At 47.2% G+C, this 57,671-nt stretch carries 55 protein-coding genes (2 of these 55 running past the window's edge); 43 read left to right on the top strand and 12 right to left on the bottom strand.

The annotated features are described in order from the left end of the window. From FHS16_RS12055 to FHS16_RS12145, 19 genes are all read left to right on the top strand, one after another. On the top strand, window positions 1-837 hold the 3' portion of the coding sequence (locus FHS16_RS12055) for a class I SAM-dependent methyltransferase (protein ID WP_183562334.1). 351 nt of this gene lie to the left of the window's left edge; 837 of the gene's 1,188 nt are visible here — the last part of the coding sequence; its start codon lies beyond the left edge, outside the window; its stop codon occupies window positions 835-837. A gap of 113 nt (window positions 838-950) precedes the next feature. Further along, on the top strand, window positions 951-2,636 hold the full coding sequence (locus FHS16_RS12060; protein WP_183562336.1) for a histidine kinase N-terminal 7TM domain-containing diguanylate cyclase: 1,686 nt from the start codon (window positions 951-953) through the stop codon (window positions 2,634-2,636). A gap of 124 nt (window positions 2,637-2,760) precedes the next feature. Next, window positions 2,761-3,843 (top strand): HD-GYP domain-containing protein, encoded by a 1,083-nt coding sequence (locus FHS16_RS12065; RefSeq protein WP_183562338.1) that lies wholly within the window; start codon window positions 2,761-2,763, stop codon window positions 3,841-3,843. Between the two features lie 101 nt (window positions 3,844-3,944). After that, complete coding sequence (locus FHS16_RS12070; protein WP_183562340.1) at window positions 3,945-4,298, top strand: hypothetical protein; 354 nt, start codon at window positions 3,945-3,947, stop codon at window positions 4,296-4,298. Between the two features lie 151 nt (window positions 4,299-4,449). Beyond that, on the top strand, window positions 4,450-5,319 hold the full coding sequence (locus FHS16_RS12075) for a YitT family protein (RefSeq protein ID WP_183562342.1): 870 nt from the start codon (window positions 4,450-4,452) through the stop codon (window positions 5,317-5,319). Window positions 5,320-5,399: 80 nt separating this feature from the next. Beyond that, window positions 5,400-6,494, top strand: coding sequence for a thiamine-phosphate kinase (gene thiL, locus FHS16_RS12080; protein ID WP_312890869.1), 1,095 nt, complete (start codon window positions 5,400-5,402; stop codon window positions 6,492-6,494). Between the two features lie 21 nt (window positions 6,495-6,515). Continuing rightward, on the top strand, window positions 6,516-7,004 hold the full coding sequence (gene tsaE, locus FHS16_RS12085) for a tRNA (adenosine(37)-N6)-threonylcarbamoyltransferase complex ATPase subunit type 1 TsaE (RefSeq protein WP_183562346.1): 489 nt from the start codon (window positions 6,516-6,518) through the stop codon (window positions 7,002-7,004). Further along, entirely contained in the window at window positions 7,001-7,816 is an 816-nt protein-coding gene (gene tsaB / locus FHS16_RS12090; RefSeq protein ID WP_183562348.1) for a tRNA (adenosine(37)-N6)-threonylcarbamoyltransferase complex dimerization subunit type 1 TsaB, read from the top strand. The genes tsaE and tsaB overlap by 4 nt, the downstream gene beginning before the upstream one ends. Further along, a complete protein-coding gene (gene rimI, locus FHS16_RS12095; protein ID WP_183562351.1) occupies window positions 7,813-8,301 on the top strand; it encodes a ribosomal protein S18-alanine N-acetyltransferase in 489 nt (162 codons plus the stop codon). The genes tsaB and rimI overlap by 4 nt, the downstream gene beginning before the upstream one ends. Then, the gene (gene tsaD, locus FHS16_RS12100; protein ID WP_183562353.1) at window positions 8,298-9,368 is read left to right on the top strand and encodes a tRNA (adenosine(37)-N6)-threonylcarbamoyltransferase complex transferase subunit TsaD; all 1,071 of its coding nucleotides are present in this window, start codon (window positions 8,298-8,300) and stop codon (window positions 9,366-9,368) included. The genes rimI and tsaD overlap by 4 nt, the downstream gene beginning before the upstream one ends. 1,129 nt (window positions 9,369-10,497) lie before the next feature. Continuing rightward, window positions 10,498-12,063 carry a 2-isopropylmalate synthase gene (locus FHS16_RS12105; protein WP_246431721.1) on the top strand — a complete coding sequence of 522 codons (1,566 nt, stop codon included), beginning with the start codon at window positions 10,498-10,500 and terminating at the stop codon, window positions 12,061-12,063. 48 nt (window positions 12,064-12,111) lie between these two features. Then, complete coding sequence (locus FHS16_RS12110) at window positions 12,112-12,846, top strand: class I SAM-dependent methyltransferase (RefSeq protein WP_183562355.1); 735 nt, start codon at window positions 12,112-12,114, stop codon at window positions 12,844-12,846. A gap of 528 nt (window positions 12,847-13,374) precedes the next feature. After that, a complete protein-coding gene (locus FHS16_RS12115; protein ID WP_183562357.1) occupies window positions 13,375-14,118 on the top strand; it encodes an ABC transporter ATP-binding protein in 744 nt (247 codons plus the stop codon). A gap of 67 nt (window positions 14,119-14,185) precedes the next feature. After that, window positions 14,186-14,413, top strand: a complete 228-nt coding sequence (locus FHS16_RS12120; RefSeq protein ID WP_183562359.1) for a hypothetical protein — start codon at window positions 14,186-14,188, stop codon at window positions 14,411-14,413. Between the two features lie 48 nt (window positions 14,414-14,461). Further along, window positions 14,462-15,391 carry a polyprenyl synthetase family protein gene (locus FHS16_RS12125; protein WP_183562361.1) on the top strand — a complete coding sequence of 310 codons (930 nt, stop codon included), beginning with the start codon at window positions 14,462-14,464 and terminating at the stop codon, window positions 15,389-15,391. A gap of 125 nt (window positions 15,392-15,516) precedes the next feature. Continuing rightward, window positions 15,517-15,684, top strand: a complete 168-nt coding sequence (gene comX, locus FHS16_RS12130; protein WP_183562363.1) for a competence pheromone ComX — start codon at window positions 15,517-15,519, stop codon at window positions 15,682-15,684. Between the two features lie 33 nt (window positions 15,685-15,717). Beyond that, window positions 15,718-18,114, top strand: coding sequence for an ATP-binding protein (locus tag FHS16_RS12135; RefSeq protein ID WP_183562365.1), 2,397 nt, complete (start codon window positions 15,718-15,720; stop codon window positions 18,112-18,114). Next, on the top strand, window positions 18,092-18,742 hold the full coding sequence (locus tag FHS16_RS12140) for a response regulator transcription factor (protein WP_183562367.1): 651 nt from the start codon (window positions 18,092-18,094) through the stop codon (window positions 18,740-18,742). The genes FHS16_RS12135 and FHS16_RS12140 overlap by 23 nt, the downstream gene beginning before the upstream one ends. 110 nt (window positions 18,743-18,852) lie before the next feature. After that, window positions 18,853-19,089 (top strand): hypothetical protein, encoded by a 237-nt coding sequence (locus FHS16_RS12145; RefSeq protein WP_183562369.1) that lies wholly within the window; start codon window positions 18,853-18,855, stop codon window positions 19,087-19,089. A gap of 168 nt (window positions 19,090-19,257) precedes the next feature. On the opposite strand, the gene FHS16_RS12150 is transcribed toward FHS16_RS12145, so the two are convergent. Then, entirely contained in the window at window positions 19,258-21,192 is a 1,935-nt protein-coding gene (locus tag FHS16_RS12150; RefSeq protein WP_183562371.1) for an ABC-F family ATP-binding cassette domain-containing protein, read from the bottom strand. A gap of 152 nt (window positions 21,193-21,344) precedes the next feature. Between FHS16_RS12150 and FHS16_RS12155 the strand changes: the two genes are divergently transcribed. From FHS16_RS12155 to FHS16_RS12230, 16 genes are all read left to right on the top strand, one after another. Continuing rightward, window positions 21,345-21,953 (top strand): 5-formyltetrahydrofolate cyclo-ligase, encoded by a 609-nt coding sequence (locus tag FHS16_RS12155; protein WP_183562373.1) that lies wholly within the window; start codon window positions 21,345-21,347, stop codon window positions 21,951-21,953. 81 nt (window positions 21,954-22,034) lie between these two features. Continuing rightward, window positions 22,035-22,505, top strand: coding sequence for a cyclic pyranopterin monophosphate synthase MoaC (gene moaC, locus FHS16_RS12160; protein WP_183562375.1), 471 nt, complete (start codon window positions 22,035-22,037; stop codon window positions 22,503-22,505). 35 nt (window positions 22,506-22,540) lie between these two features. Beyond that, window positions 22,541-23,035 carry a MogA/MoaB family molybdenum cofactor biosynthesis protein gene (locus FHS16_RS12165; protein ID WP_183562377.1) on the top strand — a complete coding sequence of 165 codons (495 nt, stop codon included), beginning with the start codon at window positions 22,541-22,543 and terminating at the stop codon, window positions 23,033-23,035. After that, window positions 23,032-24,087 carry a molybdopterin-binding protein gene (locus FHS16_RS12170; protein WP_183562379.1) on the top strand — a complete coding sequence of 352 codons (1,056 nt, stop codon included), beginning with the start codon at window positions 23,032-23,034 and terminating at the stop codon, window positions 24,085-24,087. The genes FHS16_RS12165 and FHS16_RS12170 overlap by 4 nt, the downstream gene beginning before the upstream one ends. Window positions 24,088-24,139: 52 nt before the next feature. Further along, window positions 24,140-24,373 (top strand): twin-arginine translocase TatA/TatE family subunit, encoded by a 234-nt coding sequence (gene tatA, locus FHS16_RS12175; RefSeq protein WP_183562381.1) that lies wholly within the window; start codon window positions 24,140-24,142, stop codon window positions 24,371-24,373. 131 nt (window positions 24,374-24,504) lie between these two features. After that, window positions 24,505-25,257 (top strand): twin-arginine translocase subunit TatC, encoded by a 753-nt coding sequence (gene tatC, locus FHS16_RS12180; protein WP_183562707.1) that lies wholly within the window; start codon window positions 24,505-24,507, stop codon window positions 25,255-25,257. 143 nt (window positions 25,258-25,400) lie between these two features. Continuing rightward, window positions 25,401-26,570 carry a YhgE/Pip domain-containing protein gene (locus FHS16_RS12185; protein WP_183562383.1) on the top strand — a complete coding sequence of 390 codons (1,170 nt, stop codon included), beginning with the start codon at window positions 25,401-25,403 and terminating at the stop codon, window positions 26,568-26,570. Window positions 26,571-26,638: 68 nt separating this feature from the next. Beyond that, a complete protein-coding gene (locus FHS16_RS12190) occupies window positions 26,639-27,229 on the top strand; it encodes a TetR/AcrR family transcriptional regulator (RefSeq protein WP_183562385.1) in 591 nt (196 codons plus the stop codon). 159 nt (window positions 27,230-27,388) lie between these two features. Next, window positions 27,389-28,327, top strand: a complete 939-nt coding sequence (locus tag FHS16_RS12195; protein ID WP_183562387.1) for a carbohydrate ABC transporter permease — start codon at window positions 27,389-27,391, stop codon at window positions 28,325-28,327. A gap of 15 nt (window positions 28,328-28,342) precedes the next feature. Then, window positions 28,343-29,182, top strand: coding sequence for a carbohydrate ABC transporter permease (locus FHS16_RS12200; RefSeq protein WP_183562389.1), 840 nt, complete (start codon window positions 28,343-28,345; stop codon window positions 29,180-29,182). A 168-nt stretch (window positions 29,183-29,350) separates the two neighbouring features. Next, window positions 29,351-30,757 (top strand): ABC transporter substrate-binding protein, encoded by a 1,407-nt coding sequence (locus FHS16_RS12205; RefSeq protein ID WP_246431722.1) that lies wholly within the window; start codon window positions 29,351-29,353, stop codon window positions 30,755-30,757. Between the two features lie 282 nt (window positions 30,758-31,039). After that, window positions 31,040-32,863, top strand: coding sequence for a cache domain-containing sensor histidine kinase (locus tag FHS16_RS12210; protein WP_183562391.1), 1,824 nt, complete (start codon window positions 31,040-31,042; stop codon window positions 32,861-32,863). Then, window positions 32,808-34,493 (top strand): helix-turn-helix domain-containing protein, encoded by a 1,686-nt coding sequence (locus FHS16_RS12215; protein ID WP_246431723.1) that lies wholly within the window; start codon window positions 32,808-32,810, stop codon window positions 34,491-34,493. Before FHS16_RS12210 ends, FHS16_RS12215 begins: the two co-directional genes overlap by 56 nt. Window positions 34,494-34,495: 2 nt before the next feature. Next, window positions 34,496-36,322: a heparinase II/III family protein gene (locus FHS16_RS12220; protein ID WP_183562393.1), complete on the top strand. Its 1,827-nt coding sequence runs from the start codon at window positions 34,496-34,498 to the stop codon at window positions 36,320-36,322. A 32-nt stretch (window positions 36,323-36,354) separates the two neighbouring features. Further along, a complete protein-coding gene (locus FHS16_RS12225; protein ID WP_183562395.1) occupies window positions 36,355-37,485 on the top strand; it encodes a glycoside hydrolase family 88 protein in 1,131 nt (376 codons plus the stop codon). An 8-nt stretch (window positions 37,486-37,493) separates the two neighbouring features. Then, window positions 37,494-38,717, top strand: a complete 1,224-nt coding sequence (locus tag FHS16_RS12230; RefSeq protein ID WP_246431724.1) for a DUF2264 domain-containing protein — start codon at window positions 37,494-37,496, stop codon at window positions 38,715-38,717. Window positions 38,718-38,984: 267 nt separating this feature from the next. Here FHS16_RS12230 and isdG read toward each other — a convergent pair whose 3' ends face one another. The 3 genes from isdG to FHS16_RS12245 are packed head-to-tail and all read right to left on the bottom strand — an operon-like array spanning window position 38,985 to window position 42,086. Next, complete coding sequence (gene isdG / locus FHS16_RS32250) at window positions 38,985-40,130, bottom strand: heme oxygenase (RefSeq protein ID WP_281379081.1); 1,146 nt, start codon at window positions 40,128-40,130, stop codon at window positions 38,985-38,987. Next, window positions 40,127-41,125 (bottom strand): FecCD family ABC transporter permease, encoded by a 999-nt coding sequence (locus FHS16_RS12240; RefSeq protein ID WP_183562397.1) that lies wholly within the window; start codon window positions 41,123-41,125, stop codon window positions 40,127-40,129. Before FHS16_RS12240 ends, isdG begins: the two co-directional genes overlap by 4 nt. A gap of 10 nt (window positions 41,126-41,135) precedes the next feature. Then, window positions 41,136-42,086 (bottom strand): ABC transporter substrate-binding protein, encoded by a 951-nt coding sequence (locus tag FHS16_RS12245; protein WP_183562399.1) that lies wholly within the window; start codon window positions 42,084-42,086, stop codon window positions 41,136-41,138. A gap of 918 nt (window positions 42,087-43,004) precedes the next feature. Between FHS16_RS12245 and isdE the strand changes: the two genes are divergently transcribed. The 7 genes from isdE to FHS16_RS12280 all read left to right on the top strand — a co-directional run bounded on the left by isdE (window position 43,005) and on the right by FHS16_RS12280 (window position 50,234). After that, window positions 43,005-43,910 (top strand): heme ABC transporter substrate-binding protein IsdE, encoded by a 906-nt coding sequence (isdE, locus tag FHS16_RS12250; RefSeq protein WP_312890882.1) that lies wholly within the window; start codon window positions 43,005-43,007, stop codon window positions 43,908-43,910. 48 nt (window positions 43,911-43,958) lie between these two features. Continuing rightward, window positions 43,959-44,942 (top strand): FecCD family ABC transporter permease, encoded by a 984-nt coding sequence (locus FHS16_RS12255; RefSeq protein WP_183562403.1) that lies wholly within the window; start codon window positions 43,959-43,961, stop codon window positions 44,940-44,942. After that, window positions 44,932-45,702 carry an ABC transporter ATP-binding protein gene (locus FHS16_RS12260; protein ID WP_183562405.1) on the top strand — a complete coding sequence of 257 codons (771 nt, stop codon included), beginning with the start codon at window positions 44,932-44,934 and terminating at the stop codon, window positions 45,700-45,702. Before FHS16_RS12255 ends, FHS16_RS12260 begins: the two co-directional genes overlap by 11 nt. A 51-nt stretch (window positions 45,703-45,753) precedes the next feature. Further along, window positions 45,754-46,758: a heme uptake protein IsdC gene (isdC, locus tag FHS16_RS12265; RefSeq protein WP_183562407.1), complete on the top strand. Its 1,005-nt coding sequence runs from the start codon at window positions 45,754-45,756 to the stop codon at window positions 46,756-46,758. Between the two features lie 239 nt (window positions 46,759-46,997). Continuing rightward, on the top strand, window positions 46,998-47,279 hold the full coding sequence (gene groES, locus FHS16_RS12270; protein WP_054026679.1) for a co-chaperone GroES: 282 nt from the start codon (window positions 46,998-47,000) through the stop codon (window positions 47,277-47,279). 75 nt (window positions 47,280-47,354) lie between these two features. After that, entirely contained in the window at window positions 47,355-48,989 is a 1,635-nt protein-coding gene (gene groL, locus FHS16_RS12275) for a chaperonin GroEL (protein ID WP_139992719.1), read from the top strand. A gap of 234 nt (window positions 48,990-49,223) precedes the next feature. After that, a complete protein-coding gene (locus tag FHS16_RS12280; RefSeq protein ID WP_246431737.1) occupies window positions 49,224-50,234 on the top strand; it encodes an SMEK domain-containing protein in 1,011 nt (336 codons plus the stop codon). 151 nt (window positions 50,235-50,385) lie between these two features. On the opposite strand, the gene FHS16_RS12285 is transcribed toward FHS16_RS12280, so the two are convergent. The 6 genes from FHS16_RS12285 to FHS16_RS12310 all read right to left on the bottom strand — a co-directional run bounded on the left by FHS16_RS12285 (window position 50,386) and on the right by FHS16_RS12310 (window position 54,973). After that, the gene (locus FHS16_RS12285; RefSeq protein ID WP_183562411.1) at window positions 50,386-51,591 is read right to left on the bottom strand and encodes a site-specific integrase; all 1,206 of its coding nucleotides are present in this window, start codon (window positions 51,589-51,591) and stop codon (window positions 50,386-50,388) included. A 64-nt stretch (window positions 51,592-51,655) separates the two neighbouring features. Beyond that, window positions 51,656-51,859, bottom strand: a complete 204-nt coding sequence (locus FHS16_RS12290; RefSeq protein WP_183562413.1) for a helix-turn-helix transcriptional regulator — start codon at window positions 51,857-51,859, stop codon at window positions 51,656-51,658. Continuing rightward, window positions 51,852-52,271 carry a DUF2538 family protein gene (locus FHS16_RS12295; protein WP_183562415.1) on the bottom strand — a complete coding sequence of 140 codons (420 nt, stop codon included), beginning with the start codon at window positions 52,269-52,271 and terminating at the stop codon, window positions 51,852-51,854. Before FHS16_RS12295 ends, FHS16_RS12290 begins: the two co-directional genes overlap by 8 nt. 83 nt (window positions 52,272-52,354) lie before the next feature. After that, on the bottom strand, window positions 52,355-52,531 hold the full coding sequence (locus FHS16_RS12300) for a hypothetical protein (protein WP_183562417.1): 177 nt from the start codon (window positions 52,529-52,531) through the stop codon (window positions 52,355-52,357). A 107-nt stretch (window positions 52,532-52,638) separates the two neighbouring features. Next, window positions 52,639-54,387, bottom strand: coding sequence for a DNA primase family protein (locus FHS16_RS12305; RefSeq protein ID WP_183562419.1), 1,749 nt, complete (start codon window positions 54,385-54,387; stop codon window positions 52,639-52,641). Further along, window positions 54,362-54,973: a hypothetical protein gene (locus FHS16_RS12310; RefSeq protein ID WP_183562421.1), complete on the bottom strand. Its 612-nt coding sequence runs from the start codon at window positions 54,971-54,973 to the stop codon at window positions 54,362-54,364. The genes FHS16_RS12305 and FHS16_RS12310 overlap by 26 nt, the downstream gene beginning before the upstream one ends. 324 nt (window positions 54,974-55,297) lie before the next feature. Here FHS16_RS12310 and FHS16_RS12315 point away from each other — a divergent pair, with 324 nt between their 5' ends. Further along, complete coding sequence (locus FHS16_RS12315) at window positions 55,298-56,605, top strand: hypothetical protein (RefSeq protein ID WP_183562423.1); 1,308 nt, start codon at window positions 55,298-55,300, stop codon at window positions 56,603-56,605. 53 nt (window positions 56,606-56,658) lie between these two features. Here FHS16_RS12315 and FHS16_RS12320 read toward each other — a convergent pair whose 3' ends face one another. Both FHS16_RS12320 and FHS16_RS12325 read right to left on the bottom strand, forming a co-directional pair. Continuing rightward, a complete protein-coding gene (locus FHS16_RS12320) occupies window positions 56,659-56,838 on the bottom strand; it encodes a helix-turn-helix domain-containing protein (protein WP_183562424.1) in 180 nt (59 codons plus the stop codon). Window positions 56,839-57,282: 444 nt separating this feature from the next. Further along, window positions 57,283-57,671 carry the end of a hypothetical protein gene (locus FHS16_RS12325; RefSeq protein WP_183562426.1) on the bottom strand. It continues 550 nt past the right edge of the window, so the window shows 389 of its 939 coding nt (coding positions 551-939); the start codon falls outside the window, past its right edge — the gene reads right to left on this strand; its stop codon occupies window positions 57,283-57,285.

The following is a 57,671-nucleotide window of genomic DNA, read 5'->3' on the forward strand; positions in this document are numbered from 1 at the left end:
AGCGTCCAGCAGCACAACAGGCAGAAGCAGCGTGTGCTTGCCGAGGGCAAGGCGGCTCCGTTTCTTGTTGAACTCGGCATCATGACGCCGGAAGGCCTGGTCCACGCCAAGAAGCAGGATAAATATAAACAAATTAATCGCTTTCTTGAAATGGTAACGGATGTGCTTGCTTATTTGCCGAAGGACAAAGAGCTGACGATTGTCGACTTTGGCTGTGGGAAGTCGTATTTGACGTTTGCGCTTTATCATCTGCTTGCAATCGAACAGCAGCGCAATATTCGCATTATCGGTCTTGATCTGAAGGCGGATGTTATCGCATTCTGCTCCGAGCTCTCTGAGAAGCTGGGCTATGACAAACTGAAATTTCTCGTTGGCGATATCGCTGATTATGAGGAACTCCACGAAGCTGATATGGTGGTTACGCTGCATGCCTGTGATACGGCAACAGATGCCGCGCTGGCAAAGGCGGTCAATTGGGGCGCTTCCGTTATTATGTCGGTTCCATGCTGCCAGCACGAGCTGTTCAAGCAGGTAAGCAATGACGTTCTCGCACCGCTGCTTTCTCAAGGACTGCTGAAGGAGCGCTTCTCGGCGCTTGCTACCGACGCTGCCCGCGGAACTCTGCTGGAGGTGCTTGGCTATAAGGTGCAAATGCTGGAGTTTGTAGATCCGGAGCATACGCCCAAAAACCTGCTTATTCGGGCAGTGAGATCCGAGGAGCAGAAGCCTTCGTTGAAGAAATGGGAGCAATATAAGCAATTCCGCCAATTTCTGAGCATTTCACCTTCTCTAGAGCATATGCTTGAAGGGCGTTGGCCGGCGTCTATTTCTGAATAAGGCATAAAAATCAATCGTTAAACTTTGAGATTTTTGATATTAAGCAATTGTCGATGGAATTAACATTTGATACAATGGAAGAAGATGGCTATCTAATGAATGGGTGAACCGTAATGGAATGGATGATCTGGCTAGACTTTAGTATGTTTCTAGTGCTGCTCGGCTTGTTTTTCTACGTGTTTGCCACAAGCACCGTCACGGTACTGCATCGCATATACCTTTTTCTGCATGTCGTCTTCATGAGCTGGACTTTCTCGCAATTTGCCGCGCAAACGGTCAATTCAGCCAGTTTCAAGCTATTTTACCTCTCCGCTTCCTACATAGGGCTCTCTCTGCTTGGGCTCGGATGGTTTGCCTTTATTCTCTATCTCACCGGCCAATCGTATGTGATACGAAAGAGCCGGTTGTTCATTTTGGCGGTTCCTGCACTTATTTCGGTGGCCGCGGTTGTCGCAAACCCAAACGGCATGTTTCTAAGCATTAACGAAAAGCTCAGTCCGCTCAAGCAGCTTCAGCATGGTCCGTTGTATTGGATTATGATCGTGCAGCTCATTCTTTACGTATCGGTCTCGTTTATCGTGATGTTCTACAAGCTTCGCGGAGAAAACTCCGATCGGCAGCGCACGGTAATCAAGACAGCCTTTATCGGTATGATCGTATTGGTTGCTTTCGCTTTGGCGGATTTAATCGTGAATATCATCCTAATTGAAGAAATTAATCGGTATGTACCGCTCATTTCGGTAGGAATGGCGTTTGCAGCCATTTATTTGGTACATGCCATTCGGAGACATAAGGTGCTAGATATCATCCAAACGGTCCAAAGAGATGTCATGAACACGATGTCGATGGGCATTATCGTGTTGGATGAATACGATATCATTATTGAGTTGAACAAAGTCATTAAGCCAATCTTCCGGCTGAGAATCGGCGACAAATTCAACCCTGCGATTCTAGGGCCGCAATTCAAGGGAGACGTTTCCCGGGAATTCATGGCTTTTTTCGAAGAGCAGCGCAAACGTCCTTTGGATAGATTGGAAATTGAAATTGCCATTACCTATGATAAGTATCGCCATGTTATTGTTCAGTCTGCACCGATCCTCAATCACAAAAAAACGCCGGTCGGAAGGGTGCTGACCTTTCAGGATGTGACTGAACTTCGCATGCTGGTAGAGGAAACAAACAGCCAGAACGAACAGCTTCATGATCGTAACCGGGATTTGCTTATTATGCAGGACGAGCTGTTCCAGGCGAATAAGAAGCTTGAGCAGATGGCGATAACCGACGGCTTGACGGGCTGCTTCAACCGTCGTTATCTGCTCCATCAGCTAGAGCAAGAGGTTGTAGCGAACATTCGCTACGGCATCCCTTTTTCTATCTTCCTATTTGATCTTGATCATTTCAAATCAATCAACGATAAGTATGGGCATTTGGTAGGAGACGAGGTGCTCTGCGGTACCGTCGATGCTGTTCGCGGATCGCTTCGGTTCACGGATATACTCGCTCGCTACGGCGGCGAGGAGTTTACTGTTTATTTGCCGCATACGAATCGGGAGCAGGCTGATATCATTGCCGAGTTGCTTATGGAATCCGTCGAGCAGAACAAAGTCAGCACGGGAATCGGCGAGCCGCCGGTTTCGGTTACGATTAGCATGGGCGTCATTTCGATCGAGCATTTCGAGCCGGCTGACCTAGCCGATCCGAAAGCTTTCCTGAGGGAGCTGCTTGCCCAGGCAGATGCAGCCTTGTATGAAGCGAAGTATAACGGACGCAATCGAATCGTGAAACGGAAATTAGCCTAGTAGCCTGAACAATTTGTTCAGGCTTTTTTTCAATGGGATCGGCATAGTCAGTCGAAGATAGTTCTGCTAAAATAGATGCTATCCGGTTAAAAGCGCTAAACTATCGAAGGCGGGAACTAATCTAATGAGAAAAGTGCAAATTGGAATGGTCAAGCCGGGAGACAAGGTGGCAAAGCCCATATTTCAGGAAAACGGAAACGTTCTTCTGGGAGAAGGGGTGGAGCTGAACGATCGTTATATTGATCGATTGTGCAACTTAGGCATTGACTTTCTGTTCATAGAGGATGGAATGACAGCGGATATTATCCCCGAGGATGCGATCCGCGAAGAAACGCGGAAGCAGGCAGTCGATACCATTTATAAGACGATGAACTCCTTCAAAGACCAGACCGTATCGAAGGGACGAACCATTGCACCTGACATGGGACGGAATTTTCGTGCGGTCTTCGGGCAGATTATGCAGGACCTGGCGACAAGGCCCAATATGCTTGTAAATTTATCAAGCATTCATGCAATGGACGGTTATTTGTTTCAGCATTCATTTAACGTAGCGGTGCTCGCAGGCATTATGGGCATAGCCAAGGGATTTAACCGCAATCAGCTTGAAGAGCTTGGAATCGGCGCTCTTTTATTCGATATCGGGATGACAAAAGTGCCGGCCAAGCTGCTGAATCAAACGAGAGCTTTTACTGCGGAAGAACATAAGGTTGTGGAGGCGCATGCGAAGGACGGATTCGATATTCTGCGGAAATATCATGATATTTCGATCGTCTCCGCCCATTGCGCGCTTCAGCATCATGAACGCTACAACGGCTCGGGTTATCCGCGTGGACTAAAGGAAAATGATATTCACATTTTCGGCCAAATCGTGGGATTAGCGGATACGTTTGATGCTTTAACCTCGCCTCGGCCCTATCGGAAGAGGTACACGGCGAACGAAGCGATTGAGTTTTTGTTTGCTGCTGGAGGCACATTTTTTGATTTGGATCTAATCAAGCTGTTTTGCAGGCATATATCGATTTATCCGGTTGCAACCTCGCTGCTGCTGAGTACGGGGCAAGTCGGCGTCGTAACAGAAAACAATGAGCTGGCGGTTCACCGTCCTCGCGTACGCATCATCATGGAGGCGAACGGAACGATGCCTGCTGAGCCTTATGAGCTGGAGCTGAAGGACGAGCTCTATATCACAATCGTCAAGGAACTGTAAGTTTATGAAGCTATCGATTTAGGCATAGGACATAGGGGAAAGACCATACCAAAACTTCCAGTCTCGCATATTTTAATATAAATGCGGGAAGGAGTGATAGTATGGCAAATCGTGCAAGACCCCCCTTGTTCAATCCGAAAAGCGTCAATAAAATTTTGCTCAAAAAAACGCCGCCAGGCAGCCAGCAAAGCGGTCCGACCTTTAACCGTTTGACGGTGCTATGGGTAGACAACAGAGGCGTTCCGTTTAATACAACTGGTTTCAATGCAGCATTATTCAGAGGCAATACGCTCGTTCAGACGGCTTTTTTCGATCGGTTCGGAGTCGTGTATTTTAGCGCAATTTCGACATTGACAACCGTTAATTATACCATCCAAGTTTATGACAGCTTCGGTAGAGTTTATCGGACGAAATCGATACCTGCGGGCGTTGAGGCGTTCTCGGTTATCGGCTAATGCGAATGAGAAAGAAACCTCCCATCCCGGCAGCCACTTACTGCCGAGATGGGAGGTTTCTTTTTGCAATAATAGTAGAGTTGCTTTATATCTGATAGCGTTTAAGGTAAAATAATGAGAAAAAGAGCTAGCAGGGGATGTGAGTTCACGTATGGGTTCATTGCAGCACCATAGGCTTTCGAAGCTCGAACTATTTAAAAGGGTGTTGTTTATTACGCTAGGCGCAGCACTGGTATCGGTTGGGCTGGAGATTTTTCTAGTGCCTAATCATATTATTGACGGCGGTATCGTTGGGATATCGATCATGGCGTCCCATTTGTCGTCGCTTCCGCTCGGACTTTTTCTGTTTTTATTGAATCTGCCTTTTTTGTTTCTGGGATATAAGCAAATCGGCAAAACTTTCGCTCTTTCGACATTGTATGGCGTATCGGTCATGTCGCTAGGGACGTTTCTGCTTCATCCGGTGCCGCCGCTGACGGTAGAGCCGTTTTTAGCAGCTATTTTTGGCGGTGTCATATTAGGCATCGGAGTCGGCATGGTGATTCGATTCGGTGGCTCGCTTGACGGGACTGAAATCGTAGCGATTCTGTTTAACAAACGGTTGCCTTTCTCGGTCGGCGAGACTGTCATGTTTTTCAATTTGTTTATTCTTGGCAGCGCGGGCTTCGTCTTCGGATGGGATCGGGCAATGTATTCGCTCATCGCGTATTACATTGCGTTCAGGCTGATTGATGTGACGATCGAAGGCTTTGATGAATCCAAGGCAGTATGGATAATCAGCGAGGAAGCAAAGGAAATCGGAGCAGCGATTATGAGCCGGCTTGGACGCGGCGTTACTTATTTGCATGGGGAAGGCGGCTTCACCGGCGGCAGCAAACGCGTTATCTTCTGCGTTATCACGCGGCTGGAGGAAGCAAAGATGAAATCCATTGTGCATGAGCTTGATCCTGTGGCGTTTCTCGCCGTCGGCAATATTCACGATGTGAAGGGCGGACGGTTTAAGAAACGCGATATTCACTAATGATGATAGTAGCCGATGCACGCAGATCATGAAGCAGGACAGCTTCTGCCTATTGTATTGGAATGAAGGAGTGCGGCGCTGTGGATGAGTTTGCGAGTATACGTCATTGGACGGCAGATAGGCAAGGAGAAAACTGGCAGCAGCGGCGCGGCGTTGTGAGGGGCATCGGCGACGATACCGCCGTCGTCGATGCAGCGTTGGCGGAGGATGGCGTAGCCTCGCCGAAGCGGCTGCTGCTGGCGGTCGACACGATGGTGGAGACCGTCCACTTTAAGCAGTCGACGATGCGGGACGAGGATGTCGGCTACAAGGCGCTTGCAGCGAACATTAGCGATATTGCGGCGATGGGAGGCATGCCTTTGCATGCGCTCGTCTCGGTCAGCGTACCGCCCGCGTATACGCCTGAGCGGATGCGAAGGCTGTACGATGGGCTGTACGAGTGCGCCGAGCGCTACGGGGTTGCAATTGTAGGCGGCGATACGACGTCGTCGCCCGGGCAGTTGGTTGTCGCCGTTACGGTGACGGGAACCGTGGAGGCGGGGCGTGAGCTGCTTCGCTCGGGCGCGAAGCCGGGCGATGCGGTGTTTGTGACCGGCGCTGTCGGGAAGTCGGCGGCGGGGCTGCATGCGCTGCTGGCGCAGGAGCGGGAACAGCGAGCGGGTGAGAGACTGTCCCCAGCCGAATTCAGCGGGACAGGGGAAGAGCTGTTGGTGTTGGCGCATCAACGGCCTAACCCCTCTGTGCGTGCTGGGAGGCTGCTGCAAGAGTGCGGAAGCTGCCGGTCGCTTAACGATGTCAGCGATGGTCTTGCAAGCGAAGCTTGGGAAATCGCAGAGGCGTCCAAGCTTCGCCTCGTTCTGAACGAAGCGCTGCTTCCAAGAAGCGGCAGCCTGGCAGCTTATGCTGCTAAAGTCGGCATCGATCCGCTTGAATGGATGCTTTATGGCGGCGAGGATTACGTGCTTCTCGGTACGATGGATAGTCAAGATGCGGACGGCATGCGAGCAGTCTTTCATGAGGAGGGCCTTCCCTTTTTTATTATCGGGGAAACCGAAGAAGGGGAGCCTGGCGTCGTGCTGGCAAGCGGCAGCCAGTCGCAGGGGGATAAGCGCGGGCCGTCCACTCATTCGTGCAGAAGAATAGAGCTTAAGAAACGCGGTTACAATCATTTTTAGTTATGAACGGGTGAATGAAACATGGAGCAGCAGATCAATCAGGCCATATGGATGGCGAATACGGAGCAGGATACGATTGCTTTAGCCGAGCTGCTGGCAGCTTGGGTAAAGCCAGGTGTGATCCTCGCTTTAGACGGGGACTTAGGCGCTGGTAAAACGCGGTTTTCGCAAGCCTTTGCGAAAGCCATAGGTGTAAAGGGCATCGTGAATAGTCCGACCTTTACCATCATTAAGGAATACGAAGGGGAACGTCTTCCCTTTTATCATATGGATGTATACAGGCTTTCACAGGATGAAGCGGATGAGCTTGGACTGGATGACTATTTTTTTGGCGATGGGGTTACGATCGTGGAATGGGCAAGCTTGATTAAAGAGCTGCTTCCAGCCGAGCGGCTGGAGCTCTATATCGAGCACCTTGGCGATGAGGCTCGCCGCATACAGGTAACCGGAATTGGTGAGGGGTATGCGAGCTGGTGCCGTGCCGTAAATGAGATGGGAGCAGGCAGATGACAACAGAACAGAAGCGCCATAAGGGAATTATATTGGCTTTGGATACGTCAACGGCTTCTATGGCAGCAGCTGTCGTGAAGGGCGAAGAGGTACTTGCAGAAATACAGACGTTAGCCGAACGCAATCATTCGGTGCATGTTGTTACGCATATAAAGGAAATGCTGCGTGAATGTGCTATTAACGAAGCAGATATTGAAGCGATAGCCGTTGGAAATGGACCAGGCTCCTACACGGGAATGCGAATCGCAGTCTCGGTAGCGAAGACGCTTGCTTGGGTCTGGAATAAGCCGTTAGTCGGTGTATCCAGCCTGGAGGCGCTGGCTTTTGGCGCATGGCATCAACCTATGGAACCTCGTTCAGAGGTTCCTGTAAATGCAGAGGAAGAGCACTGGGTGCTTCCGATTATGGACGCGCGCCGGGGACAAGTATACTCATCCGGCTTCTCGATGAACGGTCAATCGCAGTGGAACCGCTGGCTCGATGACGGTGTTAGGCTTATGAAGGATTTTGTAGATAAGCTGGAGCAGCGATTGCAAGAGCAGAAAGGCAAAGTTCGAAGCATCTCTCTCGTTGGCGATCTGTCTCTTCACGAACAGGAGGCTGCACGTTTGCAGCAGATTGGCGAAGTGGCAGGCGTGGCAGTCAAGCTGCAGCCTTTCATCCAAGAGGGGCAATGGATTGCTAAGCTGGGTCGCATGAAACTGGAAGCCGGCTTGACGGAGGATCCGCACACCTTTATTCCAAACTATACCCAGCTTACGGAGGCAGAAGTCGTCTGGAAAGCGAAGCAGGAGGGTGGGACGAAGCAATGATAGTCGATGTGAACGAGCTCATTTATCGTGCGATGACTATGGCGGATATTCCCGAAATCGTCGATATCGAACACGAGGCCTTTACGAGCCCGTGGACGGCAGAGGCGTTTACGAATGAGCTTATGAACAACTTATTCGCCCGTTATATGATTATGGAATACGAGGGTCATATTATAGGCTACGGCGGCATGTGGATCATTATGGACGAAGCGCATGTTACGAATATCGCAGTAAGAGCGGATTTTCGCGGGCAAGGTCTCGGTAGCTGCCTCCTTTCGGAGCTGCAGCGGACGGCGGTATTTTTCGGTGCGGCCAAAATGACGCTGGAGGTCCGCCCGTCCAACGAAATCGCGCAGCAGCTTTACCGAAAATACGGATTTGAGCCGGCTGGCATTCGTCCGCGCTATTATTCAGACAACAACGAGGATGCGCTAATTATGTGGGCGGAGCTCGACCAAGAGCGGTTGAAAGCAGGGGAGCAATGATTGTGAGTCAGTTGAACAGGGCAGATGGCATTCAGCCAATGAACGATATTATTCTAGCAATCGAGACTAGCTGCGATGAGACGTCGGCAGCGGTCGTCCGCGGCGGAAAGCATATTTTGTCCAATGTGGTATCCAGTCAGATTGAAATTCACGAGCGTTACGGGGGAGTCGTTCCCGAGATTGCTTCACGCAAGCATGTGGAGTCCATTACGCTTATTATCGAGCAGGCGGTTAAGGAATCAGGCCTCTCGTTGAGGGACCTGTCTGCTATCGCTGTAACGCAAGGTCCCGGTCTTGTTGGCGCTTTGCTAGTAGGTATTGTTGCGGCCAAGAGCCTATCGATGGCGCTCGATATTCCGCTCATCGGCACGCATCATATTGCTGGACATATTTATGCGAACGAGCTTGAGCATAACATTGTGTATCCCTGCATGGCGCTTGTCGTTTCCGGAGGACACACGGAGCTTGTACGGATGGAGAGCGAAGGCGAATTCCAGGTCGTGGGACGTACTCGGGACGATGCGGTCGGCGAAGCTTATGACAAAGTAGCGCGCGCGCTTCGTCTGCCCTATCCAGGTGGACCGCATATCGACAAGCTCGCTATCGAAGCAGAGAATACGATCGTATTGCCTCGAGCATGGCTGGAGACAGACAGCTATGATTTCAGCTTCAGCGGCTTGAAGTCGGCTGTGCTGGCCGTAATTAACCAGCACAGAATGAAGAGCTTGGCGCTGGATGAAGCTGCGCTGGCACGGGGGTTCCAGGAGTCGGTAACCGAGGTGCTTGTCACTAAAGCGCTGCGTGCCGTTCGCCATTACGGCGCGAAGCAGCTGCTGCTCTGCGGAGGCGTTGCGGCTAACCGAGGGCTTCGCAAGGCTTTGGCAGCGAAATGCGATGCCGAAAAAATACCGCTTCTTGTACCTTCGCATGCATTGTGCACCGATAATGCTGCAATGATCGGAGCAGCAGCCTATCTTAAGCTTAAACGGTCGCAATTCACGGATCTCGATATGAAAGGCGATCCAGGCTTTTCGCTGGAGAGCTGGTCTGTGGGCAAGGCGGATTAAAAAAGTTTTGAAAACGGAATTGACAGACTATTTCTATGCGCATATAATAAGCAACAATACTTCACAACATAATCTCATACGTTATAAACGCAAAGAACAGGAACAGTAAAGCTTGTCCGGGAATAACGGCAGCGCGGCTTGAATGGCTTCATTCATGATTCGCTGCGGTACAGAGAGCTGCGGGATGGTGCAACGCAGTCGAAGGATGCTTGAAGCTCACCTGGGAGCGGAACAATGGAAACGATGGCGGCCGTTTAGGAAATGCCGATTGCCATGCAGGTACATTGTTACGGTTGACCGCCGTCATAGGGTGCATGTGAGTCAACATCCGGAGTTGGCCATATGCTTAAGTTGGGCGTCCCTGCTCGTTTGCGAGCGTATGGGAGTCAACAAGGGTGGTACCGCGCGGGTCTTTTAAAGCCTGTCGTCTCTTGATTCAAGAGACGACAGGCTTTTCTTGTTGTCTATGATGTGAAGCAGCTAACCATTAATCGAATCAGTTGCAACTAACATAGTGTGGAAACGCAATGAACAGGAGCAGTAGAACATAAAGCTGGCAAAACAGAGCTCGGCAATCTCAAGCTAATTATGAGAGCTGAATTCGAACAGAGAGCTGCGGGGTGGTGCGACGCAGTCGAAGCTGAGGTTTGAATCTCGCCTGGGAGCGGAACGGTGGAAAGACTGCATAATAGGCAGATCCCTACATCGTTACGGCTAGCCGCCGTCATCGGGCATTTAAGCGGGCATGAATCCCTGCATAAAGCTAAGCAAGCTTCCTTGTACAAGAAGCCTCGCTGAGCAATGCAGATCGATCTTGCCAATTAGAGTGGTACCACGGCAGCGCAGGCTCGTCGTCTCTTACAAGGAGACGACGAGCTTTTTTTATATATAAGAATCTATATGTTTTCACATATAAATGTGCTTATATATCTCTGCGAAACGACTGTTTTTGCCTCAGAGGACAGTGTCAGCCGTTTACTCTTGACGTATAGGAAAGGATATGAGTTCGCTCATCCTTTCTCTATACGTTTCGCCGAAACGATGGCGTCTATAGAAAGGACGCCGTCAGGCGTTTCTTCTTATGTACCTGGAAATGGATCTGCCAATTAATCCTTAGGAGGAAATAACAATGACAAACGAAATGAAAAAAATTCAGATCTTTGATACGACACTACGCGATGGCGAACAATCCCCTGGAGCTTCGCTTGATCCCGAACGCAAAATTATTATTGCGCGTCAGCTTGGCAAATTAGGCATTGACGTGATCGAGCCGGGTTTCCCTGTTTCGAGCCCTGGCGAGTTCGCAGCTGTCCAGCAGATTTCGCGGGAACTGCAGCATGTTGAAATTGCTGGATTCGCAAGAGCGGTGAAGGGGGATATCGATGCTGCTGTCCGAGCGACACAGGATGCGGCACGCAGACGGCTTCACCTCTTTATCTCTTCATCCGATATCCATCTGAATCACCAACTGCGCAAATCGCGTGACGAGGTCATCAAGATTGCTCGTGATATGGTCGCTTACGCCAAACAATTTGTCGACGAAATCGAGTTCTCCGCCATGGACTCCACTCGTTCGGGAAGAGATTTCGTTATCCAACTTGTAGAGGCGGTCATTGCAGAAGGCGCAACGATTATCAATCTGCCCGATACGCTTGGTTATGCGATGCCTGAGGAAATGAGCGAGCTGTTCCGCGCGGTTCGCAGTCAAGCAAGAGGCGGCGAAACGGTACGATACAGCGCACATTGCCATAATGATCTGGGTCTTGCGGTAGCCAACAGCATCGCGGCTATCCATGGCGGGGCTACGCAAATTGAGGTGACGGTGAACAGTGTCGGTGAACGGGCAGGCAATTGCTCGCTTGAGGAGCTCGTGATGGCGATTGAAACGCGTAAGGATGCGATTCAGGCCCAAACGAATATTCAAATCGGAGAGATATTTGAAACTTCACGCATGGTCAGCAGAGCCATGAACTTTCCAATCGCATTCAACAAGCCAATTGTCGGGCGCAATGCGTTCCAGCATGAGTCAGGCATCCATCAGGACGGTTTGCTGAAAAACCGCAATACGTATGAAATCATGGACCCTGAGGCGATGGGAATTCCACGCAATATGATTATTCTAGGCAAGCATTCAGGCCGTCATGCGATTAAGCATCGTCTATCCGAATTCGGCATCGATATGACAGATGTGCAGCTGCAGGATGTGTATGACAAGTTCAAGGCGAAAGCCGATGCGCAAAAAATCGTTACGGATGATGAGCTTATCCGCATAGCAGGAGAGCTGACACAAACACAGCCAGATCCTTACGTGCTCGTTGATCTGCATGTACATGCGGGTACGCAGCGCTCCCGTACAGCAACAGTAACGATCCGTGAGAACGAGCATGGAGAAGAGCATTCCTACATCGCTATGGGAGCAGGCCCAATCGAGGCGGTCATCCATGCGATTCAGCAGGCCATACCCGTAGCCGCAGAGTTCGAGGATCTGGAGCTTCACTCCCTATCGACCGGAGAGGATGCGCATGGCGAAGCTGTCGTCAGCATCGTGCACGAGAAGCAGAGATTCCGCGGAACCTCAATTCATAACGATATTGTACTTGCCGCCGCACAGGCGTATGTGGCCGCGTGTAATCAAGCGGTGATGACAACGGGCAGCAGAGTTGTACGACCAACAACGAATCTAGCGGTTAATTAATACCAAGCTTAGCTGAGCCAAATGGTTAAAGTGATGGGGGCGAATGCAATGAACCACATCCTTGAGTATTACAACCAATTCGATGAATGGGGGCGTCTCGATCGAGCGCCCCTTGAATTCATAGTCCATTGGCATTTTATTAGCAGTCTGAGCGTTACCATAACCGATTTGACGCCTAGATTGGTACAAATCGCTCGTGACAAGGCAAAGGATCTCATGCTGGAGAAACACTTCAATGGTTTTTATGTGGCCGATGCTAGAAACCTTAGCTTATTTGGCGACGAGGCATTCACAGCATCACTAATGATGGGCCCGCTTTATCATTTGCAAGAAAGGACGGACCGGGAAAAGTCCGTCAGTGAGCTGTACAGGGTGACACAAAAGGGCGGTTATGTTTTTGTTGCTTTTATGACGAGAGTGAGGCATTTGCAAAACGCATTAGCCTATCCCGAGCACTGGAAGCCGACTGATCGTATGGATGAAATCCGTAAGTATATGGAAACAGGCGTTTTTAATCATTCAGACGAGGGGCGTTTCACAGGCGCTTATGCCTTCACTATTAACGAGATAAAGCCGTTCATGGAAGCGAATGGATTCGAGTCCATTAAGCTTATCGGTTCTACAAGCGCAGCAGGTGCTTTGACGAGTGAGCAATTACGTTATTGGGAAACGGCAGGCGAGCATGAATACCGAGCTTTTCTGCAGCTATTATTCGACTATGCGGCTGATGAGCATCTACTGGGATCATCATCGCATTTGCTCTATATCGGCAGAAGGAAATAAAGCAATTTATTTTCCAATATTAGTGTTGTGCACAAAGTTATCCACAGAACCCCTCTAAATTGTGTATAAAACGTTCAAATAGGCGAAAACACTGGATTTACGAAAGGTTAACACTGTGAACGAATAGGGGATAAAATTTATGGGTGTAAGCTGTGGATAATGTGTATAAAGTGGATAATTTCATAAGGTATAAGAAAATATACCTATGAATCGACGAAATCCGCAGAAATACTACTATAATACCGTAGCACTACTGACTGAATTAACTAACAATTTATACAGAATTGTTGATATCTTTGTGGATAACGTTGAAGGGCCTATTAAACTGCGAAATCGTAGAAATAGGCTCTTTTTGTTTTGCGCTTGCGTTGCGGTCACGCAAAAATATTGCGGAAATTACTAGACAAGTTTTCGGTGAAAAAAATAGCATCATGCGTTATCTTAAAACTATGACGCATACCAAAAACATAAATCTCACCTTAAAGCGAATCTATTAATGTTTAAGTGTGAATGGAGGTTAACCAAAGAATGGATAAGGAAACGATCATTCAGGTAAGCTCGGTCAGCAAGTATTATGGTGCGAATAAGGCGGTAGACTCCGTATCCTTTAGAGTGAATGAAGGAGAACTATTTGGTATTATTGGTACGCATGGTGCCGGGAAAACGACTCTGTTAGAAATGCTAATGGGTATTCGTATGCCGGATCAGGGCAGTATTCGCATATATGGCCATGATGTCGTGCTTGAAGCGGAACGATTGAAGGAAGATATCGGCATCCATCTGCAAAGCACATCTTTGGTCGATAAAATGAATGTTCGCGAAGCGATGGAAATGTTCCAGGGCTTCTATAAACGGAAAAATAATTTAGATTTGATTATTGAACAATTTGGCCTTAGTCCTTACTCGGATAAATTAGTAAAGCGTTTATCAGGCGGCTGGAGACAGCGGACGGCACTGGCAATCGCGCTCGTAAATGATCCCAAAATCATATTTTTGGATGAACCGACAACGGGACTAGATCCCCAGGCTAAAAGGGACTATTGGGCATTGCTTCAGCTTCTTAGGCAGCAAGGGAAAACGATTATCGTTGCTTCGCATGATATGGAAGACATGCAGCGCAACTGCAACCGTGTATGTGTCATGCGCAAAGGTGAATTCATTACTTGCGACAATCCGTCGACGCTTATTGCTCAGCTGCCTAGAGGCGGTTTGACAATGGAAGCCGTATACATGCATCACGCAGTCGAAATGAATGGGAGTGTCAGCGTATAAGGTAAATAGCAGATTCGATAGATGTAATGAATTGCAGGGACATACTTCAAGGAGGGCTTTTCAGTCAATGGATCATCGCGATCGCATCGAAAGTCCGTCAGTCGAGCGCAGAAAGCTAATACAGAAAAGAATGGAGATGATCGCAAGCTTAATGAGTCAAATGAATGAGGGGGAGAGTCAGAAGAAAGAAGAACAACCAGCTAAAAAGCGCAAACGCACCCACGACTGTTACGGCATAAATACTTTGAATTGGCTAGGACGTTTCGTAACGACATTTCAGCGTATGTTCTCATAGGGAAAACATAGTATAATAGCAGTATCTTGAAATGGCGGAGGATCACTTGTGAAGGATTGTAATTCACTTATCGCTGAGAGGATGCGCACGCAGGTCCAGCGATATTTCACGGCTGGGCCGCTTGCTCGTTACGCGGAGCATTATATGAAAGATAAGCTGGAAGAGACGCTGCGATTCGGAAGACTGACCGTGCTTCATTTTCGCATGTTTGAGGGTAAGGACGAGGATCCATATATGGCTGCTGCAGCGGTAGAGCTATTTATACTGGCATCGGACATGCTGGATGACTTGCAGGATCAGGACGCGCCGCATAAACCCTGGATGCAAGACCCGCTACCTATAGCGATGCATGTTGCGACTGCGCTGCTAACGTTGTCTCAGCAAGTTTTGCTTGAGAGCGCTTCGAACGTACATACACAAGCTGCCCTTATGGATATGATGAATGGGCAATTGCTTCAATCGGCCAATGGCCAGATGCTAGATATAATGAATGAAATGATTGACGAACAGGCCTATTTAGAAGTCGTTAAGCTGAAATCGGGCGCACTGCTTCAGTTCGCCTGCATGACTGGCGTACTGCTTGCAGGTCAGGCTTGGAATCCGGTTGTCGCTGAATATGCGCTTGAGATAGGACTAGCTGCCCAAATGCAAAATGATCTTCGGGATTTAATGCGCTGGGATGATAAAAGCGACTTTTTACAGCGGAAACGCACCCTGCTTACATTATATTTAGTAGAAGGGGAAGCGGCAGAGGATCAGTGGATAAGGGATTATTTTGATGGGCTGTTATCAACTGAGGATGTGGCGTTGAAGCGTGAGCTTTTTGCTGAAGCCTGCGAAAGGACGGGAACACTGCTGTATGGTTCCGTCATGAGCCGCATGCACTATAATCGTTTTGAGGAGTTAGTCGATACTTTTCAGGCAATAAGCCCTTGGAAATCAACATTTTTACACATGATTAATGAAGAAATTGCATGATTTAACACCACGCAAAAGTGACTTCGGTAAATACGAATCACTTTTGCGTTTTCTGTCGATTCTTTTCCTGTTATAGTAGAGTAGTAATGATAGTTAAATAATAGAAGAGAAGCGGAGGAGTTAAAATGTTAAAAGAAACGATTCGTCAGTTGGTAAGCAGCACTGGAAAGTCTATGACTATGGGTGGACAAATGCAATTAGCAGGTGTTTCTGCGGCGGAACAGAAGGCACTCCTTGGCGAACTAAAGAACAAAAACGAAAAAAACAGCGGCTACGCATTCTTGTGGAACTAGAAGTTTGAAATTGGTTGAAGGGAAGAGGACTGCATGAGACCTACGATTCTAAACCGCATTACGGCAATCCTCTTCCTTGTATTATTTCTAACTACACTGTTATATCTTACTTCGGTGATCGTAAGGATCCCATCCATCGGCGCTGTTTTGACGCAAGACGCCAGCAATCGATATTTTGTAAAGTCGATGGAGCCTGCTGGACAAGCAGAAGTTAAAGGAATACGTGTAGGAGACCAGATACTACAAGTAAATGGCTTGCCGGTAAGCGATTACGAGAATGTGAAGAAATATAATTTGATAGAGTATGCGGATAACGTAGTCGTGTTACATAAAAATAATGAAAAACAGGAGATCACTTTCCAGAAAGGTTGGACAGGTGATCATTCGTTGTGGGAACTATTAATACAATTGTATATTCCTGGTATTTCTCTCGTTATTTTCTGTGCTTTTTCCGGTTTTCTTTACGCTAAACGCCGTAATGACAAAGCTGCCATTATGCTCATTTTATTTTTTATATCCATCGGTTTATGCTATTACAGCTCAGCTGCATCGAACCGGAGTGATCCGATTGGCATCACCGTGATCTATTTGGTATTGCCGAATATTCCGCTGCTGTTCATGAGTTTCATGAATATTTACTTAGTCCGATTCGATGCGCGTTTAATTAGCAAACGGTTATTGACCGCATTGTTTGCAATAGTGGGACTAGTAGGACTAGCAAGCTTGGTGTACATATGGACAGACTTATCTTCCATTCAGATATATACATACATTCAAATCGCCTATAGCAGTTCCGTGCTATTAGGTAATTTCGTATGCGTCTATGTTCTTATCCGCAAGTTTATTCAGCATCGGCGAACGAAGCTTCACTCCTTATTTACGATTACTTTGATCTCTCATCTAGTAGCGTTTACTCCGTTTGCGTTATTGAATTTATTGCCTCAGATTATTGGCAAGGAGCAGGTTCTGCCAGCAGCATTTACGGCGCTTTTCCTGTTTATCCTACCAATCGTTTACTTCTATTTATCAACTTCCAATCAACTGTTTGATATTGATTTTATACTAACCAGATTCAAGTATTATACGGCGCTCGCCTTGTTTCCATCTATTATTGTGGCCGCACTAGTGGCGTTCGTCATACTAGGAGAGAACAATCCGTCTTGGTCCGCATGGTTTGGCGTGTTTTTTGTCATTTACATCGGAATGACGTTGTTTTTATATGTTAAGGAGCAAATTGATCAGCGCTTTCGTCCTAAGCTTTTTAAGGCGATGTATAGCTATCAGGATAGTTTGGACAGGTTTTCACGTAAAATAGCTAGAGTTATGAAGCAAGGCGATCTGGAAGCTGTACTGAAACAAGAAATATCTGAGCTTTTGCCTGTCAAACGAATTACATTTTTGCTCGTTGAGCAGTCCGAGAACACGGTGTATCCGATGGGTGAGCATCCGGAGGAGCTCATTACTGCTGAATTTTTACTTGGTACCGTAAACTCACTGCAGGTTGGAGAGCTAATTGAATTGCCATACGGGCTAGGTCTTGTCATTGGCAGACAACGCTCGAGATACCATATTCTGTGGATTGGGCTAAAAACAAACCATACTCGTTTCAATTCCGATGAGCTTCGCTGGCTGAAGACGATGTCGAACTATGCGAGCATCGTATTTGAAAACTTATATCTAATAGAAGGACTAATTGAGGATTTAGAGTCTGAAGTACGTAAAGAGCATTCTACATCGCCTTGGGTGCTGCGGCTGCTGTTCTGCTTGTCTGAGAATGAGAGAAGAAAGCTAGCTGCGGATTTGCATGATTCAGCGCTGCAGGATCAGCTGTTATGGTATCGGAAGCTTGAAGCAATCATGATGGACTATCCGATTTCCGACAGCCTTGGAAGAGAGCTGGAAGATATTAAAGAAGGTTTGTTGGATGTCATACATCAAATTCGTGAGACGTGCAACGAGCTTCGTCCTCCTCTTTTGAAGGAGATGGGGGTAGTTGAGGCTGTTGAATCGATTATTGAGCATACGCAAATGCGGGTCAATTTCGCTGTCGACTTCCGAGCAAAGCCATTTAACCGACCGCTTAACGAAGAACAGATTACGGCGATTTATCGTATTGTCCAAGAGCTGCTGCGGAATGCGGACAAGCATTCCCAAGCGAAGTTGGTCATTCTTGAGCTGGAGCTGCGGCAAGGGACCATATATTTCCGTTATCAGGACGATGGAATCGGCATGGATGTCAACCAAATGATCGTTTCTTTTGAGCATATGGGCTTATCCGGCATCAAAGAACGTGTAACGGGGCTTGAAGGAGACATTACGTTTTATTCGCAAAGCGGTAACGGCCTGGAGGTTGTTATTTTGTTGCCAGAGATCATGACAACCGGTAGATCGGAGAGGGGAATATCGCGTGATTCGTATCTTATTAGTTGATGATCATCCTTCCGTTGGTGAAGGAACTAAAAATATGATCGAGCAGGATTGCGAGATGTCGGTAGCGGTTGTGTTGTCTGCAATCGAAGCGCTCGAAAGTGTACAGAATGAGCATTTCGATCTCATATTATGCGATTTAAATATGCCAGGGATTAGCGGTTTAGAATTGACCAAAAGACTAATTCAGCAGGACCCCGAACGAAAGGTCATTATTTATTCCGGCTATGAGATCGGTTCGCATTTTAATTTGCTTATTGAATCAGGCGTCTCTGGGTTTATATCGAAAACTGTCTCAAGAGAGCAGCTGCATAATGCCATTCGCTGCGTTATGAGAGGAGATACGGTTATTCCTATTTCCTTGCTTAAGCAGCTTAGGCGGCATGAGGTGACGATTGGACGCACGGAAGTGACGATAGAGGATGTATCAATTAATGAGAAGGAACAAACGATTCTGCATGAGGTAGCTACGGGAATAAGCAACAAGGAACTAGCTGCCATGCTTCATGTAAGCCAGCGGAATGTAGAGTATCAGCTGTCGCGCATTTTTGACAAGCTTAACGTGCGCTCGCGTTCCGAGGCGATTAAGGAAGCACAGAGGCTGGGACTTATTAGCTTAGAACAGTACTAGCTTGGAGTCGTTGGCGTTTTAGCAAGCTAAGTATTAAACCGGTTAATCATAAACGGCGGATTAGTGGTAAGTACCCTAATCCGCCGTTTTCTTGTTGGGAGTTCTTTTGCTTGGCTAAATCAATCATTAACGCTGTGAAATTTTTTGAGGAAGTTTTGCATGAGAAGGTCCAGACGTTCTGCGATCAAAGCGTCAGTAAGGCCAGAGACGCCGAAAATATGCCATCCCGGATAAGCGATTGGGGAGCCGAAGCGGATTTCGATTGCAACAACAATCCCGACGGGCCAAGACAGGCATTGACCCAATCGACAACGCCGCTTACAGTCTGTTGTGCCCAAAAACGTTAGCATATGACAATCTCTGTGAATGAAGCATAGCGGTTATTCTGGCCATAGGTTTTTCATGATAGCAATGTTCTGCTTCCATCATCTGCAGCTAAGGACCATGATGGAGCCTCTAAGGCGAGCAGATCATCGCAAGTGAAGTCGCTGCAAGGGAATCGTTCATAATGGTAATTACATATACTGTTCCCAATCTTCGTATGCAGCAGCTAGTTCGGTTTTTCGAGCTTCGATTACGGCTTGGATTTCCTGTATACGCACATAATCATTAAAGATGGAAGGATCGGCGAGCTGTTCTTCCAATTCAGTAATTTGCTGCTCCAAGGCAGCAATATCCTGCTCTAATTGCTCAAGCTTGCGCTGCCTTGCCCGTTCTTCCCGTTTTGCTTGTTTGTCGGCTTCGTACGAGTTAGCTGGGACATTGTCGGATACAGGGGCAGATTTCGAGCCTGCAGCCTGTTTTGACAAAGCTTCAAGCCGAGCTTCCTCGATTTCAATTTTTTTCTCTATCATTTCGTCATAATTTCCTAGGAAATGATCGGTTCCTGACGGTTTGAGTTCGACAATGCGTTCCGCCATTTTGTTAAGAAAGTAGCGGTCATGCGATATGAAAAGCAGTGTGCCTTCATAATCCAGCAAGGCAGCTTCAAGCACCTCTTTGCTGAAAAGATCCAAATGGTTCGTTGGCTCATCGAGAATTAACAGATTTGCCTGAGCAAGCATCAGCTTTGCCAAGGAAACACGCGCTTTTTCTCCGCCGCTAAGGGAGGAGACGCGTTTCAGGACATCTTCGCCACTGAATAGAAAATTGCCGAGTACCGTGCGAATACGAGCTTCCTCCATATGGGAATACTCGCCCCAAACCTCTTCCAGTACGGTGTTTCGCCCATTCAATCTCGTCTGCTCTTGGTCATAATAACCAACCTTGACATGCGTGCCGAACTTGATGATGCCTGTCGTTGGCGCATTTTGTCCGACAATGACCTTTAGCAGCGTCGATTTCCCGATACCGTTAGGGCCAATGAGGGCAACAGTTTCGCCTCTGGTAAGCTGGAAGGACACATTTCGAAAGATAGGCGTTTCTTTCTCGGGGAAAGTGACGGAAACATCGTTTACTCCGAGTACGTCTTTCCCGGTAGGTCGCTCAATCTCGAACATGAAATGCGCTTTCTTCAAATCGCCCTGAGGCTTGTCCAAACGATCCATTTTGTCGAGTGCCTTGCGTCTGCTCTGCGCGCGCTTTGTTGTCGAAGCGCGAACGATGTTGCGCTGGACGAATTGCTCCATGCGGGAGATTTCATCCTGCTGCTTCTCAAATTGCCGCATGTTGATTTCATATTCGGCAGCCTTAAGCTCCATATAGCGACTGTAATTGCCTGTATAGCGCTTCGAAATATGACGTTCGATTTCAATAATCGTTTGGGCGAGCGCATCAAGAAAATAACGGTCATGGGAAACGACAAGAATAGCGCCAGAATAACCGCGCAAATAAGACTCTAGCCAGGTTAATGTCTCAATGTCGAGATAGTTGGTAGGTTCGTCAAGCATGAGCAAATCCGGTGCTTGCAACAAAATTCGCGCGAGGGCGAGCCTTGTCTTCTGACCGCCGCTAAGCGTCGAAATGAGTGTATCTGCCGGAAAGCTACCGAACCCCATTCCGTGCAGGACGCTGTTTATTCGCGTATTAATTTCGAAGCCGCCTTGTTCGCGGAACTCATCCGATCGTTTGGCATATCGGTCAAGCGTGCTTGCATAACGCTTCTCATCCTCATGAAGCGCAGGATCTGCAATTTTAATTTCAAGCTCGCGCAGCTCCTGCTCAGCTTCAAGCAAATGGGAAAATACGGCCCGCATCTCTGCTTCAATGGTACGATTGGATTGCAAGCCGCTGTTTTGGGCCAGATAACCGATTTTGGTTTCTTTCGCTTTGTGAACAGCTCCTGAATCAGCAGACATTTCACCGGCAATGATTTTTAGCAACGTGGATTTCCCAGCGCCATTGACGCCTACGAGTCCAATGCGCTCCCGCTCTTGCACCTGCATCGAAATATTGGATAATACGACATTCACGCCGTAGCTTTTTGTGATATTGGAAACCTGCAGCAGCATTTTGAAACCTCCAACAAAAAATTGTAAAGAACGAATGCTTTTACTACTCCATAGTGTACCATAAACGAGCTCTGGCATTGGCGAAAGTTGCATAACAGTGGTAAACTAACTTTAATGAAAGAAAAAGATGGGAACTAGAATAGGTGAGTGTTTTGAGTGAAACAAATTTGCCGGGAAATAAGGCTTATATGCGGAATCAAATGACGTTTAAACGAAATAGCATAGCCTCGGAGAAAAGGGACCTATGGTCGGAAGCTGCTTGTGCGAGAGCGCAGGAGCTGGTTGTAAGCAGGGGCGCTGCTGCGTTTATGATTTATGTTGCTTTTCGAAGCGAGCTTGATCTTTCCGCACTGATGGAATGGGGCTGGCGAACGGGACGAACAGTCATCGCACCCAAATGCGAAGCTTCGGATCGTTCGATGACGTTGTATGAATTGCGCGGCAGAGATGAACTGAAGGCTGGAGCATACGGGATCATGGAGCCTGACCCTCAGAAAGCAGCAAAGGTTCAGGATGCAATGCCGGCAATGGTATTTGTGCCTGGCTTAGCGTTCGACAGGAATGGTGGCCGTCTTGGGTATGGCGGTGGCTATTACGATCGATTTGCTGAAGCAATCCGAAGCGCCAAGCAGGAGCATGATGAAACAACGCTTTGGCTCGGCATGGCCTTTGAGGAGCAGCTAACGGACGAAGTGCCGCTCGAACCGCATGATTTGAGAATGAATGGCATTATAACGGAGAACAGCGTTTATATGCTTTAATCAAATAAAGAAAGCGACGAAATCGAAGGCTATTGCTCATAGGAAGCATATCTTTCGTTGACGCTAGAAGGAGCAATAAAAGTGGGTCTGACGCATTTTAACGAGCAGGGTCGCGCACGGATGGTAGACATCACGGAGAAGGAAGTCACTTCACGTACGGCAGTTGCTCAAACGAAGGTAACGATGAATCCGGAAACGTTAGCGCAAATCAAAGCTGGCAAAATTGGAAAAGGCGATGTATTGGCAGTTGCACAGGTAGCTGCGATCATGGCGGCAAAAAAAACATCCGATTGGATTCCGATGTGTCATCCTCTTCCGCTCACTGGCATCAATGTAGTATTCAGCGATAATGGAACGGATGAGCTTTATATAGAAGGTACAGTGAAGACGACCGGAAAAACTGGCGTTGAAATGGAAGCTCTGACAGCCGTCTCAGCCGCAGCGTTAACCGTATACGACATGTGTAAGGCGCTCCAAAAGGATATGGTAATCGGTCCCACACAGCTCGTTTCAAAAACAGGCGGTAAAAGCGGCGATTATCAAATCTCGTAAAACCCATGAGCAAATAAGGAATGGGAGGAATGTAAATGCGGTGGAAAGTAGCAATATTAACGGCAAGCGATAAGGGCTCACGGGGTGAGCGCGAGGATACGAGCGCGCAGGTTATCCGCGAGTTAGTCGAGGAGGAGCTGGGCGGAGAAATTATCGACTATCGGATCGTCCCGGATGAGCAGGATGAGATTATGGCGGCCATCATTGAAATGACGGAATATTTCCATGCGGATCTCGTGTTGACGACAGGCGGGACAGGCCTTGCCATGCGTGACGTAACGCCGGAAGCAACGCTAAAGGTGATCGATCGTGCCGTTCCCGGACTAGCCGAGGCGATGAGGATGGGAGCTCTTCAAAAAACGAGAAGGGCGATGCTCTCCCGAGGCGTATGCGGAATTAGGGGCAGCTCGCTGATCATTAACTTGCCGGGAAGCCCGAAGGGCGTACACGAGAGCTTAATGGCGATCATGGATCAATTGCCGCATGCACTCAATATTTTATCGGGCCAAATAGGGGAGCATAGCGTATGAGCCGGGAAAATGCGAAGACAGAGGGCGATATCGAGCAGCATGGGTCGACTATTCTAAAAGAAGTGTCGGTTTATGATGCAATCGGCTTGCGCTTGGCTCATGATTTGACGCGAATTATTCCCGGCGAATTCAAAGGACGTTTGTTCAAAAGAGGCCATGTTGTGACCGAAGCCGATATACCGAAGCTGCTCGATATCGGGAAAGAGCATATCTACATTATGGAGCTTGGGGCAGGAGAGCTGCACGAGGATGACGCCGCCATACGGATGGCGGAGGCGTTGTACGGGGACCATTTAATATTATCCGAGCCTCACGAGGGCAAAGTAAGCATCAAAGCAGAGCTACTGGGCTTAGCTGAGATTGATAAGGAGCTTGTTGACCAAATCAATGATTTGGGTGAAATTGCGCTGGCTACGATCAAGTCCAAAACCGTAGTCAAGCCTGGAAATCCGCTAGCTGCTACGAGGGCTATACCTCTTGTCGTACCCAAGACTAAAGTCGAGACCGTGGAGAGGCTTGCCGCTGAATACCGTCAAGCAAGTGGCGGTGCGGCTCCGCTTCGGGTACGTCCATTCCGGAAGTTCCGAGTCGGTTTGCTGACAACCGGCGGGGAAGTATTTAATGGCAGAATTACGGATAAGTTCGGGCCAGCGGTCAAAAACAAACTTGAAGAGCTGGGATCAGAGGTAGCGGAGCAACGGTTTTCTCCTGATGATCGACAAACAATTGTCAAGGAAATACACTATTTGCTCGAGCAAGGGTATGATATGATACTAGTGACGGGCGGAATGTCGGTCGATCCCGATGATCGAACGCCTGGCGCGATTAAAGCCGCAGGCGCACATATCGTAAGCTACGGAACGCCAATGCTTCCAGGCTCCATGCTGCTAATGGGATACATAAACAGCGTACCGATATTGGGATTGCCAGGTTGTGTGATGCATGATCCATATACGTCCTTTGACGTGCTCCTGCCGCGCATTCTTGCAGGCGATGTTATTGTACGAGAAGATATAGTGAGTATGGGTTACGGCGGTTTGAACAACTGTTAGTATAGGCTTACGAAGCATCTTTCGTTCGTAAAGCTTCAAGGAGGTTAACAAGATGTCAGGAATAGGTGCTACGGGTATTATACTGCTCGTGCTGGTTGCTTTGCTTCTGTTTGGACCGAACAAGCTGCCTGAGCTCGGACGCGCGTTCGGACGCACGCTGCGCGAATTCAAATCCGGTGCAAGAGAAATGATGGATGACGATGACCGCAAGGACAAGGAATCGAGCCGTGTCGAAGTGAGTCGCTCGGACAATAGTGAGAAAGACAATAAGCGGCTGCCGGATTAATCGGGCCCGCTTTTTTATTGAATAAAAGGCGGTAAAAGCTAGGCAAAGGAGGGAAATGCAAGGTGGGGTCGGAAGAAAAAAACAAATCGGAGCCTGCTTCTCGCAAAGCACTCATTCGAGAGGAAGGGCTGATGCCGCTGCTCGAGCATCTTGGAGAGCTCCGCAAACGCATCGTCTATGTGCTTATCATCCTAACGATTGGTTTGGTCGTCGGGCTCATTCTCGCACAGCCAGCCTACAACTTTCTTATGAGCCAAAAGCCGGCCAATACGATTTCTTTACATACGTTTTCGCTATGGGACGGGATCGGCATGTATATGAAGTTCGCTTTCGTCATAGCGCTGATCATTGCGCTGCCTATGATTGCCTTTCAGCTCTGGGCATTCGTAAAGCCAGCCCTGCGCAAGCATGAGCAGCGATCTACACTGAAATACGTTCCCTTTGCGCTGGTGATGTTTCTCATTGGATTGGCTTTTTCCTATTATGTCGTGTTTCCGCTCGCCTTTAGTTTCACGAGGACGGTCTCGCAGCATCTTAATCTGGAAGAAACCTACGGCATCGCGCAATATTTCACGTTTATGTTTAATTTGCTTATACCGATATCGCTTTTATTCGAGCTTCCGCTCGTCATTATGTTTTTAACCGCGATTCGGCTTGTAAATCCGAAGCGGCTTCGCAAGATGAGACGACTCGCCTATTTCATAATGGTGTTAATTGGCGTCATGATTACGCCGCCGGATTTCATATCGGATATTTTAGTAGCGATTCCGTTAATCATTTTGTATGAAGTCAGTGTGTTTTTGTCAGGTACGGTACACAAAAAGCAATTGGCTAGAGACGCAAAGTGGGAAGCGGAGTACGGCGAATCATTGAATAATGCGTAAGTCATGCATAAGCAGGAGAAGGGGAAATTCCTCTTCTTCTTTTTTTATTGACAAAAACATAGGTAGCCATTATGATTTAAACAGTTGTTTAAAACAAGTGTTTAAAACGATTGTTTAAATAGAGAAAACAGGAGTGGATCAGTATGAGAAACGCGTTACAGGCTTTTATGAAGCGCCCAACGACATGGGTGGGTATGATTACAGCCATTATGTTTCAGGTTATTTTTTCCGTCATCTGGATGACAGGCTATAATGGGGTTACAGATCGTATTGACCAGCTTCATATTGCGATCGTGAACGAGGATCAACAAATGGGTACGCAGGTCGCAAGCAGCCTAGTACAACGGTTACCTTTCAATATGAATGAAATGGCGGGCATAGATGAAGCAAAGCAAATGCTTGATGAGCGTGAGCTACAAATGGTCGTTTGGATCCCATCGGATTTCTCACAGAAAGCGACCGCGGCAGATGGTACGGCTTCGATTCAATACATCATCAATGAGTCTAACCCGGCTCTTATCAAAAGCATTATGAGCGGCGCAGCTGCGCAAATTACAACGGAAGTCAATAAGCAGGCGATAGCCGGAGGCATTCAAACGGTGCTTGGCAATATGCAGCTTCCTGCTGAACAGGCAGGCGCAGCGGCTCAAGGGCTGTCAGAGCGAGTAACTTCGGATATTCAATCGACGAACGTCATTAAAGGAATGAACAACCAGATGGTTCCGATGATGCTGGTGCTCGCTTCTTATGTCGGAGCGATGATTATGGGCATGAATTTCGAGCAGTCTGCAATGGCATTAGGGGGAAGCGTAAGCAAGTGGAACCGTTACGCTGCGAGAAGCATCCTAAATGTTGCCGCAGCCGTTATTATTTCACTCGTAGGCTCATCTTTGCTCGCAGCATTCGGTGCCCAAATGGACCAAGGCTTCTTGCATATTTGGATGTTCCAGCTGCTGTTCGTACTAACCTTTATATTCGTTTCGCAAATGTTTATTTACTTGTTCGGCTTAAGCGGCATGCTCTTCAATATCATCTTATTGTCGGCGCAGCTCGTTACTTCGGGAGCAATCGTTCCGCGTGAATTGTTATCGGACTTTTACATCAAGCTAGGCGACATTCTGCCAGCCACCTATGCAGTAGAAGGCACCATGAACATTTTGTTCGGAGGACCTGCGGCTACGAGTGATGCCCTTGCGCTAAGCATGGTTGCAGTTGCAGCCATTGCAATCAGTACGCTTGCAGTCGCCGCCAAACGAAAAGCTGTTCTCCAGCATCAGCCTAAGGCAGCCATCGCCAGCCACAAACATTCATAACAGTTCGCTGTTGCAGAACATCAAAGATTCGTTCACAATAAAAGATATTGTTTTTATGGAGGACCGTTATGACTACAGGAGACGCGGATATTAAGATCAGAATATTGTTAGCATCCAAAAAGCTGTTTGCAGAGCAAGGCTTCGAAAAAACGACCGTTCGGCAAATATGCGAAGAGGCGGGTGCTAACGTCGCGCTTGTCTCGTATCATTTCGGCGGGAAAGAAAATATGTTTGGCGCATTATTCGAGTATTTTTTCCCGAATGACGATATTGCGGGGATCGATCCCACTCTAAGCCCTGTTGAAGGCATAAAGCTCCTCATCTCAGAGGTAACTAAATTCCGCTACAGCGATCGTCAGCTTATTAATATTATTCAACAGGAAATCATAATGAATACGGATCGCATCCAAAAAATCCGCAAGCATGTCATGCCGATGTGGCAGTTGCTTCGTCAATGGCTCAAGGAAGGCGAGGAGCAGCAATTGTTCCAATTCCGCTCCTTGGATACGACCTTGCTGTCCGTGGTCGGAACGCTTCTCTTTCATCGCCATACGGAATACTGGACTTTTCTCGTTGAGGAGAAAAATCCGCCTATGGCTGAAGTTATCGAAGATTTGACGGCATTCATTCTCGGCGGCATCCATTATAAAGAAGAATAGAAGAGCATAACGAATACCGTACTGCGAGCAATCGCGGTGCGGTATTTTTGTTTCCGGCCCAAAAAGTCAAAATAGCGGCATAGGTCATCAAAATAGCGTTAACGAATCAAATGCCTGTTTTTTATAATAGAAGCAAGACCAAATAACTGAGGTGAATATATGCAGAAGCTAGAAACGGCAGCCGAGGCCCCAAAAGCAAAACACATTTCCAAAAGGAGCTCCTTGCAAAAAAAAGAAACGATTGCCGGCTTGTTATTCGTCGGTCCTATGCTGATCGGCGTCACGGTGCTTACCTTCATTCCGATTATCGCTACGTTCCTGCTTTCGCTCGCGGATTGGAACTTTATAGCCGGCTTCAAAGACATAAAGTGGGTTGGCTTCGATAATTATGAGCGATTGCTTCAGGATGACGGATTCATGAAGTCGCTCAAGAACAATGCGTATTTTTTGCTTACCGTACCGATCTACTTGGCGATATCCATGCTGCTGGCGATCCTTATCGATAAGCATGTGTATATGAAAAGCTACTTCAAGGTAGCTTATTTCATGCCATACATCTCAAGCATTGTGGCAGTTGCCATCGTGTGGCAGGTGCTATTCCATCCGTCAGCGGGGCCGGTCAATCAGCTGCTCATCTCGTTTGGCATAGACAATCCGCCGAAGTGGATCGCAGATCCGAAATACGCGCTGCCTTCCTTAATGATGATATCGATATGGATTTCTATCGGCTTCAATCTCATTGTCTACATCGCCGGGCTGCAATCGATTCCGAAGGATTTGTACGAGGCGGCCGACATTGACGGAGCGAACGCTTGGCATAAATTCAAAAGCATTACGTTCCCGCAGCTGTCGTCCACCTCATTCTTTTTGCTCGTAACCGGCATTATTTCAACGTTCAAAATTTTCGATTTGATTGCTATTTTAACCAAAGGCGGGCCGATCTCATCGACGAGCATGCTCGTCTGGCATTTGTACGATACGGCGTTCGTCAATTTGAAAATCGGTTATGCTTCCTCGATGGCCGTCATCTTATTCGCTTGCGTCATGTTGATTACCGTTCTGCAATGGCTGGGTCAGAAGAAATGGGTCAATTACTAGAGGAGGAGGCATGGCATGACGATTAAACAAATAGAGCGGCTAAGAAAGGGCGCCATTACGCTGCTGATGCTCGCAATCAGCATTCTATTCCTGCTGCCATTTCTATGGATGCTCTCCGCGTCCTTCAAAATCGAAGCGGATGTATTCACGTATCCGATCCAGTGGATTCCGGCGAAATGGCATATTATCGAAAACTACAAGGAAGTATGGATAGGGAAATTCCCATTTTACAAATATTATTGGAACACAGTTAAGGTAACGGTGCTTACGACGGTAACATCGGCGTTTGTTTCGGCGCTTGCGGCTTATGGCTTCTCCAAAATCAATTTTGCCGCCAGCAAATATTTATTTATAATCGTACTCGCGACATATATGATTCCGCATCAGGCCATTCTTGTTCCGCAGTTTATTTTATACCGCCAAATCGGTTTTTTTGACAGCCATCTTGGCTTGATTCTACTGAGCAGCTTTAGTGTTCTCGGTACATTTATGCTACGGCAGTTTTTCATGGGGGTTCATAACGAATACATAGAATCTGCTAAAATAGACGGAGCCGGCCATTGGCGCATTTTTTGGCAGATCGCCTTCCCGCTGGTACGTCCTGCGGTCGCAACATATGCGATCCTGCGATTTATATGGACGTGGAACGATTATCAGAATCCGCTGATCTTCCTTCGTACGGATAAGCTGTACACCATTCAGCTGGCGATGCAGAAATTCACGACCATTAATGGAGAGTTTTATTCGCTTATTATGGCCGCTGCCGTGTCGGCGATATTACCGCTGCTTATCGTATTCATCATCGGGCAGAAGAGCGTTATCGAAGGCATTGCGCTAGGCGGGGTTAAAGGATAGCAGCCGCTGCATCCTTTAGCTTGTTGTCAAAATAGTTGCATAGGTGGTCAATATAGTAGTATGGCTCGGAAAGTTGCCATTGCTACAATGAAATCAAGAAAGCGGATACATCAAAGAGGCCGAATGCATATACGCCGTTTGTTCCACAACCACACGAGGAGGGTTAACATGTACAAACAAATGAAATTATGGTTTCTTCTTACTTTGTCAGTCATCATTGTTTTGACAGGCTGCTCGAGCAATGCAGGCAATAAGGAGGCAGCGGAAAATAGCGGCGCCAGCGAGAATACAGAGAAAGCGACTGCCGCGCCGGACGAAGCGAAGCCCGTAACGATCAAGGTGCATACATTCGGCAACGAGGCGAGCTACAACTGGGAGAAAACGATTGCCGCATTCAAAGAAAAATATCCGAACATCATTCCCGAGGTGATCGTTCTGAGTGAAAAGGGCGATACGCAGGAGGCGCTCCAGAAGCTTGATCTTGCTGCCTCTTCGAGTGAACAGATGGACGTTCTGATGTTCAGTGACCCTGCGAGCTACGCACAGCGCGTCGGACTTGGAATGGTTGCCAAGCTGGATGACTTTATCGCTAAAGACGGCTATACGGTTGCCGAGGACTATAAGGTGGACACAACCTTGAACGGGAGCATCTACGCGCTGCCAGGCAAGTTCAATCCATGGTATGTGCTGCTTAATAAGACGCAGTTGACCGAAGCGGGACTCAGCGTTCCTACGGAATGGACGTGGGAGGAGTTCACTACATATGCGAAGAAGCTGACGAGCGGGGAAGGCGCAGCTAAGCACTACGGAACTTATTTCCATGGTCCGCAGAACGGGGGCTGGATGGAATTCATGAAGCTTGCGCTCGCAAATCAAGCGGATAACACAGAATTTCTTAAAGCGGACGGAACGTTCAACTTAGACAATCCGTTATTCCGCAAATCACTGGAGCTTCGGCTTCAAATGGAGAAGCAGGACAAGTCGGCGACGCCGTACACGGACATCATGTCGCAGAAGCTGCACTACCGCAATCAATTTTTCAGCCAAGCGGCAAGCATGGTGATGATCGGAAGCTGGATGAATACGGAGCTTGGCGGAACGGATCAATTCCCGCTCAATTTCGACGTTGCAGTAGCGCCAATTCCGAAAAACAGCGCCAGCGACGAAGGCGGATATACGATGGTGACAACCGATTATGTCGGCGTTGCGGAAAGCTCCAAAAACAAAGAAGCGGCCTACACATTCGTTCGCTGGTATACGACGGAAGGACAGATCGCCCAGGGCAAAAACATTCCGTCATGGAACGGCGTGGATGATTCGCAGCTTGCCTCCATCATCGATATCATTCTTGGAGCCACTCAAAATCCAGAGAAGGTTGATAAAGCTTCCTTGCTTAGCGTGCTCTCGAACGCGAAGTCATCCAAGATCATCCCGCCTGTGACCTATCAATCAGAAATGTATAAGGTCATTAACGAAGAATACGAGAAGCTGATATTCGACCAGCAGGATATCGACAAAACGATTGCGGCAATGCAGGAGAAGGTACAGCAAATTATTGATGCGAACAAAAAATAATAGCGTATAATTTAATTGTGAATGAATAAGGAGTGCAGCCTGCAAACTGCGCTCCTTTTTTGAAAATATAAGACTTTATATGTTTCACGCGATAAGGTATTCTTCTATTTCTACGAGAAACGGATACCCTCCTCTTGGTCGGCGAAGCCGTTTCTTCTTGAAATATAAGACTTTATCTGTTTCACGCGATAACGTATTCTTCTATTTCTACGAGAAACGGATATCCTCCTCTTGGTCGGCGAAGCCGTTTCTTCTTGATAGGCGACGAGCGGAGGCTAATGCATGATAACCGGCAGAAAAACGTTAGCTTGGCCGCGTTCCTTTCGTTTCAAGCTGATGGTAACCTCCATCGTCTGCATTTTGCTCCCGGCTTTTATTACGCTGGCGGTCTACAATATGCTGACGAAGGATACGGTGAAGGAGGAAGCCGTTTCGCAGGCCCATCAAAAGCTGGAGCTGGTGGACGGCTACGTAACCAATTTGTTTCACTACATGCTGTATATTGCGAACAACGTCCAGAATGACTCGGAAATGAACGTCATACTAAAGGCAGTGGCGGCGGGGAAAGTCTATGAAGGAGTTAATGCGGAATACGAGGAATTCACAGATCGCAGTAAAATAACGAATAAAATCGATAATATGACAGTGCTCGGAGATAAGGCAAGAGTAACCATTTTGCTCAAAAATGGAACGCATTTCGCCAACTACCCGCTGTATGAATATAATCCTAACCTAATTCGGGAGGAGCCTTGGTTTGATCGGCTGAACCAGCTGAGAGGCCTCGAATCGTTTTGGATCGGAACGACGCCTACCGTATTCTATCAGGATAAGACGCGCAGCCCGCATCAAATATCGATGGCGCGAACGCTGCGCGGTGGCGGATTAACGCCCTATGGCTATGTGATCGTGACCATATTGGAGGATCAGGTAAGCAGTATATTCAAAAAGCTGCAAGCCGACCAAGAAACGATGCTGTTGGATGCGGAGGGGAAAATGATGTCGCATCCGGATCCGCAGCGAATCGGCGAGGCATTTCCTTACGCAGAACGGGCGGGAAAGCAGGCAGACCCGAATATTATCCGATTCGAAGGCGAGAGCTATATCGTCTCAACGCATAAGCTTTCCCTTACGGGGTGGGAGCTTGTGTCTATGACGCCTTACAAAAAGGCCGTCTATAAACTCAACTCGATTTTCAGCCGGGTATTTATGATTCAGCTGGCATCGTTTTTTGTTTTTTTACTGCTGTTTGTCTACTTGATCGGAACGTTTACGAGGCCCCTCGTCAGGCTGGGCAGGGTTGCGGAGACGGTGCAGCGGGGCAATCTGGAGGTACGCTCCAATCTGAGGGGACAGGATGAGATCGGCTATTTGGGCGAGTCCTTTGACCAGATGCTGGACAGGGTGAAGGCGATGATCTCAGAAATTACGATGACCCAGGCCCGTAAAAGAAAAGCGGAGCTGGCGATGCTGCAAGCGCAGATTAATCCGCATTTTTTGTTCAATGTGCTGAATTCCATCCGTATGAAGGTCATGCGCAGCGGTGATGCAGACAGTGCCGCAATGATCAGCTCATTGTCGAAGCTGCTCCGAATGACGATAAGCCAAGAAAAGAACGCAATTCCGCTCCATGATGAAATCGATACGATAGTTGATTACGTGAAGCTGATGAACATGCGCCAGAAGGAGAAGGCGTCGCTCGTGCTTGAGCTTGATAGGGACACGCTGATGGTGGCTGTTCCGCGTTTTTTCCTGCAGCCGATTATCGAAAACGCGCTTATTCATGGTCTAAGCCAGCGTGCAGGCTACTTATTTATCGGGTCGGAGCAGGCAGAGGGCGGCATTCAAATTAAGGTTCGGGATGACGGGCAGGGAATGAGCCAGCATACGCTGGGGCTGCTGCGGACTAAGCTGATGGAGTCTGTGGAGAAGGAGGAGAAGCAACATGCGCCGGTTAACAAATTCACGAGCATGGGGCTCTCGAACGTCTATGAGCGGATGAGGATCACATATGGCGAGCGGTTCGAGATGGAAGTAAAGAGCGAGGAGGGGCATGGCACAGAGATTAGGCTGTACATTCCGAGGCTGGAGGCTGGCGATGATGTATAAGGTAATGCTTGTGGATGACGACTACCCCGTGCTTGAGCTGATCCATTACGCGATTGATTGGGAGCAGCTCGGGCTTTCGGTCATTGGATTATACGAGAATGGACAAACCGCTCTCGAAGCGGCTGAGGTCGATATGCCGGATATTCTCATTACCGATATTGGCATGCCGCGTATGGACGGGTTAGAATTGATTAAATGTTTAAAAGAGCTGAATCCGAATCTGCGGGCAGCCATTCTGTCCTGCCACAGCGAATTCCAATACGCCCAGCAGGCGGTTAAGCTGCAGGTGCAGGATTATTTGCTCAAAGATACGCTCGAGCCTTCTGCTATTCATAAACTATTGGTACAATTTATAAGCGGTATGCGCGAAGAAGGCGAGCTTCAGGCAAAACAGCTTCAGATGGAGCATCTGGTCGATCGCAACAAGGCACTGCTCAAGGAGAAGTTTATTCGTTCGACCTTGCAGCAGCCCATGCTGGATGCAGCTGTTTGGCGGAAGGAGCTGGAGGATTTCGGCCTACCCTTTCAAGCAGGAGAAATCATTATTCCTGTCATGGGGATGGTAGACGATTTCCGTTCCGCCAAGCTGCGCTACCATTCGGATGACGTGCTTCGGTTCGCGATGGACAATGTCGCAGAGGAAGCCATTCGCAGTGAAGGCTTGCTGTCCGTGCATTTCAATTATAGTCCGCAGCAGTCCGTTTGGTTGCAAACGTTTCCTTGCGGGCTAAAAGTGAACGGCTTCGACGAGGCAAAGCGGATGATGGGCAGCATGCAGCGTGCCATTAAGCAGTCGTTGAAGCTGTCTATGTCCTTCTTGATTGGTGACAGCTGCGTAACGCCGGAGCAGTTGAAAGCTTCCATCGCCGCTATGCAGGCGAATACGACAGGCCGCTTTTACCGTATGCCCGGCTCCATCGTCAAATTAGCGCCATGCCCGGCTTCGGAAGGAGATATGTTTGCCCAGTTTCATGCGGCAAGCGCGAAGCTTAGGGAGCTTATGCTCAGCCGGGACTCGGCAGGCGTGTCGCATGCCGTAGACAGCTGGCTTGCAGAAGCGAAGCAGCACAGGCATGCTCCCGAAAAGGTGAAGGACTGGGTGCTTAAGCTGCTTCTCGATATGAAGCTTAAGCTGCAATCCAGTCTTCAGCACAGGTCTGCTCAGTCGATCGAAGTCAATCACGGCGAGCTGCATGAGATAGATCACCTATCGGAGCTGAAGGACTGGCTGATCGCGCATTGCCGAGCGGCAATTGCAGCCGAAGAGCAGCCTGGCAATCAATCCCGCCGAACGGAAGTAGCGGACGCCTGCCAGTTCGTTGCGCTGCATTTGGACCGAAGAATTAGCCTGGAGGAGGTCGCCGAGCGTCTGTTCATGAATCCGAGCTATTTCAGCCGCTTGTTCAAGAAGGAAACCGGTGAAACGTTTATTGAGTTCGTGACGAGGATGAAAATGTACCGGGCCAAGGAGCTTCTCGACCAGACGGGGTCCCCGATAGGGAAAATATGCGAGACGCTCGGGTATGACAATCAAAGCTATTTTATTAAGCTGTTCAAAGCTTTTTCGGGTGTCACGCCCGTTGAATACAGAAGCCAGCAAAAACGGCAACCGTCGGGAGTGAGGACATAGGGATGAAACGCGAGCAAATTGAAAGCATGCTGGAGCTGGGCAGAAAACGCGGGATATCGCTTATTCTAGGGGACAGCGCTCCAGATAGCCTGTGGGGTACTGCTTTGAACGGCACGTTAATGGAAGAGATTCGGGCGGATGCCGACAATCGCTTGAAAGCAGCGGACCCTGAGCTTACGTTCTCGCTATTTCGCGTCTTTGGCGATACAGGTGAACGTCTAGCCTACGAGAACGTATATTTTGATAGGCGCAAGCGAATGAATGCGTTTGTTATTATGGCGCTGCAAGAGCCGGGCAATAAGCTGTACGAGACCGCAGCGCTGGACACGATCTGGTCCATTTGCAATGAATTCACCTGGTGCCTGCCTGCACATTTCAATGAACGGGCGGAGAAGCCGGATATTGATCTGTTTGCGGCGGAAACGGGGTTCGCCTTAAGCGAGGTGCTGCTTCTGCTTGGCGAACGATTGCCGCGTTTGCTGCGCGAGAGGATAGAGACGGAGATTGAGAACCGTCTATTTCGCCCGTTTTTGGAGCTGGGGCCTTATGGGTGGGAGACGGCTGAGCATAATTGGTCTGCGGTTTGCGCAGGCTCAATCGGGGCAGCTGCGCTCCATCTCATGAACGATACCGGCAGGTTGTCCGAGCTGCTTGCGCGGGTGCTTCGTTCGCTTGATTACTATTTGGACGGCTTCGGCGAGGATGGGGCTTGCGCGGAGGGGTATTCCTATTGGCAATACGGGTTTGGTTACTTTGTTTATTTTGCCCAGCTGCTTAAAGAGGCGACCGAAGGCCGAATGGATTTGTTTGAGGCAAGAAAAGTGAAGGAGATTGCGCTTTTCCAGCAGAAAAGCTTCACAAGCGGCAATGCAGTCGTCAATTTTTCTGATGCGCCAAATGAAAGCGGTATATTTATGGGATTAAGCTGCTGCTTGCATAAGGAGTATCCTGAGGTTATTGTGCCGGATGCGAGCCTGCGGGCAGCCTATTCTTCCGATTACTGCGGCCGCTGGGCACCTGCTGTCCGCAACCTGATGTGGGCGAAGGAAGAATGGCTCGCCTCGAGCAGCGGCAAGGCGCTTTGGCCGGCAGAATCGTATTATTTGCCTGATGTGGCATGGTTGTTGTCCAGGCATGTAAGCACGAATGGAGGGAGCTACAGCTTCTCCGCTAAGGGCGGCCATAATGCGGAACCGCACAACCATAATGACGTGGGCCACTTTCTGCTTCATGCGGACGGACAAGCTTATTTGGCGGATTTGGGCAGCGGCAAATATACGGCAGACTATTTCGGCAAGGGGCGTTATGCCATATGGTGCAACGGCTCTCAAGGACATTCGGTACCGATTGTCAACGGCTCGCATCAACAGGCTGGCCAGCAATTTCGGGCGAAGGTCGTGGAAGCGGCTTCAGCAGAGGGAGAAGACCTATTAGAGATTGAGATTAGCGGAGCTTATGGGTTATCGCAGCTGGAGCGTTTAGGGCGTCGTTTCCATTGGCAAAAAGAAGAGCTGCCTTGTCTGTCTCTTATTGATCGTTTTTCATTCTTGCCAGGTGAGGGAGACAAGGGACTCACCAACTTCCCAATAACAGAACGTTTTATTTCGTACCTTGCCCCAGAGCTAACGAAGGCTGGCGAGCTTTTATTCATCGGAAAACGAAGGCTCCGCATGATTTATAATCATCAGCTTTGGAGTCCTGTCGTAACGGCAAGAAGCGACATCGATCATTATGGCAGCGAGCGGCATTGGCATACGATTGATTTTGAAGCATCCGCTCTACCTGCGGTTCCTTTTATAGCTGCTTTTACTTTTCAATTTGACTCATAACAATCGATAAGAGGCGAGGAGCGTGAACGAATATGGAAACGAGCAGTTGGACAACGGAAGCCTGGGGAAAAGTGCATGAAAAAGTGACGAGAACAAGTACGCGAATTGGGGCAAGGTTCCCCCACGCAAGTGTGGATGGGTCATACGTGCTTGAGGCTCCGCACTGGTGGACAGCTGGATTTTGGCCAGGTCTGCTATGGCTGCTGTACCGTGATTCGGAATCGAAGGATGAGCGCTATAAGGAGATCGCGGAGGCTTGCGAGCAGCAGCTCGATGATGTGCTGTTTGGATTCGACAAGCTCGATCATGATATCGGCTTCATGTGGTCGCTTACGAGCGTTGCGCGCTATAAGCTGCTGGGCGACGAGCAGTCCCGCAAGCGTGCGCTGCTTGCGGCGAGTGTGCTTAGCGGCCGTTTTAACGTAAAAGGAAATTATATTCGCGCATGGAATCCGTGGGGCGAGGGTGACCGCAACGAGGGATGGGCCATTATTGATTGCATGATGAATTTGCCGCTGCTCTACTTCGCGAGCGAGACGACGAACGACCCGCGATTCAAGCATTTGGCAATGGAGCATGCGGATACGGTACTCGAGCATTTCATTCGTACGGATGGCTCCGTCAATCATATCGTCGTCTTCCATCCGCTGACAGGTGAGTTCGAGAGTGTGAACGGCGGGCAAGGATTCGCACCGAATTCGGCTTGGTCGCGAGGTGCAGCTTGGGCGATATACGGAATGGCATTAAGCTACCGCTACACTGGGGAGCTCAAGTATCTGGATGCCGCGAAGCGGGTTGCGCATTTCTTCCTAGCCCAATTGCCGGAGGACTCTGTCCCGCATTGGGATTTCCGATTGCCAACGGGAGTCGAGCGCTATCGGGATAGTTCGGCTGGCGCCTGCGCGGCTTGCGGCCTGCTCGAAATCGCGCGGGCGGTGCCGAGCGAGGAGGCTGGGCTTTATCAGGCTGCGGGGGAGCGCATTCTGCGGTCTCTGTACGAGAATTACGGGGCATGGGACAATGAAGCGGAAGAGGGCTTGATTCTGCATGGGACAAGCCATTATCCTGAGCGGAGGAATATTGATGTGCCGCTTATTTATGGCGATTATTTCTTTGTTGAGGGATTAGCGAGATTGCGAGGAAACTCGGCAACATTCTGGTAGGAGGCATCATGAATATGACCAACGGCTTGCCTATTTATAGCAAACTTACTGACCGTCAGTATTGGCTGGAGCAGATGCTTCGCATAAGCAATCCGGTTTTGGAGGCGCTGGCGGAGCGTCGATTAAAAGAGAAGATGCCGATTGAATTCGCGGACGTCGAAGGAGAGACGGAAGCGGAACGGACGCTGGCTGCAGCTGAGCTTAAGGCGGACCGCGCCAAATATACGCATTTGGAGGCGCTTGGCAGGCTGCTGTCCGGAATAGCTCCGTGGCTGGAGAACGGCAAGCTCCTTGGAGCAGAAGAAGAGGCGCGCATCCGGTATGCCGCGCTTGCACGCGAGGCCATTGACGCGGCTACCGATCAGGATTCTCCGGATTATATGAATTTCAGCGAAGGCTACCAGCCTATCGTCGATGCAGCCTTTCTGGCACAAGCTGTTCTGCGCGCGCCAATTGAACTCGGGGAGAAGCTGGAGCCACGGGTAAAGGCGAATCTTGCAGCTGCGCTTAAGCAAACGCGAACAAGAAAGCCGGTTTTCTCCAACTGGCTGCTCTTTGCGGCAACGACCGAGGCTGCCCTGCTCAAACTAGGCGAGGCCGACTGGGACCCGATGCGGATCGATTATGCGTTGAAGCAGCATGAACAGTGGTACTTGGGTGATGGCGCATACGGCGATGGACCTGATTTTCATTGGGATTATTACAATAGCTTCGTCATTCAGCCCATGCTGCTCGACGTGCTTGCAGCAGCAGGCGGGCAGCATGGGGAATGGGGAGCGATGCGCAAGGCAGTGGCTGACAGAGCGCGGCGTTATGCGGAGGTGCTGGAGCGGCTGATCGGGCCGGATGGCGCTTATCCGCCGATTGGGCGATCGCTGGCTTACCGCTTCGGAGCATTCCAAAGCTTAGCCCAAAGCGCGCTGCTTGAAGATTTGCCGAAGAGCGTCAGCGCAGCGCAGGTGAGAAGCGCCTTGTCGGCAGCCATCAAGCGCACGCTCGAAATGCCGGGAAATTTCACGTCGGACGGCTGGCTGACGATCGGCTTCTGCGGTCATCAACGGGACATCGGCGAGCGTTATATCTCGACAGGCAGCCTTTATTTGTGTGCAGAGGTATTTCTGCCTTTGGGCTTGCCGCCGGAGCATGCGTTTTGGAGCGGAGCAGAGGAGGCATGGACTTCTAAGAAGGCATGGTCCGGTCTAGCGTTTCCAATCGACACGGCTTTGAAATAACACATAAAGAGGTTATTGAAAGAGGATAAGTCCGAGTCGGCTAATCCGATTAAATGCCAAAAAAGAACCTTCGATAACCACTCTGAACGGTGACCTGCAAGATGGACTCTTTTTTCTAAAAAAGCAGCCTCTTGTGGGTCACCGTTGCTATAAGTGGAATTGAAGGTTCTTTATTAACTCAATATTGCGCAAACAGTGGGAACCGCAATTCCCTAAAAGAATGTTGTGCTAGTCCTTGATTAATGAAAGGTGCTGCTTCAACCGTATCTATGCTTCCTTGGCTAACTCTTGTTGAATAGGGGGCAGCGGGTTGCGCTTGACTTTCACTTCTTGGAAAGTGATTTTATTGGAAATAATATAGTCAGGCGTCTTGCGATGCGTGTGCGACTCACGGAATGCTTCGCTTTTCGTCCAAGCCTGGAAATCATCCTTGGAATTCCAACGGGTAACGACCGAAACCTCGTCATAATCCTTCGTGTTCTGCGTGAGCAGAACTTCAAGACCGAGGAAGCCCTCCATGCCCTCTACCTTGCCAATCCGGTCAAACCGCTCGATCAGCTTGTCACCGTTTCCTTTCGTAATTTGCGATATGTTCGTTACAATAATCATAGTTGCATCCTCCTCGTAATTTCTAGGTATCGGAATAATGACTGGGTAATTTTGCTCAAAGCTTACTTTGGCTTCGATTTCGTATACTTGCCTCAAAAAGCGGGACGTAATGACTGCCTGCGGATTGCCGGTTGAAACAATTTCTCCGTCCTTCATGGCGATTAGGTGATCGCAAAAGGCTGCGGCTTGCTGCAAGTCATGAAGAACCATGACAATCGTGATGCCTTGCTCTTGATTGATTTTTCGCAGCATGCCCATCACTTCGAGCTGATGTGAAATATCGAGGAAGGTCGTAGGCTCATCGAGTAATATGATGCTGGTTTTCTGGGCAAGCGCCATTGCAATCCGTGCTTTTTGCTGCTCGCCTCCCGACAACGTGTGGAACATGCGGTCATCATGCCGCCGTATGCTCATCGTTTTCATCGCCCAATCAATGATTTTGTTATCCTCATCAGTCAGTCTCTGCTTGAACATGCCTTTATGAGGCGACCTGCCGAATGCGATAAGCTCGCGAACGGTGAGCTCCGGCAGCATTTCTTTCGCTTGGGGAAGCATTGATATGGTTCTAGCGTAGTCTGCTCTGGAATAGACGCCAGCTGCTTTTCCTTGTACGCTGACGTCGCCTTTGTCTGCTTTCAGCAGTTTGGCGACGATTTTGAGAAGGGTAGATTTGCCGGAGCCATTAGGCCCGATTATCGCTGTCATTTTACCTTCGGGAACGGAGGCTGTAACATCGAAGAGCTGAAACATTCCCATTTCATGCTCTATTTTCTCCAAATCAATCGCTGAAGGAGTGTTTGTCATCTCCAATTACTCCTTTTCCTTAACAAATATAGAAAGAACGGTGCGCCGACACAGGCAAGCAAAATGCCAACGGGAAGCTCGATCGGATCAAACCAGGTTCGGGCTATCGTATCGGCAAATACGACTAGCGCTGCTCCTCCAAGAATGGAAACGGGGAGCAGGAAGCGGTAATCCTCGCCAATGATCAGCCTGACGGCATGGGGGACGACGAGCCCAACGAAGCCGATTAAGCCTGCTGCGCTGACTGCAGCGCCTGCAAGCAGAGAGGAAAGCAGAATTAACAGCAACCGCTGCAGCTCTACTTTTTGGCCGAGCAGCTTAGCAGAATCATCTCCTAGCAGGAGCAGGTTAGCGGGCTTTATGGCCGCGATGGTTAATCCGAGGCCAACCAGCGCGTAAGGCGCCATAAAGGAAAGATGATGCCAGCTTCGGCCGTTCAAGCCACCGGACAGCCAAGGCAGAACCGCTTGAATTCGGTCGCTGTAGACGACCATAATGCCGTTCATGACCGCCCCGAGCAGCGCGTTGACGGCAACGCCTGCCAGCACGATTTTGACGGGGGAGGTGCCTTTATCCCAAGAAATAAAGTAGATAACGATGGATGTGGCAAAAGCACCGATAAAAGCAGCCGCAGGCAGCAAATAGCTAAGCTGAGGCAGTAAAACCATCGTGATGACGGCAGCAAGGCCGCCTCCCGCCGAAACGCCGATAATGCCGGGGTCGGCAAGCGGATTGCGCATAACCCCTTGCAGAATGGCGCCGGCTGCGGCAAGGCAAGCGCCTGTGAGCAGGCCGACAAGCACGCGGGGGAGCCGCAGGTTCATAATGATGGTGTCATGGGCGGATTGCGAATCAGTCGTGATAATCATCCAGATTTCTCTGAGCGAAATCGGCACGGAACCGAAGGATAAGCCGTAAAATACGCTTAACAGCAGCAGGACAGGGGCTGTAATTAACGCAATCGTTCTTCTTCTTGCGCGGATTTGTCTACTCATCTTGGTCCTCTCATTGCTGCAGTGCCTCTAGTTTCCCATGCAATAGCTCGAGCGACTCCATGACTCTTGTGCCAGGGTTTGAGCCGAACAGATCGGAGGGCAGCACCTCTACTTTATTTTGCTTGACGGCCTCTAAGCTGCTCCATGCGGGATTGGTCTGCATTTCCTTTAGGAAGCTTTTCTTCACCTCTTCGGGGTCTCCGTGGGTCATGATGAGAATGAGCTGAGGGCCCGCTTCGACGATTCTCTCTGAATTGAGCTGCGCATACTGCGGATAGCTTTGCAAGCCGGGATAGTCCGAAGCAATATTCGTTCCCCCGGCAAGCTCCAATATATTGCCGCTTAATGAATTAGGCAAAGCAGCCATGAACGTTCCTGGAGCACCATAAACGAGCAGTGCGCGCGGCTTAGGAGTGTCTGAGCTGGCTTCGTACTGCTTGATTTTCTCGTCTATTTGCTTTATAAGCTCATCTGCCCGCTGCTCCTTTTGGAGAAGCTGCCCAAACAGCTCAATCTGTTTCTTGATCTCGTCAATCGAATTCGCGCTGGTCAGAATAACTTTGGAGCCAACACCCTCTAGAATCGGAACGTCCTTCGTATTCATTGGATTGTTGCCGAGTACCACATCTGCGCGGAGAAGCGTAATTTTCTCTAAGTCAACCTCATGCGCGGAGCCGATCTGCTCTACGGCCTCTGCTTCTTTGGAAGCAAGGGGAGTCGTGGAGGTAGGCCTTCCGACTAGGGTTCCGCCAAGCGCATAAATAATATCGGTTTCACCGTTGCTCAGCGCTACGATATGCTGAGGCACCTCATCGAAAGCGATGTTGCGATTAGCAAAATCTTTAATTTGAATGAGCGATTGCTGCTGATTGACAGACTGTTCTATGCCTCCAGCCTGGGTGCTGCAGGCAGTTAGTGATAATACAAAAGCAGCACAGCATATAAGCAAACCTTTCTTCATGTGAACCTCCAAGCTGGGGAATAAATGATAGTGATTATCAATATCACTTAAACGATAGTGAAAGTTGCTGTCACTGTCAACATGTTTTTGCCGCAGGAAATGTTTATATTTTCCACTCAGAATAGCATAGTTAAAGCTTGGTATGGCGCACTATTCGAAAATTTAATAACGGTTGACGAGTACTGAAATCTTAACGTAATATCTATTACGAGTTTACAGTGCTGAATATTTTTGGAAGAGGTGCGGGTTTATAAGAAAATATTGAGAAGTGTCGATTCAGGCTTTTTTACATGGACTTCATGGACTAGGCGGTAAGCCGAGCTGGTCTAGTGCATTCCAATCGTCGAGGAAATTTTAACAGACAGGTTATTTTTTTTATTTGCATATTGAGAATGATAATCATTAACTTTTAACTTTCGGTTATCGATTCCAAACACACATAGAAGTATCATAGCGTTGAAAATGCAGCTTAGAAAATGGGTAGGCATGTTGCTCGCAGTAGCGGTGCTTCTCTCAATTGTGAATGTGGGGGGGCAGTGGCAACGACTCCGGATGTTGCGCTGGAAGATGGCGAGTATACAGCACTAGCGCATATCGCACAGCCGGCCCTTGCCCGTCAAGGTAGGCGAATAGAGCGATGAAGATAGGCGTTTTTTCATATTATCAGCTGACAATAGCGATAAACCATCCTTAGTTGGAGAAGCCGCCGAGCATGGATTTATCCAAGGCAAGGCGGGAATAAGTTCGATCCTGCAGCGAGTGCAGCCCGTTATGAGGCGCTAACTCTTGTGATGGAGCTTCTAGCGGACAAATAATCATACGAAAAACGTACAACACGAAACAACGACGAGGATGCCGCAGAGCCGGTGTCCTCGTCATGCTATGCATGAGAGAAAGAGAGAGGAGCGCAACAACTTGATCAACAAAGCATGGAGCAGAATGCTGCTATTGTTAATCGTCATCTTAGCTGCTGGCTGTTCAAATGTGGGCAGAGCCGCCACCGAAGTAGAGACGAGTGCAAAGGAAGCTGAGCCGTCGGCTGCGGCTAAACCAGAGCAGCGCGTCATCTCTACGACAGTTGCGATTACTCAAATGCTGGATGCGCTCGAGGTAGACCTTATTGGCGTACCAACCAGTGCCAAAGTGCTGCCTGCCCGTTACGATGCCGTAACACGTGTCGGAAATCCGATGAGCCCGGATATGGAGCTTGTCAAGTCATTAAAGCCTACGGAGGTATTATCGGTGACCACGCTGGAGTATGACCTCAAGCCTGTTTTCGAAGCTGCCGGCATAGAGGCAAGCTTCTTGAACTTGACGAGCGTGGAGAGCATGAATAAAGCATTGACCGAGCTAGGCGATACCTATGGGAAACAAGAGCAAGCGAAAGCGATTGTAACTAAGTTTGACGATAAAGTGGCAGAGATTCACGAGGCGACCGCCAATAAGGAGAAGCCGAGCGTTCTTATTCTCCTAGGCGTTCCCGGAAGCTACCTTGTTGCAACTGAGAAATCGTATATCGGTGATCTTGTTCGCCTCGCCGGCGGTGTCAATATCGCACAAGGCGAGAATGTTGAATATTTAGCTTCCAATACCGAATACTTGCATCAATCGAATCCGGACGTTATTTTGCGTGCAGCGCACGGCATGCCGGAAGAAGTGGTAAAGATGTTCGACAAGGAGTTTCAGAAAAATGATATTTGGAAGCATTTTAAAGCCGTCCAGAACGATCGTGTCTATGACTTGGAAGAAGCTTTGTTCGGAACGACAGGCAATCTATTCGCAGTAGATGCAATGGACGCCTTAATGGAAATGCTGTATCCCTAAGCTGCAGGCAGCTATTCCGCGAGGATCACGAGATGAAGGAAGTTGGCTATGATTAGGAAAATCGCAAGCTTTATCATTATTGCCGTGCTGCTTGCAGTGGCTATCATGATTTCGGCAATGACAGGAAGCATCAAGGTAGGAGCATTGGAGCTGTTCCAAGGCCTGCTATCAGGCACGAACGAGCAGGTTGAGGTTATCAAAGATTTGAGATTCCCGCGGATCATCGTTTCCATGTTGACGGGAGCGGCACTCGCTGTTTCAGGCGTGCTGCTGCAGGCTGTAATGCGCAATCCGCTTGCGGATGCAGGCGTTATCGGCATTTCTTCAGGAGCGGGTCTGGTTTCCCTGCTGATTGTAACGATTTTTCCGGGATTGTTTTTTTGGATGCCGTTGTTTTCTTTTATCGGGGGAGCGTTTGCCTGTTACCTGGTTTACGCGCTCTCTTGGAAATCAGGGCTGAGCCCGTTAAGACTGATTTTAGTCGGAATTGCCATCAATGCAACGTTCACGGGACTTGGTCAGTCGTTTAACTACAGAGGGAGCTATGCGGTAACTAGCGTCAACCAAGCAATCTCGTCTATTTTTACAATGAAGACGTGGCAGGATGTAAACATCATCGCGATATACGGAATAGTCGGGTTGCTGCTTTCCTTGCTGCTGAGCTCATGGTGCAACATGTTGAGCCTACAGGATAAGACGGCTAAAAATCTAGGCCTGCGCGTAACGAGAGCACGGCTGCTTATATCCGTTGTCGCGGTGCTGCTGGCTTCCGTGGCAACAGCAGTAGGCGGATTAATAGCCTTCGTCGGCTTGCTTGTACCGCATATCGCTCGCCTATTGGTTGGCTCTGACCATAAGGTGCTTATTCCGTTTTCGGCACTCGGAGGAGCGCTGCTCATTTTGACGGCTGATACATTAGGGCGAACGCTGCTCGCACCCACGGAAATACCGGCTTCGATTATTATGACAGTGATTGGCGGTCCGTTCCTTATATTCATGCTCAGAAAGAGTGATCGCGTCCATGGAAATTAAAGAGATTACGTTTTCCTATGATAGGAAAACCGACCAATTGAACCGGATAAGCAGCAATATCGCACTGGGCAAGGTTACGACCATAATCGGTCCGAACGGCTGTGGAAAGTCTACGCTGCTTGGCGTGATGTCTCAAAACTATAAGCCGCAAGCAGGCGAGATTGTGCTTGACGGCAAAGCGCTCAGCTTAACGAAACCGAAGGATTTGGCAAAGCGGCTGGCAGTTGTCCATCAGCAGAACGAGGCTCCTTCCGATTTGACCGTTGAGAAGCTGACGAGCTTCGGCAGGCTTCCGCATCGCAGCTTATTCGGGCAGACGGAGGAAGAGGACGAGAAGGCAGTGGAATGGGCGCTGGCTTGTACAAATCTGCAGGATAAACGTTCTCTGAAGCTGGACCAATTGTCTGGAGGAGAGCGGCAGCGCGTTTGGATTGCAATGGCGTTGGCGCAAAAAACAAACATATTGTTTTTGGATGAGCCAACCACTTTCCTGGATATTTATTATCAGATCGAGATCCTCCAGCTCGTTCGAACGCTAAACGAAACCTATGGACTGACCATCGTCATGGTGCTGCATGATATTAACCAAGCTATCCGATACAGCGATACGATTATTGTGATGAAGGCCGGTGAAATCGTCAAAGAGGGTACGCCGGAGAGCGTGATTACCGAGGAGATCGTCAAAGCCACGTACGGCGTTGACGTTATTTTGAAGCAGGATGAGAGTACAGGGCTGTATATGATACCGGTGAGCATTTAATCCTAAATGAGCACATCTTGTTGCTTATTATAGAAGAAAGGCGGAAAAAGTATGCGTAAATTGTCATTATTAATCAGTTTTTATGTTTGTTTTGTCGTATTGTTCGCGATACCTGTCGTAAGTGCGGCGGAATATGAAGACGGTACATACAGCATCGATTATGTGATCAAGAAAGCGGAGGATGAATCGGCTTCGATGGCCAATGACTATTGGGAGAAGCCTGCCAAGGTAATTGTCGATAATGGAAAGCTGACGATTCAGATTCAAATCAACCACAGCAAATGGGTCACGGAGTTCAAGACGCCTACCAGCAGCGGCGGTTATTCTGAGGCCAAGGTGGTGAGCAGCAACAAAGCAGACGATACACGTCTGACGCAGTTCAGCGTAGCAGATCTCTCAGCGACTATGCTGTCTAAAATTCACGTCACGGTACCGGATATCGATTATGACCATGACTACACGATTCGGTTCGATTTCGATGCGAGCAGCATGAAGCTGATTAGCAAGCCAGCGGTCGTTAAGGAAGAGACACCCGCAGCTACCAAAAAGCCGACCGATGCGCCAAAAGCGACTACGGTGCCCAAAGCAACGGCGATGCCGACACCAAAGCCGACATCAAAGCCGGCTTCAACGGAGCCTGCAGCAACTGCAGTCGCTGCGGAGCAACCAGTAAGGGATAGTGCTTCGCCAACGGCGGTGGCGGGCAAAGCTACAGAGGAGCCGGTTGCTGCTGTTTCTGAAGAGCCAGAAGCAGCAACTGCAACTGCATCACCAGAGCCTTCGCCACAATCTACCGAGCTTGCAGCAGAAGCTGTAGCGGTGTCTGAATCTCCTGTAGCGGAAGGCGAGCTTGCATCGGAGGATACTGGCGGTGCGGAGGTGGAAACCGCATCCGTTGATGGGGACACACAACTAGCTAGTGCAGAAGTAGCGGGAGAAACCGAGTCTGGCAAATCCAGCTCAAAGGGCTGGATCACTTCATCGGTCATTTCCGTTATGATTATTTTGGCAGGAGTAACGCTTATTCTCATTCGCAATCGTAGATTGAAGAAATAAATCGTTTGGATGGAGGAAGAGGGTGCTGCTAGCCGGCATCCTCTTTATGCTGAAAACGGCCATGCGGGCTTGATGGGGAGAGACTTCCGACGCTTCAGTGTAAATAAACGGAAAATTAAGACCAAGCACTTGAAATTGGCAACGAAAATGAGTATGATAAAAATAGTTGTTAGCACTTGAAGGTTTCGAGTGCTAACGAGAATAAAAGCAGCGACAAATTTTGAAGGAGGCTATTTTCAATGATCAGACCTTTGGGTGAACGCGTATTGATCGAAGCAATCGCGAAGGAAGAAACAACCGCTAGCGGTATCGTATTGCCGGATTCGGCGAAAGAAAAGCCACAAGAAGGCAAAGTTATCGCAGTAGGCAGCGGTACGCTGAAAGATGGCGTTCGTATTGCTTTGGAAGTGAAAGAAGGCGACCGCGTTCTTTTCTCCAAATATGCAGGCACTGAAATCAAATACGAAGGCAAAGAGTATTTGATTATGAAAGAAAGCGAAATTCACGCGATTTTTGAATAGCAGCCCGCCAGGGTCACATAGAAGGCAAGACACGTAAAAGCATCTTACTTAAACTATTTTGGGAGGTTTCTGTTCATGGCTAAGGAAATTAAATTTAGCGAAGACGCTCGTCGCGCAATGCTGCGCGGAGTTGACGCTCTTGCAAATGCGGTAAAAGTTACACTAGGTCCAAAAGGCCGTAACGTAGTACTTGAGAAAAAATTCGGAAGCCCGCTTATCACGAACGATGGTGTATCCATCGCCAAAGAAATCGAGCTTGAGGATGCTTTTGAAAACATGGGCGCTCAGCTTGTTAAAGAAGTAGCAACAAAAACAAACGACGTTGCTGGTGACGGTACAACTACCGCTACTGTTCTTGCACAAGCGATGATTCGCGAAGGCTTGAAAAACGTTACTGCCGGCGCTAACCCAATGGTTATCCGCAAAGGTATCGAGAAAGCCGTTAAAGCTGCTGTTGAAGAGCTTAAAGCGATCTCCAAGCCAATCGAAGGCAAACAATCGATCGCACAAGTGGCATCGATCTCATCTGCTGATGACGAAGTTGGCCAATTGATTGCAGAAGCTATGGAAAAAGTCGGCAACGACGGCGTTATCACTGTAGAAGAGTCGAAAGGCTTCGTTACAGAGCTTGAAGTTGTAGAAGGTATGCAATTCGACCGTGGTTATGTATCACCATACATGATTACTGACACGGACAAAATGGAAGCAATCCTTGACAACCCATACATCCTTATCACTGACAAAAAGATTACGAGCATTCAAGAGATCCTTCCGGTTCTTGAGAAAGTCGTTCAATCCGGCAAGCAATTGCTAATCATTGCTGAAGACGTAGAAGGAGAAGCGCAAGCGACTCTAGTCGTGAACAAACTTCGTGGAACATTCACTTGCGTAGCTGTTAAAGCTCCAGGCTTCGGCGACCGTCGCAAAGCAATGCTTCAAGATATCGCTGCTCTTACAGGCGGCCAAGTGATTACGGAAGAGCTAGGCCTTGAGCTGAAATCAACTGGCGTGGAATCCCTAGGTTCCGCACGTCAAATCCGCATCACAAAAGAAACAACAATCATCGTTGACGGCAGCGGCAACTCCGCTGACATCGTTGCTCGCGTGAACCAAATCCGCGCTCAACTGGAAGAAACAACTTCCGACTTTGACCGTGAGAAGCTTCAAGAGCGTCTTGCAAAATTGTCAGGCGGCGTTGCAGTAATCAAAGTCGGCGCAGCTACAGAAACAGAATTGAAAGAGCGCAAGCTCCGCATCGAAGATGCCCTCAACTCCACTCGTGCAGCGGTTGAAGAAGGTATCGTATCGGGCGGCGGTACTGCCCTCATTAACGTATATAACGCAGTTGCTGCTGTTAAAGCAGAAGGCGACGAGCAAACAGGCGTAAACATCGTTCTTCGTTCCCTTGAAGAGCCGCTTCGCACAATCGCAGCTAACGCAGGCCAAGAAGGCTCCGTTATCGTTGAGCGTCTGAAAAACGAAAAAATCGGTGTAGGCTACAACGCTGCTACCGGCACATGGGTAAACATGTTCGAAGCTGGTATCGTTGACCCTGCTAAAGTAACACGTTCTGCTCTTCAAAACGCAGCTTCCGTTGCAGCTATGTTCCTGACAACTGAAGCCGTTGTTGCTGATAAACCAGAGCCTAAAGGCGCTGGCGGCGGCATGCCTGACATGGGCGGTATGGGCGGAATGGGCGGCATGATGTAATATAGGCTGAAAAGCCTTGTGGGGCAAGGGTTTCTCCTCGAGGAAACTCGGATTGCCCACATTTTGCCCACATAGTGTAAAATGAAGACACCTTAGAGAATACGGGATCTACGTCCCATGTTTCTCTAAGGTGTCTTTTGCGCTCGGCACATTACTGTTACATCTTTATGTGAGCTGTACTGAGAGAGAGTGAAGAAAATAGTCAATGAAGGTAGGTAGTTAATATTGGCGTTTATGCGGCAGAAAGAACTTGATGACATTATGAAGGGCTTGTCCCTGCTTCAATACTACATCAAGTTCAGTTCGAATAAGCTTGACATACACACGACTAACAAACAATGTGAATCTTTCTTTGCTGGTCTTTTTAATCTCATGTATGGGTACAATCTAAAAACGCTAAAAAAGAACTACCCTGCCATTGACCTCAAGGATAAAGTTAATAAATTTGCAGTTCAGATTACATCGAACGGCCTAAAAGATAAACTCAAGTATACCGTGAATAAATTTGAAAAAAAAGCATTTTATAAAGATTTCGATACCCTGTTGCACTTTATTATCGGTGAAAAATGCTTTACTCCACCTATTAAAAACCCCTACACGTTTAAAAGGGGGGAGTTTGATGTATTTGTCGCTGATGCCGTAGTAAATTCGGATAAGTACCAAATCGTCGTGCAGGACCTGTACGGACTGATCCTTGAAATCGATGCGCTTGATGACGAAAAACTGAGCGAAGTTCGAAAGTACATTAACAAAAACATCAATCAGGTGATTGAGGCGGTCCGTCAGCCGCTATATGATCACGTGCCTGAAACGGTTCATCCCTATAAAGCAACTGCTTACTTTTATCATTTTAAGTTTGATAAAAAAGAACAACAAGATGTGAAAGTGCAACTGGATAAGTTAGCAGACGTCCTTGCAGATTTGGAGGATAACACAAGAAGGTACTTGTACTTTGCTACAACATGTCTTCGTTCCCATTCGAGTGGACTTGGTCTTATCGTTTCGGAGCCGACCTTAAGAAAAAAGCTAAACTTAACAAAAGAGCAAGTGAGAGAAGAAATCGAGATTCTTGAACGCTCAGGATTTATTAGCATCGACACTATCAACGATGATATGGCATTTGTTCTTAATTATTATGACGAAGATGGTAATGAAATGCTGCAAGACTTAATTAAATTTTGCCAAAAGCAAGACCGATCATTGGAAGACTTAATCATTGATCTTGATTTTTCTCAACTAGATTAAGTAAGTTGGTTATGCTCAATTGTTAAGTAAAATAGATACCTTGAAAATTCAATACGAGTCGTGTTGGATAATTGTGCTGTGGTATAAAAAATGTTAAAATGCAAAGTGATTTTATTTAGTTACTTTGCATTTTAACGGCAAGCCCTCCTAACTATAAGCCCTTCATGAGATCACTAAACTTTTGTGCGGCTTCTTTCTTCATCGTCTTGGTGACATGAAGATACACACGCTTTGTGATTTCGTCGTCCTGATGCCCCAATCTTTCCATGATTTCATGAATGCCGACGCCAGCCTCAGCAAGCAACGATGTATGCGTGTGGCGCAATGAGTGAGGGGTTAGTGTCTCATTCAAGCCAGCGAGCCGTAGAAGCCTTCTCATACGGTTCTGGATCGTTTTAATGAACTCAGGATAGCCCATATCCTTCTCTGTTTTGGCAAACACAAAATCTTGATCGTAATACACATATCGATGCAGCATCTTAAGCTCATTTTGACGAGATTTTAGCTTGTATAGCTCCTTAAATACCAGTGGGTCTAGCTCGATGGTTCGTTTCGATGTGCTTGTCTTAGGTGTCAGCAAATGATACTTAGTTGCCCGATTAGTTGGGTTATAATAAGTCTTCGTTACGGATAGGGTATGTTCATTGAAATCAAAGTCTTTCCACTTCAATGCACAGAGCTCACCGACTCGAAGTCCACTATAAGCAAGAGTCAGGAAGATTATATAGTCGTTCGTTAGTCCCTTCGTTTTTGCTGTTTGAAGAAGCTTAGCTAGTTCGTGCTTTTCAAGGTATTTCACCGCATGTTCTTCCGCTTCAATTTCCTCAACTGTCTTCTGTGGGCGAGGTAACTTTGCATATTGCGTTGGATCGTTTTTAATAATTTCTAATTCTATTGCCTTGGTAAAAAGCATTCGTCCTGTCGAGTGAACGCCAGCAATCGTATTTAACGCAAAGCCGCGCTCGTACAAGTCTAGCAGGGCATTTTGATAGGTTTTCCGAGTGATGCTCTTCACCTGATGATTTTGAAAATAATCAAGCAGTCGAGATGCTTCATGCTTTCGAACACGTACGGTACTAATTTTAACCGTAGTTTCATAGAGCTTCAGCCATTCTTCAACTAAAGTAGGGAATAACATCTCCTTTTCGGCTATGTATGTTCCCTCCGCAAGCTCCGTATGCATCGCAGCACATGCAGCTTGAGCCTCCTTCTTAGTCTTAAACCCGCCAACTTGTCGCTGGATTCGTTTACCCGTGAGTGGGTCGCGACCGATGTCTATGGAAAATGACCAAGTTGCATCACAAGTACATCGTTTACCGCCGCATTTACAACCACGTTTTCTAAAGTAGCCTTTCATAAATGATCATCCTTTCACAAAAAGTGTAGAGATGGCAAAAGCCATCTCTACGTAGAAGATTCCGTTATGCTGATATCACATTAGGATTGGCGCGTTTGGAATCCAGCCATTTGAAAAAGTCGTCTCTGTATACGACTTTTCTACAGTTGATGATGAGTAACGGGAAGTCCGGCTCTCTAGCAATTTCGTAAGCTGTCGAGCGGGATACTCCTAAAATTTCTTTCACGTCTTTGATCTGCAGGATAAGTGGATAGTCAGATTTATTCATGGATTATGGACCTCCCTTGTTGTCGTAGATTGATCGCTTGAAGTGCGACTGCATAAAGCTCGGAGTCCCATATCGAAAGTCCACTTGCTAGATCAAATGAATGTCCGTTCCACAGATTAAGAGCCAATTGAACAAGTGCAGTAGTTTGTCCGGTTAGTGGAGCTGTTGAACCTGTGGGGCGATGCTCTTGGAGTGTAATGTTATCCAAGCAATCAAAGTACCAGTCGAATGGTCCGTTTTCCTGTTGTCCAAGCTCAAAGCACTTGAAAATATCTGGATATGCGGCCACGTAACAAGTAGAAATATATTCTTTCGTGTGATAAGGAAATTTGTTTGTACAACATTGAAAGTTACGCCAGTGAGCGTCACTAGAAAAATACACAGCATTGTAGTCTATTGGAGTGATTTTCATATTTAGTCCACCTCGTTTTAAGACATCGCAGTCAGATAATGATATATAATCGAGATTGATTGAAAGTTGCCTACGCTGTTTTATTACACCTTTCCATTTGTAGTAATGGAAAGAATCTCTCGTTGTTTAGCGAATCTCTGAGCATACTTTTTCCTATTGACTTCCCGCTTCTGTTCCTTGCGATTTACTTGCTGTTCATATAAATCCTCCCAAGTAAACGGGTCGGCGAACCTTAAATCGGTGTTTTTTTGAGTAGTCATGATATATACCTCCAGATAGTTATCGAAATTAAGCCATACTATTGACGATTAATTTTACTGTTAAATCTAGGATGTTTTTTCTGGAAAGAGGGAGCTTCTCCATAGTGTCATGATTCTAGGTCATATTCTATTTCTACCGATTTAATATAATTGTCCTTAAGAGCAATGCCTAAATATCCGTTCTTGTTTTCCAACTTCAATCTAAACCGTGTATGCTTTAAACCAATACTACGTTGCATGAATTTGTGGAAAGCTTTGTCGGTTTCAGCGCTCAGTCCGTTTAATTTACAATACTTTCTATACGCAGATTCTAAGGTTTCATTATGAGTTCTTAAGTCAGGATCTAAGATACAACAAGCATTCACAAAACCTCTAATTGTGTTGTTTTCTTCTGAATACTTACGAGTAATATCTTCAATCTCTTCGCAAGTGGTAAACTGAAAATTGTTCTGGCACAAGCGTCGTAGTCCCATAGTTGACCACTTGGCGATATAAGGCATTTCTTTTAGAAGCTTATCTAAGAGATGAATATCTTGCTGTTCCTTTGGGACTTGGAAAAGAAAAGGGAAAATTAATAACCTCTGGCTGAAGGCGTTTGACCTGTCTATCCCCTTAATAGTTGGTAAATCATTTCCAGCAAATAATAGAACACTTCGGTTGATGAATTTAAATGCTTGACCGTAAAGGAAACGTGCCATGACATAGTCTCCACCTGACAACTTTTTGAAATTATCCAAACGGTTTAAAGCTACTTCCGAGACTTCACCGCATGCGTTTAGCTTTTTTCCAAAGAGTTGGCACAAGAAACTTGGTTGGTTCAGTTCATCGAAGCTTAGATTGGTAAAGAACTCTTGACCGATCATGTGTTCGAGAAGTTTGAGGAAAATGGACTTCCCGGAATCCTTAGGACCCAATAAGAAAGGGATGGCTTTTACCTCACGGATTTCTGATATAACATAACCAAATAGTTCTTGAAGCCTTAGGTATTTTAAGCTATTTCCACCTGTAACTTGTTGCATGAACTTTTCGAAAACATATCCAGTCGCCGGATATTGAATTGGATACTCAGTGTTAACAATAGACGTAAAATAAAATTCTGGATTGTGTCGATGTACAGAAAGGTCACTAATTTTGACAATACAATTGGAAAAAGCAACATATTCTTTTCGTTTATTTAGGATGCTTTCACTTACTTGTAATTGGTCTTTGGTTTTTAGCCACTGGATTATTTCTTCACTTACCCTGAAGGTAATAAGTCCCTTATAATCGTCTGGGATGCACTGACGAATGAATATATCTCCTTTAGCACCTACAAGTCCAACGAAATATCCCAGTGCTTGATTCCAGTAATATAAGTTATTTTCAATGACTGCAAAACGATATCGTTCCATTAAAAGGTCAGCTAATTTGTGATTAGAAATCCTGGTTGTATCGGATTTTCGATTAGGTGACTCCTCTTTGGGTTGTTGCTTTTTAAGTTCAATTTTCGAAGGAAGTGATTTAGGAGGGAAAATTCTAATAGGTGATTTGGTTGGTTCGTTCCGTATTAATGGAATCAAGCTATTAGACTTTTCCTCTAAAATATGTCCGATTGAGGAAATCGATTCTTCTTCACGATTATCAGGGATACAACCATCGTCTTCCTCTAGCTGATTGAGAGGTAATCCACTGCATCCATCAGCCTCAATACCAACTCCTAAATGCCTTTGTTCGTCCTGGGCATGACATGGAACTGGATTGAAGTCAGTGTCATTTTCTTCGTCATTCGGATCAAAACCACTCGTTAAGGTATTTCCCAACATGAAGGAGTGGTCCACCATTTCAACTTGACTATTCCCATTCCGACGTTGACTCATGCTCGAGCTCCTCCTCTTCCGAATCATCTTCTAAATAAAAAGGAGTTTCGTTGTCTTCAATCTCCGCCTCGATGGAAGGTAGGGCTTGCCTAATAACTGCTCTTAAAAATCTTTTCATAGGTTCATCCCGAGCAGAAACAACCTCTCTTACAACGACATCTCGTACTGGATCAAAGGAACAAACCGTTAAACACGCATTCGCTTCATACTCCCAAAAGATATATACTGCCTCATTTAAGTTTAGAGGTGAACTTGAAAAGACCCTACCGATAGTTCTGCCTGATTTATAGTAAATAATGTTGTTGTCTTTACTTCTGCAATCTATGCCGAGTAAAATAGAGTTGGAAGCGTTTAAACCATCAATTGACGAGGATTCAAAATAGACCCCATCTAAGCACCCTTTGACATAAGTTTGTTCATTGAGTTGGATTAAAACGATTGCTGATTGTGGTGCAAGCATTTTTTTGGAAATTCCGGTTAATGACGCCGATTCACTTTTGATTTCTAAGCATACACTTTTGTCGATGTTTTTAGAGCAGTACTCGATAAGCGCCTTGAATTGTTTTTTGAATTTCTCTTGGTTCATTGGATTCACCCTTTTCTTGGATTCATCCCTGGGCCCTAGGTGATGTTGAATTGAGTATACTAGAGGCCCATTGATACTCATATATAGGTGCACTACATAGTTCTTATGACTTTGTGTAGTGTACTAGTATTGACACAAGGGAAATATAGAAACCTTTTGATATAGGATACGTTCATGGTGTTCATCCTTTTTTAGATCTTTTGAAAGAATGAAGTAAATAAATAGTATTTAAGCTATCGGTATATAAAGTTTTTACATTGAGTAATTGACTGATTTAGAATGAACAGGATGAACACTTTATTTTTTCGGGAGGCTTGGATTCTGATGATGTCTGATATTACTCAACAGATGATCGGAGATATAATAGCTAAAGCTGAGAGTGCGATTAAAAATTTCGAACGAGACAATGAAGAATACCCGCTCTTCGAGATAGTCTATGACGAAAAAGGAAATTTCGAGGAATTGTTGTTTAATGAAAACATAATGACCTTTTTTGGGTTATTGCTTGGATGCAGAAACTTCTGGAAACTCAACAGCGATGAACCATCCCTAACTCAGCACGACTACGATGTTTTTCTCACTATGTATTTTGAAGATATAAAGATGGCGCTACTTAAGGATGCAATGGTTAATCTAACTAACTATTTTGAAGTTCAATCAGGGAGTGCCAAAATTAAAAAAGAACTGTTTTATGAAGCCAGCGACTTTAAAGAGAAGGTTGTAGAATATATATCAAAGACGGGCCTGACAGATCCGGATAAACTGATTGCAGTAATTGAAGACCATGTAGAGACTATTCATTTAAAAGTTCCGAAAATCTGTTTCCCATGGTATGCATATGCACTTTGTTTCAGCTACAAAAAATTCCCGAAATGGGATAACAGAAAAATGTTCAATATCATCAATGGTGAGTTCTTAGCACTAAAGTGGACGAGAAGTGAGTATCCAAAAGAGCAGGAAATCATGGAACAAGCACAGCGGAACTTCAAAATATTTATACAGTCCCTTGCTGGCAGTGAAGATGCTAAAATGTATAATTGTTCACTGAACTTGTTTCTATTTAATGAAGTGACTAACCTATATGACATTTACAACCTCGTCAATTTGTTCCGGGATGATTCTGGTTACATGAAGTATCAAAATCTTCGATTGGAAAATACGCAAGTAACTATTGATAAAAAACACTATAAAGAGAGAAACAAATATAAACGTGAAATGTTTAATGGTGTAGGACATATTGCGGCGATTAATTCGTTTGGAGTCAAGACATTATTGATTAATAATTATTATGTTGAGCAATTGTTCACCGATGAACGAGTTTGGGATGTTTACAATAAAATTTTTGATCTTACAAAACGATGTCTACTACAAGAAGTTAAAGAAAACCATTTGTCAAAACACAGTGAAGTATCGGGAGAAATCCGCTTAGATTATTGTGTATACTCATTGTTGAATAATGAGAAGTCGTATAAATGGCACTTAGAAGATATGCTTAAGAGTGACCTGCCGATCTATGTTCCCTCACCGGATGAAATAAAGACCCATCTTTATGAAGCTTATTCTTCTGCTTATAAAAGCTTTTATGACTGCAGGCATAAAGGCAAAGAGGGAATTAATTTGTTGAAGTACTAAAATAATCCTCTCTCCTGTAGTTGAAAACAGGAGAGAGGATTATAACAAAGATGTTAACGGGATTTTTCAATGATGTAATCGATAACGTTTTGCCGCGGAATTCGATGAATTCTACCTAACTTTACTGATTTTATTTGACCAGTATTTATTAATTGGTAAGCGGTGTTTTTTCCGATTTTCAACATATCAGCTAAATCATTAACTGTTAATATGTCTTCATAATTATCTAACATGGTTCCACTTCCCTTCGTTATATTACATTACTGTTCCCCTTGTTTCACCATAATTGATTATTATTGATTATGTAAAAATACACTTTTTGTGGTAATAAAGAAGATTTAGTGAACTAATTTGCAATTTTTAAGGCAAGTATCGAATGCTGAAATTAATGAAAAAGAGAGAGGTCATTACCTCTCCCATAGGATTACCTGTTGGTATTTCTGTGTTTAAGTCGTGCGAGAAAAGCCCTTGGTTATATATCGGACAAACTTAAACAAATACGATATTAAATAAAACGGCATTAAAGCCCAACCAATTAATACCGACAGTATAGCTTTAACAACTATATAGTTTGAGATCGTGGTGAAGATGATGAAGCTTCGCTGCAATTTAGAAATGAACAACCATCCGAAAATAGAGGAAATAACGATATATAGTTCCATTGTTTTTCCTCCAATCTATTTAACCGACAATTCGACGTATTGAATTATATTGCTGGAGTTATCTGCACTGACGATAATCGTGCTATCTGAAACCGCATCACTAGAATTGAAAAGATACTGGGTTGTGTTTTTAATGCCTTCCTTGGATTGAGTAGGGGTGCCCAATATCCGATTTGCTTTGTCCAATGAATCGGTCGGTCTTAGTCCTGCGACATTGTATACACTATCTGTGTTGATAATCACCTTTGTAACCGTATGAGATTTATTGTCTACGATGATTTGGAAGCCTTCGATAATATATAAGGTTGTCGTAGCATCTGTGCTTTTCTCCTTCAGTACAAAACTCTTCTTGATTTCCTCTTCTGTGGTCTGATTATGGAGCAAGCTGCTTATATCCAGTGCCA

Source organism: Paenibacillus endophyticus (assembly GCF_014192395.1).
GTDB lineage: Bacteria > Bacillota > Bacilli > Paenibacillales > Paenibacillaceae > Pristimantibacillus > Pristimantibacillus endophyticus.

Bases quoted from the DNA above. Each gene is read 5' to 3' on its own strand.
- FHS16_RS12200 (WP_183562389.1), top strand. From the start codon at position 28,343: ATGACGATTAAACAAATAGAGCGGCTAAGAAAGGGCGCCATTACGCTG.
- tsaB (WP_183562348.1), top strand. From the start codon at position 7,001: ATGACAACAGAACAGAAGCGCCATAAGGGAATTATATTGGCTTTGGAT.
- FHS16_RS12135 (WP_183562365.1), top strand. From the start codon at position 15,718: ATGAGACCTACGATTCTAAACCGCATTACGGCAATCCTCTTCCTTGTA.
- FHS16_RS12255 (WP_183562403.1), top strand. From the start codon at position 43,959: ATGATTAGGAAAATCGCAAGCTTTATCATTATTGCCGTGCTGCTTGCA.
- FHS16_RS12285 (WP_183562411.1), bottom strand. From the start codon at position 51,591: ATGAAAGGCTACTTTAGAAAACGTGGTTGTAAATGCGGCGGTAAACGA.
- groL (WP_139992719.1), top strand. From the start codon at position 47,355: ATGGCTAAGGAAATTAAATTTAGCGAAGACGCTCGTCGCGCAATGCTG.
- FHS16_RS12315 (WP_183562423.1), top strand. From the start codon at position 55,298: ATGATGTCTGATATTACTCAACAGATGATCGGAGATATAATAGCTAAA.
- FHS16_RS12260 (WP_183562405.1), top strand. From the start codon at position 44,932: ATGGAAATTAAAGAGATTACGTTTTCCTATGATAGGAAAACCGACCAA.
- FHS16_RS12195 (WP_183562387.1), top strand. From the start codon at position 27,389: ATGCAGAAGCTAGAAACGGCAGCCGAGGCCCCAAAAGCAAAACACATT.
- FHS16_RS12320 (WP_183562424.1), bottom strand. From the start codon at position 56,838: ATGTTAGATAATTATGAAGACATATTAACAGTTAATGATTTAGCTGAT.
- FHS16_RS12110 (WP_183562355.1), top strand. From the start codon at position 12,112: ATGAACCACATCCTTGAGTATTACAACCAATTCGATGAATGGGGGCGT.
- FHS16_RS12305 (WP_183562419.1), bottom strand. From the start codon at position 54,387: ATGAGTCAACGTCGGAATGGGAATAGTCAAGTTGAAATGGTGGACCAC.
- FHS16_RS12280 (WP_246431737.1), top strand. From the start codon at position 49,224: ATGCGGCAGAAAGAACTTGATGACATTATGAAGGGCTTGTCCCTGCTT.
- FHS16_RS12065 (WP_183562338.1), top strand. From the start codon at position 2,761: ATGAGAAAAGTGCAAATTGGAATGGTCAAGCCGGGAGACAAGGTGGCA.
- FHS16_RS12210 (WP_183562391.1), top strand. From the start codon at position 31,040: ATGATAACCGGCAGAAAAACGTTAGCTTGGCCGCGTTCCTTTCGTTTC.
- FHS16_RS12290 (WP_183562413.1), bottom strand. From the start codon at position 51,859: ATGAATAAATCTGACTATCCACTTATCCTGCAGATCAAAGACGTGAAA.
- FHS16_RS12075 (WP_183562342.1), top strand. From the start codon at position 4,450: ATGGGTTCATTGCAGCACCATAGGCTTTCGAAGCTCGAACTATTTAAA.
- groES (WP_054026679.1), top strand. From the start codon at position 46,998: ATGATCAGACCTTTGGGTGAACGCGTATTGATCGAAGCAATCGCGAAG.
- tatC (WP_183562707.1), top strand. From the start codon at position 24,505: ATGCCGCTGCTCGAGCATCTTGGAGAGCTCCGCAAACGCATCGTCTAT.
- FHS16_RS12105 (WP_246431721.1), top strand. From the start codon at position 10,498: ATGACAAACGAAATGAAAAAAATTCAGATCTTTGATACGACACTACGC.
- FHS16_RS12230 (WP_246431724.1), top strand. From the start codon at position 37,494: ATGAATATGACCAACGGCTTGCCTATTTATAGCAAACTTACTGACCGT.
- FHS16_RS12215 (WP_246431723.1), top strand. From the start codon at position 32,808: ATGGCACAGAGATTAGGCTGTACATTCCGAGGCTGGAGGCTGGCGATG.
- FHS16_RS12120 (WP_183562359.1), top strand. From the start codon at position 14,186: ATGGATCATCGCGATCGCATCGAAAGTCCGTCAGTCGAGCGCAGAAAG.
- comX (WP_183562363.1), top strand. From the start codon at position 15,517: ATGTTAAAAGAAACGATTCGTCAGTTGGTAAGCAGCACTGGAAAGTCT.
- FHS16_RS12115 (WP_183562357.1), top strand. From the start codon at position 13,375: ATGGATAAGGAAACGATCATTCAGGTAAGCTCGGTCAGCAAGTATTAT.
- rimI (WP_183562351.1), top strand. From the start codon at position 7,813: ATGATAGTCGATGTGAACGAGCTCATTTATCGTGCGATGACTATGGCG.
- FHS16_RS12190 (WP_183562385.1), top strand. From the start codon at position 26,639: ATGACTACAGGAGACGCGGATATTAAGATCAGAATATTGTTAGCATCC.
- FHS16_RS12225 (WP_183562395.1), top strand. From the start codon at position 36,355: ATGGAAACGAGCAGTTGGACAACGGAAGCCTGGGGAAAAGTGCATGAA.
- FHS16_RS12245 (WP_183562399.1), bottom strand. From the start codon at position 42,086: ATGAAGAAAGGTTTGCTTATATGCTGTGCTGCTTTTGTATTATCACTA.
- FHS16_RS12205 (WP_246431722.1), top strand. From the start codon at position 29,351: ATGTACAAACAAATGAAATTATGGTTTCTTCTTACTTTGTCAGTCATC.
- FHS16_RS12240 (WP_183562397.1), bottom strand. From the start codon at position 41,125: ATGAGTAGACAAATCCGCGCAAGAAGAAGAACGATTGCGTTAATTACA.
- FHS16_RS12060 (WP_183562336.1), top strand. From the start codon at position 951: ATGGAATGGATGATCTGGCTAGACTTTAGTATGTTTCTAGTGCTGCTC.
- FHS16_RS12170 (WP_183562379.1), top strand. From the start codon at position 23,032: ATGAGCCGGGAAAATGCGAAGACAGAGGGCGATATCGAGCAGCATGGG.
- FHS16_RS12300 (WP_183562417.1), bottom strand. From the start codon at position 52,531: ATGACTACTCAAAAAAACACCGATTTAAGGTTCGCCGACCCGTTTACT.
- FHS16_RS12070 (WP_183562340.1), top strand. From the start codon at position 3,945: ATGGCAAATCGTGCAAGACCCCCCTTGTTCAATCCGAAAAGCGTCAAT.
- tsaD (WP_183562353.1), top strand. From the start codon at position 8,298: ATGATTGTGAGTCAGTTGAACAGGGCAGATGGCATTCAGCCAATGAAC.
- tsaE (WP_183562346.1), top strand. From the start codon at position 6,516: ATGGAGCAGCAGATCAATCAGGCCATATGGATGGCGAATACGGAGCAG.
- FHS16_RS12150 (WP_183562371.1), bottom strand. From the start codon at position 21,192: ATGCTGCTGCAGGTTTCCAATATCACAAAAAGCTACGGCGTGAATGTC.
- isdG (WP_281379081.1), bottom strand. From the start codon at position 40,130: ATGACAAACACTCCTTCAGCGATTGATTTGGAGAAAATAGAGCATGAA.
- FHS16_RS12220 (WP_183562393.1), top strand. From the start codon at position 34,496: ATGAAACGCGAGCAAATTGAAAGCATGCTGGAGCTGGGCAGAAAACGC.
- FHS16_RS12295 (WP_183562415.1), bottom strand. From the start codon at position 52,271: ATGAAAATCACTCCAATAGACTACAATGCTGTGTATTTTTCTAGTGAC.
- FHS16_RS12185 (WP_183562383.1), top strand. From the start codon at position 25,401: ATGAGAAACGCGTTACAGGCTTTTATGAAGCGCCCAACGACATGGGTG.
- isdC (WP_183562407.1), top strand. From the start codon at position 45,754: ATGCGTAAATTGTCATTATTAATCAGTTTTTATGTTTGTTTTGTCGTA.
- tatA (WP_183562381.1), top strand. From the start codon at position 24,140: ATGTCAGGAATAGGTGCTACGGGTATTATACTGCTCGTGCTGGTTGCT.
- FHS16_RS12165 (WP_183562377.1), top strand. From the start codon at position 22,541: ATGCGGTGGAAAGTAGCAATATTAACGGCAAGCGATAAGGGCTCACGG.
- FHS16_RS12310 (WP_183562421.1), bottom strand. From the start codon at position 54,973: ATGAACCAAGAGAAATTCAAAAAACAATTCAAGGCGCTTATCGAGTAC.